This window comes from Arthrobacter sp. 05T420, from assembly GCF_056396305.1.
In genome coordinates, this window is the sequence record NZ_JBFTLG010000008.1 from 113,051 (window position 1) to 169,424 (window position 56,374).

The window sequence follows — 56,374 nt, forward strand, 5'->3', positions numbered from 1 at the left end:
CGGTATCCGTGTGGATGAAGTCGATATGGCCCGGCCTGTCGATGAAGCGCACCTGGACGGCCAGCTTGCCGCCGACACGGAGTTCGTAGCGGTGCAGCTCGTCGTTTCTGACTGTGGAGACGTCCGGGGTGAAGGTGTCTTCCGTAGTTGCCGAGTTCTCCGTCATGGTTCGACATTGGCACTTAATGGCGGGTGTGGCAATGGCGGTTCAGATCCGCCCTGCGGGTCAGGCGGCGTTGTGAGCCGAACGGGAATCCGGCCCAGGAGCACGACGGCGAGCGCGAAGCAGGCGGCACCCCCGCCCAGAAGCCCGAGCGTGAGCCCCTTGAGCGCCGCGTCTGCTGCCGGGACAAAAACGGCGACGGCGGCCAGCAGCACGGCGGCCGCCGGCCGGCTCTGGGACGGGCCGGACGCCGTCGGCCGCTCCTCCAGCCAGCCGAACAGCGCCAGCACCGGCAGCAACAGCGCAACGACGCCCAACAGCACCAGGGGCCGCCCCCACCACCAGGCCGCGCTTCCCCCGGCCGGCTGGGGAAAATTGGTCAGCAGCAGCAGCCCGGACATCGCCGCCAGCAGGGGCAGGTGCCACAGATAGACCGTCATGGACCGCCGGCCGGCCACTGCCATGGTCCGCCGCACCCCGGCCAGGGACGCCATCCGGGACAGCCCGGGCCGGAAGAGCTGGAGGGCGGCGGCCTGCGAGATGCCCAGGAGCAGCAGCGTCACGTTGGGCGGGTTGAGGTTCACCAGCATGTTCCCGGAGTACAGCCCCAGCAGGACTATCAGCCCCAGCAGCATGTTGCTGGCGACCATGATGCCAACGTGCGCCGGCCGGCCCGGCAGCAGCCGCGGGCCGTCCGCCAGGATGAATCCGAGCTGCTGCACGGCGCACCACAGGAACACCATGTTCAGGTAGGCCAGCGGCGGCAGCACTCCCCGCAGGCAATCGACCGTTACCACCAGGGAGGTGAGCCCGGCGAGGGTCAGCCAAGGCGCGCGGGTGTGGAGGGCGGCCAGCCAGGGAAGGTTGAGTTGCGCGGCGAGGTACGCGGCCAGGAACCACAGCGGCATCCCTGCTCCGCTGGTGAGCAGCTCGATGACCTGCGGGTCAACCCCGGCCAGGCGGGCCGCCGACAGGGCGATGAACATGATGGCCAGCAGGACTGCGGCCGGACGGATCAGGCGCAGCAGCCGGCCCTGCATGAAATCGAAGGCGTTGCCGCCCCTGGCGCGGAGCCGCCGCCAGGACTGCAGGCCGGTGATCCCGCCGGCCACGAAGAACAGCGGCATGATCTGGAGGACCCACACCACAGGCTCAAACCAGTGCTGGTTGCCCAGGATGTTCTCGGTGGTCACCGTGCCGTCCGGGTGCAGCACGGGGCTGACCATCATCGTGTGCGAGACCACCACCAACGCCAGGCAGAAGAACCGGACAAGGTCGATGACCGGGTCGCGGTCCGGCATCGGGGCCGGGCCGCCGGCTGACCGCTGCTGTGGAACCATGGCGCCCCCTGGGAAGGCTGGCTGTGTAGCGTCCATTGTCGGCCTTGGGGGCCCTGGCGGCCAGAGCAGTTTGGCCCAGATCCGCGCCGATGGTCAGGAGGGTGAGCAGCCTCCAGCATGCCGGTCACGGCGGCGGGGCAACGGCGTCAAAAGGGCAAAAACGAGGGAGGCCAGGATCATGGTTCGATCCCGGCCTCCTGTTCCGCCTGCTACCTCAGCGGGAGAGCGTGGCCAGTGCGGTAGTGGCGAACGCCTTGGCAGATGCATCCCAGTGGCCCAGCAGTGCCTGGAGGTTCTCGCCGTCGGCCCGGTGGACGGTGGCCTGTTCCTCAAGGACCGCCAGGACGCCGGTGCGCAGCTCGGTGTTGAAGTTGACCTTGCCCACGTTCATGGCCGCGGCCTTGACCAGTTCCTCGGCCGGAAGACCCGAGGCCCCGTGCAGGACCAGCGGAATCCGGGTCCGCACGGCGATGTCCTGCAGCACGTCCCAGCGCAGCCGGGGCTCCCCCTTGTACTTGCCATGGACATTGCCCACGGCCACGGCGAGCAGCTGTGCCCCGGTGCGGGACACGAAGTCCTCCACCTGGGCGGAGTCGGTGAGGCCGGCGGGTTCCTCGGCCACGTCGGTCCCGAAGGCCCGGTCCTCGTCGCCGGCGAGTCCGCCGAGTTCGGCTTCAATCACGACGTCGGCTCGCCCCTGCGCCGCCAAGGCTGCCCGGACGCCCTGGACCAGTGCGATGTTGTCCTCGAAGGGCAGCGAGGACCCGTCGACCAGCACCGAGTCGGCTCCGGCGCTGACGGCGTCGTTGATCACCCGCGGGTCGGCGGCGTGATCGAGCTGCACCGCAATCGGAACGCCGGCTGCGTCGGCGAGTCCGCGGAGGGCGGTAATCAGCCGCAGCCCGTTGGGGGTGGCCGCGGTCTTCGGCGCGACCAGCAGGATGGCGCCCCGGCCGGATTCCTCGGCCGCCGCCACCACGGCGAGCGCGGTGGTGAAGTCGTAGCAGGTGAACGCCGGGACGGCCGAGCCGTGCTGCAGGGCGCCGGTGACCAAGGTGTCGAGTTGGGTACGCATCAGGCGCTCAAGCCTCCTACCAGGATCCAGGCGACGAACGTCAGGGCGAAGCCGGCCAGCCCGAGAATGGTCGTCAGCACCGTCCAGGTCCGGAGGCCGTCGGAGACGGTCAGGCCGTAGTAGCGCACGACGGTCCAGAATCCGGCGTCGGTCACGTGGGACAGGCCGAGGGCACCGAAGCCGATGGCGATCACGATCACGGCGATCTGGGCCGGCGAGTAGCCGCCGCCGGCAACGGCGGAGGTCAGCAGGCCGGTGGTGGTGACGATCGCGACAGTGGCTGAGCCCTGGGCGGCGCGGAGGGCAAGGGAAATGATGAAGCCAAGAACAATGACCGGCAGGCCCAGTTGGTCCAGCGTCTGGGACAGGGCTGCACCGATACCGGAGGTCCGCAGGACCTCGCCGAACACACCGCCGGCCGCGACGACCATGAGGATGGACGCGATGGGAGGCAGCGCACCTTCGAAAATCTCGCCGGTTTCCTTCAGTGACCAGTTGCGGCGCACGGCCAACAGGAAGAAGGACAGTGCCACGGCCACCAGCAGGGCGAAGAACGGGTTGCCGATGAAGGCGGCCAGGCCGTACCAGCCGTTGTCTTTGGGAATGGTGAGGGTGCCCAGCGTGCCGACCAGGATCTGCACGATCGGGGCAGCGATGAGGAAGATGATCAGGGCCGGACGCGGCGGGGCAACGGCGAGGGCACCTGGGCCGTCGTGGCCGACGCGCACCAGGGACCCTGAACCGTACTCGTCCACCTGGGCCTTGACTGCGGGCAGCAGCTCGTAGTCCCTGCTGTTCATGATGCTGGCAACCCAGTAGGACAGGAAGCCGAGCGGGATGCAGATGAGCAGCGAGATGAGGGTGATCAGTCCGATGTCGGCGCCGAACACCCCGGCACCGGCCACGATGCCCGGGTGCGGCGGGACAGCCACGTGAATGGACAGCATGATCCCGGCCATGGGCAGGCCGAACTTAACCGGGTGCACCTTGGCGATCTTCGCGAACGCGTAGACGATCGGCACGAGCACGATGATCCCCACCTCGAAGAACACCGGGATGGCCACGAGGAATCCCACCGCGGTGAGGGCCACGGCCACCCTCCGGGCGCCGAGCTTGGCGGTGAAGTGCGCCGCGAGGGACTGCACACCGCCGGAGACCTCGATCATCCGGCCCAGTATGGCGCCGAGGGCGATCAGGAGTGCCACCTTGCCCATGGTGCCCCCCACCCCGTTGGCCACCACGGTGAAGACGTCCTTGAGCGGGATCTGCGCGGCCACGGCCACCAGGATGCTCACGGTCAGCAGCGCCACGAAGGCCTGGATCTTGAAGCGGATGATCATGAGCAGGAGCAGGGCTACGCCGGCGGCGGCGATGGTCAGCAGCAGCGGAGTTCCCAGCTCCACGGCGGGCTTGATGACAGGCGCGTCGGCCGCGCGCACCATCAGGGAATTGAGCAGGGGGGTCATGAAGGGGGTGTCTCCTTTGACAGGAAAGTCGTCCGACGATTCAACCGCGAGGTGAAAGTGGCGGATCAGGGGCGGGAGGGACCCGGCGACGGCGGAAGGGGGGACCGCCGTCGTTCGGGGGTGTGGTGGATGGTTAGGCGGTGCGCTTGGTGGGCGCGATGACCTTGATGACGGCGGAGTCATCCGCGGCGGCGAGGCCCTGGGCCTGGCCCAGGAGGTAGAGCTGCTCCGCGGCGGCGGCCACCGGGGCGGCGAGGCCGGCGGCGCGGGTGGCCTTGCCGACGATCCCCATGTCCTTGACGAAGATGTCCAGGCGGCTGAGGACCTCGGCGCCGTTTTCCGTGTAGGCCTCCAGGATCCGCGGGCCGCGGTTGGAAAGCATGAAGGAGCCCGCCGCGCCGGCTTCGAGGGCGGCGAGGGTCTTGGTCTGGTCCAGGCCGAGGGCGTCGGCCAGGGCCATTGCCTCGGCGGCGGCGGCGATGTGGATGCCGCAGAGCAGCTGGTTGACGGTCTTGAGGGCCTGGCCGTCGCCGGGCTTGTCGCCGACCACTGTCAGGGTGGAGGCCAGAAGTTCCAGGGCCGGGCGGGCCTTTTCCTGGGCTTCGGGCGATGCGCCCACCACGATCAGCAGGTCGCCTTCGCCGGCACGCTTGGGGCCGCCGGAAAGCGGGGCATCAACCAGCTCGACGCCGTAGGCGGCCAGGCGGTGCACGGTGGCCGGGATCGCCTCGGTGCCCACGGTGCTGCCCAGGATCACGACGGAGCCCGGCCTGAGCACGGAGGCCACGCCGTTCTCGCCGAAGAGGACATCGTTGAGCTGCTCCCCGTTGCGCACCGCCAGCAGCAGCGCGTCGGCGCCCTTCGAGGCTTCCTGGGCGGAGGCGAACGTGCGGATGCCGGCCTCTTCAGCCAGCTTCAGGCGCGGCTCGGCGATGTCGAAGCCGTGGACGGTGAGCTGGCTTGCCAGGCGCGTGGCCATGGGCAAGCCCATGGCGCCGAGGCCCAGGACGGTGATGGTGTAGTTGCTGGTCATGGTGTTCTCCATCGAATGACGTGTTGTGGCGTGCGGTGCTGGTAAGAATGCGGTGCTGGTCAGAAGGTGCTGCTGAGCTTGCGCGTGACATCGGCGAGGGACTGGTCATCTCCCACGTTGCCGGCGAAGACGATGTACGGAATGCCCTTGGCCGGGCCGTCCACCGGCTCCCACAGGCTGACAATGCCCGGCAGCATGGGCCCGCGGACAATCGCGTGCCGGATTTCCAGGCCGTGCGCGGCCACGTCCGAGGACGTAATGCCGCCCTTGGCAATCACAAAGCGGGGAGGGAAAGTCTTGAGCGTGCGGTTCACGACGGCGACGACGGCGGCCGAGACGGTGCGCGCGATCCGCAGGCTTGCGGCGGCGTCGTCGGTCTTGATCAGGAGCCGGCTGGTGTGGACGATCACGTCGCCGCCGTGCAGGGCATCGACCACCTTGTCAACGGTCTGGTCCAGGTGGCTGTCCGCGTTGTCGCCGAGCAGGTTCTCGACGTCGATTTCCACGATGCGGGCGGCGCTGTGCTGCTCGGTGAGGACCTTGAGCTGACGGGTTGTGACGCCCACATGCGAGCCGACCACGATCAGGCCGCCGGCTCCCGAGGGGGTGTTGCCGGCGTAGGCTTCCAGGCCGCTGAGTTCGGACCGGATTTCCTGGCCGATCCGTGCCCGGACGAACGGCGGGCCCACACGGTAGAGGAGCTTCTTGCCGCGGCGTTCCGCTTCTTCCAGGCCCAGGGACAGGGCGCGCAGATCGTTTTCTGTGACGATGTCCGCGACGATCGGGGTGGAGTCCGTGGCGGTGTCGACGGCGTCGGCAATGGCCTTGGCGGAAATGTTCGGATCGGTGGAGGCCCGGATGATGTTCAGGTCCAGCACGATCACCGAGAATGCGGCGAACCGGCCGTTCGATTTCTCCTCGACGTACTTGGCCATCTCGGAGTTGGCGAAGCCGAAGCTGGCGTCCTTGGCGAATTCGGTCTCAGCCACGGGGGTGAGCTTGCCGGCGTCGTCGCCGGTGCCGCGCATGTAGTGCACACCGCCGATCGTTACGCGGCCGGCGTCCGGGAATGCGGGGACGATCACGACGCCGTCGGTCGTCTGACCGTTGACGGCGGTGACGGTGGCGGCGATGACATCCGGTTCAAGCGGGTAGTGGCCGCGGAGGGTGGAATCGCTGCGGCTGACGAAGCTGAGCCGCAGGGCGGGGTCAGCGGATGCTGCGGCAGCGAGGGCGTTCCGGACGACTTCCTCGTTGCGGACAGCCGCCTCGGCAGGGTCAAGGCTGCGGGTGTTGGTCAGGACGTAGACCGCGCGCTGGCGCTGGCCGTTGACTTCGTAGCCGAACGCCCAGGCGAAGTCCGCCACGTCCCAGCGGGTGAGGACCGGCAGGTTCGCCACTGACTGCGTGCCGGTTGGGTCGTCGTCGAGCACTACCAGGACCCGCGGGGACGCCTCGGACGAGGCGGCCACGCTGTCTGCCACTAGCCGGGCGGGGATCTGTACTTCCGCGGGGAAAGCGGCCAGCACGTCTGCTTCGAGGGGCACTATGCACTCCATTGTGTGGGGATCATTCGGTGGAAACCTGAGGCTCCACGGGAGCCACAGAAGGGGGTATATGTAAGATGTCAGACATCTTATATCTGGGTGCTAGTGTGGCATATGGCACAACGGCGCGCAAGTAGACTTGGCCATCAGGAGCACGCCATCAGGCATAGCATGACGCTGGACGGGGAGAATTGGCTAGGAAATCGCTGGTCGGCGTAGTGGCCGACGAACTGCTGGACCGGATCATTGCCGGCGAGTTTCCGCCCGGTGCGAGCGTCCCCGGCGAACTTGAGCTCAGCTCCCGGCACGAAGTCAGCCGAATGACCGTGCGCGAGGCCATGAAAACCCTTGAAGCCCAGCGGATTCTCAGCGTGGAGCGAGGCCGCGGCACGTTCGTGAACCCGCTCAACCGCTGGGGCTCCCTGGATGCCGTGCTGCGGGCAGCCTCGGAGGGCAAAAACGACGCGTCGGCCGCCATCCAGCTCATTGAGCTGCGCCGAATGCTGGAAACGGGCGCCTGCGAACTGGCCGCCGGGCGGATGGCGGATTCCGACATCCTGGCCCTCCGCGCGCAGGTCGATAAGATGCGGCTGGCGCACGAGAACAACGATCTGGCGGCGTTCGTCGAGGCGGACCTCGCCTTTCACGACCTCATCCTGCAGGCGTCGGATAACGTGTTCGTCGCCGTATTGTTCGAGCCCCTGCACCGCGTGCTGGAAAAGCGGCGGACGGAAACGTCCAAGGTCCCGGAGATCCAGGAGCACGCCATCGGGCACCACCAGAGCATCGCGGATGCCCTGGCCTCACGCGACCCGCACCGCGCCCGCGACGCCATGGACGCCCACATGCAGCAGACCCTCGACGACCTGAAGACCTTTGTCCTGGCCGAAGGGCCCGCCTGACGCGAAACCGCAAGGCTTGGTGCGCCCGGGCGCGCGGGCCGTGCCGGGCGTGCTTGGCCGGGCGCGCTTGGCCTGATGCGCGGCTCAGGCGAGCGAGAGGAAGAGCTTCTCGAGTTCGGCCCGGTCCACGCTGGGGTCTTCCTGCTGCATGCAGTGCTGCAGGCCCGTGGCGATGATGGAGAATCCCGCCTTGTCCAGGGCGCTCGAGACGGCCGCCAGCTGGGTCACGACGCTCTTGCAGTCACGGCCCTCCTCGATCATCCTGGTGACTGCCGCGAGCTGCCCCTGGGCGCGGCGAAGCCTATTGACGACAGGCTTCATGTCGGTGGGATCGAGTTCCATTGGTTCCTCCGGTTCGATGCGTCGGGTCATCATTATACCCCCCTGAGTATTTTCGCCCCCTTGTCGCAGACCCCGTGGGGGCGGCGGCGAAAGCGTCCACGGTGCCTCACTAGGGGCATAAGTACCTAGCGCGGCATGGAATATCGGCGTATTGGTGGTGATGTGAACGCCGCCAGGTTCCTCGAGCCGGACGCCGGCCATACCGGCGCCAATATCCCCGCCGCGGGGCCGTGGCATTCAGGGGATCGGGGCTCCGCACGAGGGCATCCCGGCGCCCGGCGTTCCCGGCCCTGGAGCCGGTACGTCGCCTTGGGAGATTCGTTCACGGCAGGCGTCGGCGACCCGGAACCGCTGAGCCCCGGCGGCATGCGGGGGTGGGCGGACCGCATTGCCGAGGAACTCGGTGAGGGCCGCGGCGAGTTCGGGTACGCCAACCTCGCCATCAGCGGCCTGGTTCTGCGCGAAATCCTCGACCAGCAACTCGGACCGGCCCTGAGCCTGAAGCCGGATCTCATCACCCTCTCGGCCGGCGGGAACGATCTCGTGTTCCATCGCGGCGATCCGGACCGGATGGCGGCCGCCCTCGACGAGGCTGTGGCAGTACTCTCGGCCACCGGGGCCACGGTGGTCCTGTTCACCGGGCCGGACTGGGGCGAGACCGCCGTGTTCGGGCACATCCGGGGGAAGGTCGCGGTATTCAACGAGCACCTCCGTGTCATTGCCGCCCGGCACGATGTCCTTATCGCTGACCTGTGGGCACTGCGGCAACTGAGCGATCCGCGGATGTGGGATCCGGACCGCCTGCACTTTTCGCCGCTGGGACACCACACCATTGCAGCCATGGTCCTGGACACGCTCAACGTGCCACACCGCCTGCGGCCGCTGGAGCCCAAGCCCATGCCGCCGGGCAACTGGCGGGAGGCCCGCGCCGGTGACCTGGCCTGGGTGGCGCACTACATGCTGCCCTGGATGGTGAGCCGGATCAGGCCGCGGGCAGACACTCTGCCCCGGCAGGCCAAACGCCCGCTGCCCGGACCCCCTCCCGGGGTCCCCGGCTCCGGTCCCAAACCCCTAGTCCGGCCGGGTTCAGTCGGCTAGTCTGCAGGAACGGCCCGCAGCCGGGCATCGATGGCGATCACGAGGAGCGAAGTTGTCTAATCACACTTACAGCATTTCTGAAATTGTCGGAACCTCGAACGAGGGCGTCGATGCAGCCGTCCGGAACGGCGTCGCCGAGGCCGCCAAGACCCTCCGGAACCTAGATTGGTTCGAAGTCAAGGAGATCCGCGGCCACCTTGAAAACGGGCAGGTAGCCGACTGGCAGGTCACCATCAAGCTCGGGTTCCGCCTGGAGCGCTGACGCCAGCCTCCGGAGCGACGGCGGCACGCAGTTGGAGCAACGGCGCCCGCCTTCGGAGGAAACCCGCAATGCGTCAGGGCGGAGGAGGTCAGGACGGAGAGGAACGCGTTATGCGCTACACGCACCTTGGCCGCTCCGGTCTGACAGTCTCGCGTCTGTGCCTGGGGACCATGAACTTTGGTCCGCAGACCGAGGAGAGGCAGGCCTTCACCATCCTGGACGCGGCGCAGGCCGCCGGCATCAATTTCGTCGATACCGCCAACGTGTACGGCGGCTCGAGCCACCGCGGCTGGACCGAGGAAATACTCGGCCGCTGGTTTGCCCAAGGAGGCGAGCGCCGTGAGCGCACGGTGCTCGCCACCAAACTGTTCGGCACCATGACGGACCGGCCCAACGAGGCCAAGCTCTCGGCCTTGCATATCCGCCGGGCGCTCGATGCCAGCCTGAAGCGGCTGCAGACGGACTACATCGATCTCTACCAGTTCCATCATGTGGACCGGAACACTCCCTGGGAGGAGATCTGGCAGGCCATCGAGGTCGCCGTCAGGCAAGGCAAGATCCTGTACTCCGGCAGCAGTAACTTCGCCGGGTGGCACATCGCCCGGGCCCAGGAAATCGCCGCCCGCCGCAACTACAACGGGCTGGTCAGCGAACAGTCGATCTACAACCTGCTGACCCGGGACGCGGAACGGGAAGTCATCCCTGCCGCCCAGCAGTACGGCCTGGGGATCCTGCCATGGTCGCCGCTGCACGGCGGCCTGCTGGGCGGCGTGTTGAAGAAGGACGGCGACGGCGTCCGGCGCGTCGCCGGTCGCGCCCTCGAGGCGCTCAAATCGCACCAGAAACAGATCAGGCGGTACGAGGACTTCGCCGCCGAGCTGGGTCAGGAACCGGGGGACGTGGCGCTCGCGTGGCTGCTCCACCAGCCGGCAGTCACCGCTCCGATCATCGGCCCGCGGACCCCCGAGCAGCTCGAGGCCGCCATCAGGGCGCACAAGTTGAAGCTCGACGCCGACGCGCTCAAGCGCCTGGACGAGATCTTCCCGGGCCATCGCACGGCACCGGAAGACTACGCGTGGTAGGCCCCGGCCGGCGTCGGGCCTGCCAAACGCACAATGAAAACACGAACATTTGAACCGTGAATATTTGAGCCGTGACCATTCGAACCGGTGAATTTTCGAACGGTGAACAGCTGAACGAATGACAACGAAACAACGCCTGTACGCGGCGTGAACTCCCGTGAATCACCCGGCCACATTGTTGCTGTTTTGGCACCCCGCCTGACAAACCCACAGGTAGCCGGGTGGCTCTTTGATACTAAGCATGATTAGTATTGAGGTAGAAGGATGAAGCGCACCCGGCGATCCGGGTGCCTCCTCAATGAAAGAAGAAGGAACGAAAAAATGGGTTTTCTCGCATTTCTGATTCTGGGCCTCATCGCCGGAGCAATCGCTAAGGCCATCCTCCCGGGACGTCAGGGCGGTGGCATCATCATCACTCTGATCCTCGGCGTCGTCGGCGCCCTCCTCGGTGGATTCATCGGCAGCGCACTGTTCGGCGTGGGAATCAACGAGTTCTTCTCGCTGTCCACTTGGCTGCTGGCCATCGGCGGTGCGATCATCGTCCTGCTCGTTTACGGCATGATCAGCAAGCGCTCAGTTCGCTAACACAGCGACTGGCCGGAAACCGGTCCCGGGATATTCCCGGGGCCGGTTTTTTGCATTACTTTGACAGGCAAGGGTGGCCTGCGGGCCCCAAGAGTCAGCCCCGCCATCCACTGTTTAGGGACTGTTCAGAAACGTCTACTTTTCACCAACGTCAGGGAGCAGGAGCACAGCATGAAAGGCAAACTTCTTTTCGGCATCGGAGTGGCAGCAGGATATGTCCTGGGATCAAGGTCCGGCCGCGCCGCCTATGACAAGCTCAAAGCCTGCAGCGAAGAACTGTGGCGCAGCAAGCCGGTCCAGGACAAGGTGGCCGCGGCAGCCGAAACAATCAAGGACAAGGCCCCTGAGGTCTCCGAGCAGCTCGGCGAGGCCGCCCGCCGCGCGGGTACTGTCATCGGCTCCGCCGTTCACCGCGATGCCGGTCACGGGAGCACCGCCGCCACGCCCGCAACAGCCACACACGGAACAGCCACGCCTGGAACACCCCTGTCCGCGGCCGGCGATGTCGACTCCGACCCTGCCCTCACCGACCAGGACGGCCAGGACTGGTCCGACGAGGGCGGCGCCACCCCGGCCGGTCCCGCTACCAACGTGGACGGGGACAAACTGCCCTAGGCGGTATCCGCAGTGACCGCCGGAGCCGCCCACGGCAGCTACTGTCCGTCGGCAGGCACCAGCGCGCCGGCCACCACCGTAGCCCCCAGCTCCTCCGAGCGCAGCACGCGGGCCGCCAGCCCGTGCCTGCGAAAAATTCCGGCCGTCTGGGCGGCCTGCCGGCGGCTGGTCTCTATCAGCACGTGGCCGCCGGGCATCAGCCACTCCCGAGCGCCGGCGGCGACCCGGCGCTGCACCTCCAGTCCGTCAGCGCCGCCGTCGAGGCAGGCCCGCGGCTCATGCACACGCGCCTCCTGCGGCATGGTTTCAATGTCCGCGGAGGGCACGTAGGGGGCGTTGACGGCCAACAAACGGACGCGGCCCCGGAGCCCCGGCGGTAGCGGAGCATAGAGATCGCCTTCGTGGACCTCCCCGCCCAGTGGCAGGACGTTGGTGCGCGCGCACGCCACGGCCGTGGGATCGATATCCGCGCAGTGCAGTTCGATAGCGCGCTGCAGTTCGACAGCGCAGTGGAGCTCGGCAGCGCAGTGGAGTTGGGCGGGGCCGGCGAGCGCGGCCAGCGCCGCGCCGACAGCCCCGGACCCGCAGCAGAGATCGACGACGACGGGTGCCGGGCGGCCCGCACCCGGCACCATGCGCCACGCGTCCAGCAGCGCGGCGGCCTGCCGGACGAGGAATTCCGTCCGCCGCCGCGGCACAAATACCCCGCTGGCGACGGCGATGCGGAGTCCGCAGAATTCCGCCCAGCCGAGAATGTGTTCAAGGGGAAGGCCGGCAACCCTCCGGGCGGCCATCGCCTCGAGTGCGGCCGGCGTCGGGGCTGCGTCGATCATGAGGCGGGCTTCGTCTTCGGCAAACACGCAGCCGGCGGCACGGAGCCTGGCCGTGAGGGTCTCGTGCGTGGAAAGATGGCGGATTACTGCCATGGGAGCGCCTTTCGGTCTGGTGTCAGACGCCCTCACCGTGAGCTGGCCGCAGCCGGCACTGCTGGGAGGGCACCCCTTCTGGACTTGCGTGAACGGGACCCACCTCCTTTTGCTGCAGCTGCGCGGACTCCCCCATGCTACCGAAGGCGCGGGATCCCCAGGGGATAGGGCCCACGGGCACGTTCCGGGGGGTTCGCGACGGTTGTTGGTTCCGGGGGGTTCGCGACGGTTGTTGGTTCCGGGGGGTTCGCGACGGTTGTTGGTTCCGGGGGGTTCGCGACGGTTGTTCGACGGTTGTTTGCTGAGGTGCCGCGCCGCAGCAGGGCCGGCTGGCAGGATGTCAGCATGGACTCCATCCCTGCAAACGACCTCATCTGGACCGGCTCCTATACGGCAGACTCTGGCGGCAGCGGCGCGGGGATCGGCGCGGTTGCCGCGGCGGCCGACGGCACCCTGCACTGGCTCGGAGTAGCGGCCGCGGCCGACTCACCGTCCTTCCTGGCGGTCCACCCCACACTGCCCGTGGTCTACGCCGTGGCCGAGCACGCCGGGACTGTCCGGGCCTACCGCCGGGCCGGCACGTTTGGCCTGGAGCCCGCGGGCCCCGCATGGCCGGCTGGGGACGCGGCCTGCCATGTCGCCGTCGAGCCTTCCGGCCGCTTCCTCGTGGTCTGCTGCTGGGGCGACGGCCAGGTGCTGTTCTATGAGCTCGACGCCGACGGCGGCATCATGGACCGGACCGCCGCCGCCGAATCGCGCGACCCCTACGGTGACGTTCCCGACGGCGGCGCCGCCGAACGACAAGAGCGGCCCAGCCGCGCGCATGCCGCGCTCATGCTGGCCGACGGCCGGGTGATGACCACCGATCTCGGCCACGATCTCCTGCGGATCTGGAATGTCCGCTCCGGACCGGGGCGGGCTTCGGGGCCGGTTCTGGATCATGAGGTGGTCCTGCCGCGGGGCAGCGGCCCCAGGCACCTGGTCCAGCACCCGGGCGGCAACGTCTTTGTGGTGACCGAGTATTCAATTGAGGTGGCCGTGGCCGTGCTGTCGCCGGGCGCCGGGGACTTCCGGCTCGGTTTCGTCGGGCCGGCCACCGCCGGTGGGGCGCTGGCTGGAGACTCGGCAGCCGAGATCGCGTTGGCAGCCGGCGGCAGGCACGCCTACGTGGGCGTCCGCGGCTCGAACCGGGTCAGCGTGCTGGAGGTCGAGGCCGGAGGCGCGGCGCTGCACCCGGTGGCCGATGTCCCCAGCGGCGGCAACTGGCCCCGGCACCACCTGGTCCGCGACGGGTCGTTGCACGTCGCCCACGAACGCTCCGGCGACGTCGTCACGTTTGTCTTGGACGCCGAATCAGGGCTGCCGGGAGTCCCCGCGGACCGGCTGCACGTGACCTCGCCCACCGCGCTGGTGCCTGCCCGGCCCCGGCTCTCAGCGCGAGACTGAGGGGCTGACGCCCGCGTGGCCCCGTTCAAGACCGTCCCGCTGGAAAGCGCCGTCCAGCTGGAAGCCGCAGTCGCAGCGCCACACGGCTGGCAGGGTCAAGGATGGGTCGGCGGGCCCGAACGAGTACGAGGACATGGCGACCGGCTCCGGCGAGCGCCACTCCATGGGGGCACCGCAGTGCAGCGGGGCCCAAGGAGAGGGAACCGACAGAACCGTCCCCAAGTGCCCGGTCTGGGTTGCGGATTCAGCCACGGCGCCTACTCTCGTTGAGATCAAAAACCAAGTAGTAAGCATACATATAAGTAGTTGAACGAGCTAGTTGCGCTGCTCGTCGCCAAGGGCCGCGCTCATCCGGCGCAGAAACGTGATGACCGCCCGGGCGTCCTCAGTGCTCATGGACTCGGCCACCTCCATCATCCGCTGGTGCATGTGGCCGAGCGTGGCGCGGACCTCGGAATCCGTCGCCACCGTCGGGACGATCACGAGCGAGCGCCGGTCGGTCGGGTGCGGCTCGCGCCGGACGTGCCCGCTGGCCACCAGCCGGTCGATCAGGGACGTGGTGGAGGCAGTGGTGATGCCCAGGACCCTGCTGAGATCCTTCGGCCCCGCCTGCTGGCCGGTCGCAGCGGCCCGCAGCAGGTAGCGCAGGGCCAGCAGGTCCGTCTCACCCATCCCCATCGAATCGCGGGTGGACCGTCTGGTCGCCACCTCCGCGATCCGGTAGTCGCGGAGAGCCTGCAGAAGGGCCGCAGGGGTGTCCAGGCTGCCATCCGGGCCATACCAATATCCGGAGGCGCCGTGGGAGTCCATCCGCCAAGCGTAGCCGAACTGGTAACTAGCCAGCCGTACAATCCGGCCGCCCGCGGCGGGCACAAAAAACCCCGGCCTCCTGTTGCCAGGAAACCGGGGAATTTCCACTCTTCTCTAAAAGAGTGGGCCCTGTGGGGATCGAACCCACGACCCACGGATTAAAAGTCCGATGCTCTACCAACTGAGCTAAAGGCCCCAGCCGAGGCTCCGCACCAGCGGATAAATCCACTGCTGCGGTGCGTTTCAGCCCAGTCCATTTCTGGACGTTAACACTGTACCCCAGACCTGGACCGGCTTTTTCACATTCCCCGGGACCGGCGTCGTCGGTCACCGGCGTCACCGGCAGCAGCCCCGGCCGATCCTCGATTCCCTTGCGGCACTGGAGTAGCGTGGGGGCATGAGCGAGCAAGCAGGATCAAGCGCCACCGGCCCGCGGCACCACAAGCCCAAGCCCTTCGCGCCGATCGACTTTGAGCCCTTCGCCGGCGGGGCCGATCCCGCCCGCGTCTCGGAAGCGGCCCATCTGGCCGCGCAGGCGCTGGTGCGCCGCGGCCGCGACAGCGACGACCCCAAAGTCACCAAACGGCTCGTGAAACTGGCCGATGAGCAGGGACTGGAAGCGATTGCCGAAATGTGGGCCGAAAGCCCCGCCCGGTCCCTCCCCGGCGCCCTGTGGCGCCTGTACGCGCTGCGGGCCGCCACCATTCAGGATCCCGAGCGGATCTCCGTCTACTTCAAGGCGGGCAAGGACACGGCCCAGGTTTCGCATGTGGTGGCCGGCGCCGCCGAACCGCCCGGCGCGGATGAGATGAAGTCCATGGCGGATGCCATTCTCTCCGGGGCGTTCGACGGCGAATTCGACGTCGCACTGGAACGTTCTGCCGCATTCTGCCGCGTGGTGGCCCTCGGCCAGGCGACGCTTGCCGACAATGCCGAGTACAGCAACGAAAACCACGCCAGCAAGCTCACCCGCAACTCGCATCTTCTGGTCAAGACTGCGGAGGACCTCGAGCACGCTGCCAATGCGTGGCGGCTGGGCGAGCTGGACTAAATGGCTGGCCGACCGGGGGCCGGTGACGCCCGAATGAGGGGGAGAAACCACCCCCGACACGCACGGCAGGGGCAGGCTGTCAATGTTGACTTGCAGGAACCTACGTAGAAAACTGAAAGCGGTGCCGAACCGCGAAACCCCCGGGCTTCAACATTTAGCCGCCTAGAGCGGCCTACCGCCGAGAGGCGTATCCGGTTCGGCACCATTTTCATGTCCTTTGTGCCTCCGGCTTTAGCTGCCCTTTTTAGCTGCCTCTGCAGCTTGGCCGCTGACTGCGCCGTCACACGCCGCGTCCGGCCGGTCCGGGCCGGAAGCTGACGGTAAAGTAATGCGCATGCGCAGGTCGTCGTCAAGTCACACGGCCGGCCGACTCCACCCGCGAGCCCCTCTTCGGAAGACCGGTACCACGTGAAGCTGCGCCTGTTCCCTCAGGAGTCCGCCGGACTGAACCTGCTCTCCCAAATGGCGCGCCAGATCGTGCTGGCGACCGGGACCCTCTCGGAGATCCTCGGCGCCCCGGCCAGTGAGCATGCCCGGCTCGTGGAAGACATGCACAACCATGAGGCCAAATCGGCGGAGCTGCACTTTGCCCTCCTGACCCATATGCGGACCAGCTTCGTAAACCCGCTGCCCCGCGAGGACATGTACACGCTGTCCCGTTTCCTCAACGAGGCCATGGAGAAGCTCGACGCCGCCGCCGAGCTCGTGTCCCTCTACAAGCTCGAGCGGCTGTCCAAACGCGCCGCGGACCAGCTGGAAATCATCAGCCGCCAGGCCGAACTCACGGTCGATGCCATGCGGAAGCTGAACAATCTGGACGATCTTGAGGACTACTGGATCGAGATCCTGCGGCTGGCCAAACGTGCCGAACGCACGCACCGGGTCTGGGTGGCGGACATGCTCCACGAGATGAAGGCGATGCAATACGCGCGTAACCGTGACGTCGCGAACCAGCTCGTGGAAGTCACGAAGGACATGCGCCGGATCGCCACGCAGGTGGGCAGCATTATCGTCAAGGAATCCTGACGTGATCATGTTCTTCCTGGCCCTGGTGCTGCTCTGCGCCGGGGCCTACGCCTTTCTCAACGGCTTCAGGGACGCGTCCGCGTCGGTGGCACTGGCCGTGAGGACGCGGGCGTTGACCCCAACGGTGGCGGTGCTGCTGGCAAGCCTTTTCAACTTCATCGGCGCCGGGCTCAGCGCCGCACTGACGCTGGCCGTGAGCCAGGCGTGGCTGTCGCTGCCGCCGGGCACGAACGGCCTGACGATCCTGCTGGCCGGGCTGCTCAGCGCCATCCTCTGGGGCGTGTACATGTGGTGGCGCGGCATCCCGGCCTCCTCCACACATGCCCTGGTCGGTGGGCTCGTCGGGGCGGGGGTCGCGAGCGTCGCCGTCGGCGGTAACCCCGTCACGGGCGTTGACGCCTCGCTCCTGTCCCAGGTGGTGCTACCGCTGTTGGTCTCACCGGTGATCGCCTATGTCGGGTCTTACCTGCTGGTCTGGCCTGCCAGCTGGGCCGCCCGCTATACGCCGCCCAACGTCGTCAACACCCGCTCCCGCAGGGCCCAGGCCATTGCTGCCGGTGCTGTCGCCTTCGGTCACGGGCTACAGGACGGCCAGCGCACCAGCGCGGTGGTGATCCTGGCGCTGCTGGCCGCCGGGCTCTCCGACGGCGGCTCCGTGCCGATGTGGGTGGCCCTGCTGACGGCCCTCTTGTTGTCGGCGGGGACCCTGGCCGGCGGCTGGCGGATTTCCTACACCATCGGCTACCGTCTGACCCGGATCGACCCCCTGCGCGGATTCGTCGCGCAGATGTACACGGCGGTGATGCTGCTCGTGGGCGCGATCGGGCTGCACTGGCCCGTCTCCACCACCCACACGGTGACCGCGGCAACCCTCGGCGCCGGCGCCCACCAGTCTTTCCCGGACACTAATCGCCTGCTGGTGATCCGCATCCTGGCGTTCTGGGTCCTAACCCCAGTTGTCACCGCGGCCGCCGCGTTCGTCCTTCAGTTGGCGCTCTCGCCGGTGGCCGGGCTGTAGGACCGGCTCCTGTAGAGCCGCTCAGCCACCAATCGCGTCGCCTATCCGGGATGTTTCCCTGAATACGACTACATCCCCGTAGTGGTGGGCTATTTCGATTACGGCCGGATTGTCCCTTATCGGGATATCCGGTCGTCCAAGGACTCCAACTACTACTGCGTCCAAGGCTGTGTTTAGGCCTACCGACTGGATGGCCTCCTGGCCCTTCCCCATGTACTTCTTTACGAGGATGTCCTTTACCGAATCGAGTTCGGACCAGGACCACTGGGCCTCCACCAGGACGATCTGCCTGTGGCCCGGATCCAGCTTCTTCGCCAGCTCTTCGAGCTCTTTGGCGGCGGCGTCGGAAGGCCTGGCAACCCCCACGAACAGCTTGGAGGAGTCCACAGAGAAGTAGGCCCCTGAAAAGGTGTCCGGGTGCGCGGTGACGTAAAGGTTGACCTTGTCCGCCATACCGCTCAGCTCGCCACTGGCCGATCCGGTGTAGGCAGGATCGGTGACGATGCGGACCGGCTTCTGCGCCTGGGCCGTTTCGGTCGGAGTTTGCAGTCCCGGTTGGGCGTCGGCTCCTGGAATACCGCACGCAGCCAGACTTAAAGCCACGCCCAGAACAGCCGCCAGCGAGGGCTTGGAGAGATCTTTCACCTGCGCGCCCTTCAACGAATCCCTACGCCGAACTATTCGCCCGCCCGTGGAGTGTGTCAAGGAAATGGGCGGGGTCCGGGTGCTAGGAAGCGTCGCGGGTTATCCGAAGCGGCCGGAAACGTAGTCCTCGGTGGCCTTCTCGGTCGGGTTGCTGAAGATCGTCGGGGTGTCGCCGAACTCGATCAGCTTGCCCGGCTTGCCGGTACCGGCAATGTTGAAGAAGGCCGTTTTGTCCGACACGCGGGCCGCCTGCTGCATATTGTGGGTCACGATCACCACCGTGTACTGGTCCTTGAGCTCGTTGATGAGGTCCTCAATGGCCAGCGTCGAGATCGGGTCCAGGGCGGAGCAGGGCTCGTCCATGAGGATCACCTGGGGCTCAACGGCTATCGCGCGGGCAATGCACAGGCGCTGCTGCTGGCCACCGGAGAGTCCGGAGCCGGGCTTGCCCAGACGGTCCTTGACCTCGTTCCACAGGTTCGCCCCTTGCAGGGAACGCTCCACCAGGACATCGGCCTCGCCCTTGGAGATCTTCGTGTTGTTCAGCTTCACGCCGGCCAGCACGTTGTCCCGGATGGACATGGTGGGGAACGGGTTGGGGCGCTGGAACACCATGCCGATCTGGGAACGGACCGTCACCGGGTCAACGCCGGGGCCGTACAGGTTGTCACCGTCCAGCAGCACCTCGCCTTCAACCCGCGCACCGGGGATGACCTCGTGCATGCGGTTCAGGGTGCGCAGGAAGGTGGACTTGCCGCAGCCTGAGGGGCCGATGAAGGCCGTGACCGACTTGGCCTCGATGTTGATGTTGACGTCTTCGACGGCCAGGAATTTGCTGTAGTAGACGTTCAGGTCCTTGACGTCGATGCGCTTAGACATGGTGTTCCTTCACTTGCTGGAGGTATGGGCGACGGGGCGCGGCGGTGGCCTAGCGGCCTGTCTTGGGGGCGAACATGCGGGCAATCAGGCGGGCGCCAAGATTGAGCAGCATCACCAGGATGATGAGCACCAGGGCCGCGCCCCAGGCCCGCTGGGAGGACGGATCCGGGTTGGACGGTGAGGTCGGGTTCAGGATCTGGGTATAGATGAACGTCGGCAACGAGGCCATCCAGCCGCTGAACACGTTGGTGTTGATGGTGGTCGCGAATCCGGCGGTGACCAGAATCGGCGCGGTTTCGCCGATCACGCGGGCGATCGCCAGGGTGATGCCGGACGCGATGCCGGAGATCGCCGTCGGGAGAACCACTTTGAGGATGGTCCGCCACTTGCGGACGCCGAGGGCGTAGGCGGCCTCGCGGAGTTCGTTGGGCACGATCTTGAGCATTTCCTCGCTGGAGCGGACCACCACCGGGATCATCAGGACCGAGAGTGCGACGGCGGCAACGGCGCCCGTCTTGGTGCCCGGACCGACCAACGCGAAGAAGGCGGCGGCGGCGAAGAGGCCAGCGACAATCGAGGGAATGCCGGTCATGACATCCACGAAGAAGGTGATGGCCCGGGCCAGTGCGCGGTCCTCGCCGTACTCCACGAGGTAAATCGCGGTCAGCAGGCCCACCGGGACCGAGATGATGGTGGCGAGCACCGTGATCAGCAGTGTGCCCATGAGTGCGTGGTAGATGCCGCCCAGCAGGGGGGCGCCTTCCTCGACGGTCTTGTTATCGAAGGCGCCGGTGACGCCGTTCATGGAGGTGGTGAGGAAGCCGGGGTCCAGGAGCCCGGGGAGCCCGTTGACCAGCACGGTCCAGATCACCGAGAACAGGGGCAGCAGGGCAACCAGGAAGGCTCCCACCACCAGGCACGTGGCCAACTTGTCCTTGGCCTTGCGGGCGCCTTCCACAACCAGGCTCCAGCCCACCAGGCCGGCGGCGAAGAGGATGGCGGAGACGATCCCCCAGCCGAAGGCGTTGAAGCCGATCAGGGCCAGGATCGCGGCGCCGAGGACCAAGGCAACGGCCAGGACGATGTACGGCGCGGCCTTGGGCAACTGGCCCTTGGTCAGTGCCGAACGCTTGCGTACCGGGGTCAGGGTGGAGGTCATTTAGTTGGCTCCCGAGAATTCTTTGTGCCGGGTGATGATCCCGCGGGCGATCATGTTCACGCCGAGGGTGATGACGAACAGCACCAGGCCGGCGGCGATCAGCGTGCTGACCTTGAGTCCGCTGGCCTCGGGGAAGTTCAGGGCGATTTCGGCGGCGATGGTCTGGTTGCCGCTCTGGATCAGGCTGGCTGTGAGGGCTCCGGAGGAAAGGACCAGCGCCACTGCCATCGTCTCACCGAGGGCACGGCCGAGTCCCAGCATCACGGCGCTGATGATGCCGGGCCGGCCGAACGGCAGCACGGTCATCCGGATCATTTCCCAGCGGGTGGCGCCGAGCGCCAGCGCGGCCTCTTCGTGCAGCTTGGGGGTCTGCAGGAAGATTTCGCGGCTCAGGGAGGTGATGATCGGCAGGACCATGACGGCCAGCACGATCCCGGCCGTGAGGATGGTCTTGCCGGTGGCGGAGGCGGGACCTTGGAAGATCGGCAGCCAGCCCATGTTGTTGGCCAGCCAGTTATAGGCCGGGGAGATTTCCTTGGCCAGGAACGCAACGCCCCAGGCGCCATAGACCACGGACGGGATGGCGGCGAGCAGGTCAATGACGTAGCCCAGGCCGGAGGCGAGCTTGCGCGGTGCGAAGTGCGAGATGAACAGCGCCACTCCGATGGCGATCGGCGTCGCGATCGCGAGTGCGATCACGGCGGCGATGAGGGTGCCGATAACGAGCGGCCAGATGTAGGTAAGGAATCCTTCGCCGCCCTGGATCTTGTCCGGCGAGGCCACGAGGGCCGGGAAAGCCTGGATGACAAGAAACAGTGCCACGCCGAAGAGCACGACGAGGATCAGACACCCTGCCGCCAGGGCGGCAGCGGAAAAGACTTTGTCACCGGTGTGGCCCGCGCCCCGGGACTTGGTCAGGGAGGTGGTGGTCACTTCACGGTCCTTCGGTTTGGATGGGGATCCGGGTGCCGGTTGCGGAGGCCTCCGCGGCCGGGGTCCGGCAAATCTTGATGGTTGGAACAAAATGCATTGGTTCCCTGCCCCGGTTGGCGATCTGCGATCGCTTTCCCGGGACAGGGAACCTTGGTCAGGCTCGTGTTTCCACTATGCCTCGCGGTGCAGCGTATCCCTAGGCCTTGGCCTTGACGGCCTCGAGGGCTGTCTTTACCTTGTCCTGGAGGGTCTTGGACAGCGGCGCCGACTTGGCGGAGTCGGCCGCGGCCTTCTGCCCGGCGTCGGAAGCTGCGTAGGTGACAAAAGCCTTGACCAGGTCAGCAGTGGCCTTCGTGTCGTAGCTGGTGCAGACGATGTGGTAGGACACCAGGACGATCGGGTAGGCGCCGGCGACCGTGGTCTTGCGGTCCAGCTTGATGGCGAGGTCGTTGGCGTTGCGGCCTTCAACCGGCTTGCCCTGGTCGACTGCCTTGGAAGCAGCCTCGGCGGAGATCTTCGTGAAGGAGTCGCCGACCTTGATCTGAGCGGTGCCGAGCTTACCGCTCACGGCAGAGTCGTCGGCATAGGTCACGGCACCGGAGGTGTCGGTGACGGTCTTGACCACGCCGGAGGTGCCCTTGGCGTTCTCGCCCTTCAGGCTCGCGGGCCAGATTCCGGAAGCCTTGTCGGTCCAAACCTCGGGCGCGACAGCGGACAGGTAGTCCGTGAAGTTGGTGGTGGTGCCGGAGTCATCCGACCGGTTCACCGGGGTGACCTTGAGGTCCGGCAGCTGAACGCCCGGGTTCAGTGCCGCGATGGCGGGGTCGTTCCAGTTGGCGATCTGGCCGCGGAAGATCTTGGCAACGGTGGCAGCGTCGAGCTTCAGGTCCGTGATGCCAGGCAGGTTGAACGCCACGGCGATCGGGGAAATGTAGACCGGGAGGTCGATGGCGCCGTCGGGACCGCACTTGTCCTTGGAGCTGGCGAGCTCCTCGTCCTTGAGGTAGGCATCGGAGCCGGCGAACTGGGCCGAGCCGTCGAGGATCGCCTTGCGTCCGGCGCCGGAACCGTCCGGGGAGTACTGCACGGTTGCACCCGGGTTCGCGGAAGCGAAGTTGGTCTTCCACACATCCATGGCCGCGCCCTGGGCGGTGGAACCGACGCCGGTCAGGGTGCCCGTGACTGCGGGACCAGAGGCGGACGGCGCGGCGGACGAGGGCGTGTTGGTTGCGTTGTCCGAACCGCATGCGGTCAGCGCGAGTGCGCCGACGGCGATAACAGCAATAGCCGCGTTGCGGCCGAAGCGGAGTGCCTTCACTTAGATGTACCCCTTTCAGGGCTTTGCGTGCCGGGCCGGAGATGGCCAGCAGGGATGCGTACGGGTTTGTACCTTTACCGACCGTAGGCGGCCCAGGTGAAGAGAATTGCGGACCAAAGTGAACAGCCGGTTAACGACGCCGGGCTATTGGCTTACATCTGCCGGGCACCCATTGTGTTCTGTGCGTCACAGTCGTATCGCCCCCAGCCGTGAACGCCCGCCCCCGGGCAGCAAATAGACTGGAGCGCATGGCCTCCGCGACTGGACTCTCCGCAAGCGCACGATTCCTGCGCGTCCGGGTCCGCACCGGCTTTGTCCGGAGCCGCAACTCACTGGGCCCGGCCATCCAGATGACCGCCTGCGCGGTCAGCGCCTACGCGTTCGCCGAATACGTCCTGGGCCACTCCGGACCGTTGTTTGCGGCCACGTCATCCCTCATTGCCCTCGGCTTTTCCCGCGACCCCAGGCTGCGCCGCGTCATCGAGGTGGGCCTGGGCTGCACGCTCGGAATCGTGGTCGGGGACCTGCTGCTGCACTGGCTGGGCTCCGGAATCTGGCAGGCCGCCGTCGTCCTGCTGTTCTCCATCCTGCTGGCCAGGTTCCTGGACAGCGGGACCATCTTCACTACCCAGCTGGGCCTGCAGTCAGTGCTCGTGGTGCTCCTGCCCGCGCCGGTGGGCGGTCCCTTCACCCGCAGCATCGACGCCGTGGTGGGCCTGGTGTTCGCCCTCCTGATGACCGTCCTCGTTCCCAAGGACCCCCGGCGTGAACCGCGCAGCGATGTCAAGAAGCTCCTGCATGAGCTCGCCGAAGTGCTGCGGGAATGCGCTTCGGCGCTGACCTACAGCGACTCCACCCAGGCCTGGCATGCCCTGATCCGGGGGCGGAACTGCCAGCCCCTCGTCGACGCCATGCGGCAGTCCCTGCGTGCCTCCGCCGAGGTGGCCACACTGGCCCCCGCCTACCGGCGGCACCGGGAAGAGCTGGACCAGATGGAGCAGTCGCTGGACTACATCGACCTCGCACTGCGCAACAGCCGGGTCTTTGCGCGCCGCCTGACCAGCGCCATCAATCATGCGGCGCTCTCGGACGAGGCCACCCAGAACATCGCCGAGGTCCTCCAGGACACGGCGGCCGCCGTCGACGAGCTCTCGCTGGGCCTGGCGGAAGTCCACGACGGCGCCCGCCGCGCCCACCTGCGGACAGCCCGGACCGAGCTGCGGGAGATCGCCGTCCGCCTGCATCCGCGGATGCTGGACGTCCAGCTGCTCGAGGGCGAAACGGTGGTCATGCTGTTCCGCCCGCTCATGGTGGACCTGCTCGAGGCCGCCGGCGTGGATTCCAAGGAAGCCCGGGACATCCTTCCCCCGCTGTAACTGCCATGGCAGATGCCGTCTGAGCGCCGCTGACCCCGCTGGCGCCCCTGGTTGTCGCTAGCCACCGATAGTGTGGACCAATGGCTACGAAGACTTCCCGGGGGCCGAAGGCACCGGGCTACAAATGCGCCGAATGCGGCTGGACGACTGCCAAGTGGGTGGGCCGCTGCGGCGAGTGCCAGGCGTGGGGCAGCGTGGAGGAGACCGGCAACGCCGTCGCCCGGACGACGGCGGCCACGACGGTTCTGGAACCGGCCCGCCGGATCGCCGACGTCGACGCCACCACTGCCGCGTTCCTGCCCACCGGCGTGGACGAACTCGACCGCGTGCTCGGCGGCGGGCTGGTGCCCGGCGCCGTCATCCTCCTGGCGGGCGAACCCGGGGTGGGCAAGTCCACACTGCTGCTGGATGTCGCGGCCAAGTTCGCCCGCACTGCGCAGGACGTCCTCTACATCACCGGCGAGGAATCCGCGGCCCAGGTCAAGCTCCGCGCGGACCGGATCGACGCCGTCGCCGAATCCTTGTATCTGTCCGCCGAAACGGACCTCGGGCAGGCCCTGGGTCAGGTGGAGAAGCTGGAACCGCGGCTCCTGGTGGTGGACTCCGTGCAGACCCTCAGCAGCGCCGATGTCGAGGGCAGCGCCGGCGGCGTGTCCCAGGTGCGCGAGGTCGCGGCATCCCTGATCGCCGCGGCCAAGCGCCGCAACATGACCACGCTGCTGGTCGGACACGTGACCAAGGACGGCTCCATCGCCGGGCCCCGGCTGCTGGAGCACCTTGTGGACGTCGTTTGCCAGTTCGAGGGCGAACGGCACTCGCGGCTGCGGCTGCTGCGCGCCGTCAAGAACCGCTACGGACCCACCGACGACGTCGGCTGCTTCGATTTGAATGAAGACGGCATCGAGGGCCTCGCCGATCCCAGCGGACTGTTCGTCTCCCGGACCAAGGAGCCCGTTTCGGGAACCTGCATCACGGTCACGCTGGAGGGCCGCCGGCCGTTGCTGGCCGAGGTCCAGGCCCTGCTGGCCGAGAGCGCCAGCTCACAGCCCCGCCGCGCCACCAGCGGACTGGACAGCTCGCGCGTGGCCATGTTGCTGGCCGTCCTGCAGCAGCGCGCCGGCTGCCTGCTCAACAAGGACGACTCCTATGTGGCAACGGTCGGCGGGGTCAAGCTCAGCGAACCCGCCACGGACCTCGCCGTGGCCCTGGCGGTGGCTTCCGCCAAGGCCAAAAAGCCGCTCCCCCAGCGCCTGATCGCCTTCGGCGAGGTGGGCCTGGCAGGCGAAGTCCGTCCCGTGCCCGGCATCAACCAGCGCATCCAGGAGGCACACCGGCTCGGGTTCACCCATGCCGTGGTCCCGGCCAGCCCCAACGGGCACGGACCGGTTCCCGCGGGCTTCTCGGTCCGCGAGGTCGGCCACCTGGCCGAGGCGCTGGGACTGCTGATCAGCTGACGCCCCTGTTTCGCGCAACCCCTTGCGCGCAATACCCCCAGGGGGTATGTTTGTGAGCCTGCAGATGACTGAACATCCTTCAGGAGCACGCACTATGGAACACCGGCACAGCAGCGCAGGCGCGGACCAGGGCATCCGGGCTCAAAGCCCGCACCGGCCGCCTCGCGGAAACCATGCAGCGGGCCCAGCCGTCCCCCCTGCCGCCACCGCAGGCCCCGGCCCTGCCGGGGACGACCACACCGTGCACACCCGCGGCCAGCATGCCGGGCACAGCGTCGCAATGTTCCGGGACAGGTTCTGGCTGACGCTTGCCCTGGCCGTGCCCGTGGTCTTCTTCAGCCCCATGTTCGCGGAGCTCCTGGGCTACGAGCCTCCCGCCTTTCCCGGCTCAGCCTGGATCCCGCCGGTATTCGGCACAGTGATCTTCGTTTACGGCGGCCGACCGTTCCTCACGGGCGGCCTCGCCGAACTGAGGACGCGCAAACCGGGGATGATGCTGCTGATCGCCATGGCCATCAGCGTCGCCTTCATCGCCTCCTGGGTGACCAGCCTCGGCATCGGCGGTTTCGATCTCGACTTCTGGTGGGAGCTGGCGCTGCTGGTCCCCATCATGCTGCTGGGCCACTGGATCGAGATGCGCGCCCTCGGCTCGGCCCAGGGCGCCCTGGACGCGCTGGCGGCGCTGCTGCCCGACGAGGCAGAACGCGTCACAGCCGCCGGCACCGAGACTGTCAGCCTCGCAGAGCTCCGCGCCGGAGACACCATCCTGGTCCGCCCCGGCGGCCGGATGCCGGCCGACGGCACTGTCAGCGGCGGCCAGGCCGACTTCGACGAATCCATGATCACGGGCGAATCGAAAACCGTCCTGCGGGCCCCGGGCGATCCCGTGGTGGCCGGCACCATCGCCACGGACAACTCCGTGCGGGTCAGGGTGTCAGCCATCGGCGAGGACACCGCCCTCGCCGGGATCCGCCGCCTTGTGGCCGAGGCGCAGGCATCCTCCTCCCGCGCCCAGGCCCTGGCAGACCGGGCCGCGGCGTTCCTCTTCTACTTCGCCGCAGGCACCGGCGTCGTGACCTTCATCTTCTGGACCCTGATGGGCAGCGTAGGCGACGCCGTCACCCGCACCGTGACGGTCCTCGTGATCGCCTGCCCCCATGCGCTCGGCCTGGCCATCCCGCTCGTCATCTCTATCTCTACCGAGCGGGCCGCCCGGGCGGGCGTGCTGATCAAGAACCGGATGGCGCTGGAGCGCATGCGGACTGTCGACGTCGTGCTGTTCGACAAGACCGGAACCCTGACCAGGGGCGCGCCGGAGCTCAAGGAGGTCGCCGCCGCAGGCGCGGGAACAGCAACCAGCCAAGACGCCGCCGAGAATACAGTGCTGGGGCTCGCGGCCGGCGTGGAGGCTGACAGCGAACATCCCCTGGCCCGCTCGATCGTTGCCGCCGCCCGGGTACGGGGACTGCCGATACCGGCGGCGGACGGGTTCACCTCGCTGACCGGACGCGGAGTCCGCGCCACGATTGATGGCCGCATGGTCCAGGTGGGCGGCCCAGCCCTGCTCCGCGAGCTCGGATTGCAGGAACCGCCGGCCTTGGCCGCCGCCACCGCCGCCTGGCTGGAGCGTGGGGCCGCGGTGCTCCACGTGGTGGACGGCGGCACGGTCCTGGGCGCTGTCAGCCTCGAGGATGCCGTGCGGCCCGAGTCCTATCAGGCTGTCCGGGCACTCCAGGCACGCGGCATCAAGGTGGCCATGGTCACCGGCGACGCCCGACAAGTGGCGCACGCTGTCGCCGCCGGGCTCGGCATCGATGAAGTGTTCGCCGAGGTCCTCCCCGCCGACAAGGACAAGAAGGTCGCGGAACTGCAGGGCCGCGGACTGAAAGTGGCCATGGTGGGCGACGGCGTCAACGACTCCCCCGCGCTGGCTCGGGCGGAGGTGGGGATCGCGATTGGCGGCGGCACCGACGTGGCAGTGGAATCCGCCGGTGTGGTCCTGGCCGGCAACGATCCGCGCGCAGTGCTGTCGATGCTCAAGCTTTCCAACGCGAGCTACCGGAAGATGTGGCAAAACCTCGTGTGGGCCACCGGATACAACATCATCTCGGTGCCGCTGGCGGCCGGGGTCCTGGCCTTCGCGGGAATCGTCCTCTCCCCCGCCGCGGGCGCCGTGATGATGTCGGCGTCGACCATTGTGGTTGCCCTGAATGCGCAGTTGCTGCGCAGGCTCAAGCTCAACCCGGCCGATCCCGGCTGACCGTAAGGAATTCCCATGCCGGAAACGAACCGCCGCGAATCGTCGTTCGGGGCATCTTATGCCCGCGTGGGTCCGCGGATGGATGCCCGCGGGGCAACGGAGCACCGCCGGCGGCTCGTGGAAGCGGCGCACGGCGCCGTCATCGAAATCGGGGCGGGCTACGGGGCTACGTTCCCGTTCTACCCTTCCGCTGTGTCCCGGGTGCTGGCCCTGGAACCGGACCCCACGCTCCGTGGTCTGGCCCTCGCCGCCGCCAGCACGGCACCGGTGCCTGTCAGCGTGAAAGACGGAGTGGCGGAGGTGGTCCGGGTCCTGCGCCCCGGCGGTTTGCTGCTGTTCTACGAACACGTCCGCTCCGCCCACCGCGTGCTGGCGGCCGCCGAAGACCTGGTCACCCCGCTGTGGAGCCGGGCGGCAGGCGGATGCCACCCGAACCGTGACACCGCCGCCACGATCGCGGCGGCCAACCTCACTGTGCAGCGCCTCGAGCGCTTCGGGTTTTCGGTCCTCCCCGGCAACCCGAGGCTGGCCCACGTCCTTGGCGCGGCGAGCAAGCCCTGAGCCCGCCGCCGGGTGTGACGCTCCTGCCCAGTTACTTCGGCCTGCCGGACCGCTGCGGCGCGGATTTCCGGCGATTCCCGCTGCCGGGGGGACGTCGCGGGCCGGGTAACCGGGCGGGAGCGTCGGACCCGCGGTGGAAGGACACGGCAAAGGGGCGCCTGCCGCGATGGCAGACGCCCCTCCGGTCAATCACTCACGCCAGCCAATCATTCAAGGCCGGTTGGGTCAGTGTGCCTAGGCCTTCTTCGGAGGCAGCGCCAATTTGAAGACCTTGGCCCAGGTGGAGCCGACCTGCTTCAGCAGCGGCCCGGTGGTGTACGGCAGCCCATAGCGCTTGCAGATCTCCTGCACCTTCGGGGCCACTTCGGCGTAGCGGTTCGATGGAAGGTCCGGGAAGAGGTGGTGCTCGATCTGGTGCGAGAGGTTGCCGCTCATCAGGTGCATGAACTTGGACCCGGAGATGTTGGCCGATCCGATCATCTGCCGGACGTACCAGTCGCCGCGGGTTTCGCCTTCGACCATCTCTTCGGTGAAGGTGTCGGTGCCGTCGGGGAAATGCCCGCAGAAAATAATCGCGTGCGCCCAGACGTTCCGGATCGCGTTGGCGGTCAAGGTGCCATACAGGGCCTGCTTGCCCGAGCCGGTCAACATGGCGACGGCCGGTGTGGCGGCATAGTCCTTGGTGAATTGTTTCACGGCCTTGAGCCCCAGCGCCTTGAGGTCCCGGGTCATGGCCTCCTTGCTCTTCTTGCCCTCCTGGTAGTCAGGCAACTCAAGATCGTAGAGGGCGATGCCCCATTCGAAGACTGGCGCCAGGATCGCGTTATACAGCGGATTGCCCAGGTTGAAGGGCTTCCATTCCTGGGACGGGTCCATCCGCAGCAGGTTGTAACCGATGTCATTGTCCTTGCCCACGACGTTCGTCCACCGGTGGTGCAGGTCGTTGTGGGTGTGCTGCCAGGATCGCGTCGGGGTGACGAAGTCCCAGTCCCAGGTGGTGGAGTGGATGTCCGGGTCCCGCATCCAGTCCCACTGGCCGTGCAGGATGTTGTGGCCCAGTTCCATGTTTTCCAGGATCTTGGCGAAGCTGAGCATCGCCGTGCCGGCGACCCAGGCTGCTTTGTGCTTGCTCACCAGAAGGGTGGCGCGGCCGGTGATCTCAAGCCCGCGCTGGACCTTGATCACCCGGCGGATGTACGCCGCGTCGCTGGCGCCGCGCTTGGCGAGGATCTCGTCCTTGATGGCGTCGAGTTCGCGGCCGAGCTCGGCGACCTGCTCGTCAGAGAGGTGCGCCGCCGCGTCCGGACGGACCAGCGGGCTGCCGGACTCCGCTAGGGCACCGGGCCGCGGCTTTACGGCAGCGGACGCTTTGCTTTGCGAAGGGTTGCCCTTGGGAGCTTCCTCGGAAACGTCGGGTTTGTCGGAAACAATCGTCATGCGGTGGTACTCCTTAGAGGTCGAGGTTAACGGGTCCGGCGGCTGCCGAAACACACGTCTGAATTAGTTGGCCGGGCTCGCCATGGACTTCGTCCGTGCGCAGGTCACGAACGTGGCCGGCCCGGAGTGGGATGAGGCAGCTGTGGCAGATGCCCATGCGGCAGCCGCTGGGCATCAGGATGCCGGCGTCCTCGCCGACGTCGAGCAGCGGCGTGTCGCCGTCGGCTTCGATTTCGCGGTCGGAGGCCTCGAACGTGACCAGGCCGCCGTCGTGTCCTTCCCCGCCGGCGAGCTTCGTGCTGAAGCGTTCGATCGTCAGTGAGCCTTCCACGGCCGACGGGGCTTCAGTGGCCTCGGCGGCTTCGGCTTCCCACAGCGTCTCGGCATCGTCGAGGAAGCCTTCCGGGCCGCAAGCGTACGCGGCGCGCTGCCGCCAATCCGGGCACAGCCTGTCCAGGTCGGCGGCGGAGGTGAAGTCCAGCCGGCCTTGCTCGCCGGTAAACCAGTGTGTGACCCGGAAGTTCGGGAACTGGTCGGCGAGCTCCGCGAGCTCTTCATGGAAGATGGTGTCCGCGGCGGTGCGGGCGGTGTGGATCAGGACGACGTCGGAGTCGGGACGGTGCGGGACCAGCGTGCGGATCATCGACATCACGGGTGTGATTCCGCTGCCGGCCGTGAGCATCAGCAGCGGGCGGGGGTGTTCGGGCAGGACGAAGTCGCCTTGCGGAGGCGCCAGGAACAGGACGTCGCCGGGTTTGGTGCCGCGCACGAGGGCGCCGGAGACAGCGCCCATATCGGTAACAGTAATTGCCGGGTCCTGCCCGGCGGGGGCGCTGAGCGAATAGGACCGCCAGTGGCGGACGCCGTCGAGCTCGACGCCAATACGGGCCCATTGGCCAGCAAGGTGCACTTGCCAGCCGCGGCCGGGACGGAAGAAAATAGTGGCGGAATCGGCCGTTTCTGGAACCACCCTCGTGACCACGCCGCGCAGTTGGCGGGCGGAGAAAACAGGATTGAACAGCGACAGAATGTCTTCTGGAGCTAGTGGGGTGGTCAGTAGAGATGCGGCGCGCGCCAGCTTACGGAGCCGGATCATCTATCAAGCTTATGTCAGTTTGCGTAATACATCTTCACCCAAGGCATACGATCGACACAAGAAAACTATCCCGCCGCAACAACTCATCGGATTCACCATGAACGCAGCCCCTGTTCCGGAGCCCTCTGGGCCGGCCCCCGCCCACGAACCTCCGTGGCTGGCACTGCCCCGGGAGGTCAGCGACATGCTGCGTCCCAGGATGCCCGGCATCGTCGAGGCGATCATCGAGGCCGTCCCGCAGCTCGTTCCGGCGTACGCCAGGCCGATTGAGGGGCGTTTCGGCCGGGGCCTGAGGCGGGGCGTTGCCGCTGCGCTGGACCGCTTCCTGCAACTGCCCGGGACCCGATTGCCGGCGTTGTCCGAGGAGAGCCGGGAGCTGGTGGCCGGGCTCGGCAGCGGCGAGTTCCGGCAGGGGCGGAGCATGGACGCGCTCCTGAGCGCCTACCGGATGGGTGCCCGCGTGACCTTCCGTGAGATGTCCAAGGTCTCGGTGGAACACCATCTGGGCCAGGGGGTCGTGGTGGACCTGGGCGAATCGATCCTGGCGTACATCGATGAGCTGTCGGCGGTCAGTGCCGAGGCCTATGCCTTTGAACAATCCGAACGCGCCGGAGCGGTGGACCGGCGCCGCACCGAACTGCTGGACCTGCTCCTGCTCGGCCAGGCCGACGAGGCAGCCCTGCGCCAGACGGCGGCGATGGCGGACTGGTCCCTGCCGCAGCGCATGGCGGTAGTGACACTTCCGCTGGACCGGGCGGCCGGGCTGCGGCTGCGCCTCGGGCCGGGAACTCTTGTGATCGAGCGTGAGACCGACGTCGTGGCGCTGGTGCCGGCGCGGAATTCGCGGTCCGCCCGCGAGGACCTGGATCGTGCCCTGAAGGGGCGTGGCGCTGCCGTGGGGCCGGCTGGCGGCTGGGAGCGGGTTCCGGATTCACTGCGGCTGGCTGTGCTGGCGGCCGCGGCGCTGCCTCCGCGGGAGGGGCCGGACGATCCCCCGATATGGGCGGACGAGCACTTGGCGCAGGTGATTCTTGGTGCGGAACCCTCGGCAATCACCGAGCTGGCCACCCGGCGGCTGGCGCCGCTGGAAGGGCTCCGGCCCGCGCAGCGCGAGCGGCTCGCCGAAACCCTGCTCTCCTGGCTGCGACACTGGGGCCAGCGGGCACCCGTGGCCGCCGAGCTCGGGATCCACCCGCAGACCGTGGGCTACCGGGCGGCGCAGCTGCGCGAGCTGTTTGGCGACGCCCTCGAAGATCCAACGGCGCGCTTCGAACTCGAACTGGCCCTGCACGCCGGGCGGCGGTAGGCGCCCCGCGGGCGGCGGGCGCGGTGCGGCCCGCAGACTACCCGGCGAGCGCCCGCCGGCTGTGGAGCCGCAGCTCCAGGTCGTGCATCACGAGCGCTGCCAGGTCCTCCAGCGCAGCTGTGTCCTCATCGCTGAACTCGCGGGGCTCACGGTCCAGGATGCACAAGGTCCCCAGGTTGTAGCCGTCCGGGGTGCGCAGCGGCACGCCGGCATAGAACTGCAGGCCGAACTCGCCGGCCACGAGAGGGTTGGACAGCGTCCGGGGATCGTTGACGGCGTCCCGGACAATCCAGGCATCGCCCTGCAGGACGGCGGAGGCGCACAGGCCGGGGTCCCGGCCGATCTCCGTGACGTCCGTGCCGTGGTGCGCCTTGAACCAGATGCGGTCATGGTCCACAACGCTGACAATCGCCACGGGCACCGAGAACATGCGTGCGGCCAGCGCCGCGATCCGGTCGAAGGCGCCGTCCGCGGGAGTATCCAGGATCTGGTACCGCTCGACCGCCTGCATGCGCCCGTCTTCGTCGGTCAGCAGCGCGACCGCGTCGCGGCGGTGGCGTCCCGTGCCATAGATGACTTCCTGGCGCAGGGCCAGGGACACTTCCCGGGCCGGCGGGCGGGCCGCCGGATCCCTGTCCAGCATGGAGGTCAGCAGTGCCACCCACAGGGGCGCGAGCTCGTCGGGGATGTGCGGGTCCTGGAGCAGCCGGGCCAGGGCGGACTGGACCGGCGCGCCGGGGTACGCCATCTTCCCGGTCAGGCCTTCCAGGAGGACCAGCCCCAGCGAATAGACGTCGCTGGCGGGGCCGGCCGGTTCGCCGGCGGCCTGTTCGGGGCTGAGGTAGGCCGGGGTGCCGGAACTGTCGCCAGGGTCGCCGCAGTGGCGTTCGCGGATTGTGATGGCCACGCCGAAGTCGCTGAGTTTGGCGCGCGGGCGCCGGTCTTCGACGCTGTAGTCCACAAGCAGGATGTTGGCCGGTTTGACGTCCCGGTGGATGATGCCGTGGTGGTGGATGTGCGCCAGTCCGTCGGCGACATCGTGCCCGATCAGCGCCATGTGGGCTGCCGAGAGCGGGCCCTCGGCCGAGCGGCGGCGGAGGTCGGGGCCGCGGACAAGTTCCATCACCAGGTAGCTGAGCCTGCGGGCCGGGTCGCTCAGGTCTGTCCCGGCGTCGAACAGTGTCACAAGGGCGTGGTGGGCCATCCCTGCCAGGATCCGCACTTCTTCGCTTTGCCTGCGGGTCCGCTCTTCGTCCACAGTCCCGTCGCGGAAAAGTTTGACTGCCACTTCGCGTCCCAGGACCTCGTCTGTGGCACGGTACACACTCGACTGGCTGCCCCTGCCAATGAGTTCTTCGATCCGGTAGCGCCCGCTAAGCAGGAACCCGGGGTTCATGGTTGTCAAAAGGTTTACGTGGTCCCTCTAATGGGGCCGCCGCTGGAATCGGGGCGGATCAGTCCAAAGCCGGAAACTGATCCCGGCGCCCGCATCATAAGCAAGCTTACTTATGATAACGCGGAACCCGGATTTCGGAAGACGTCCCGGGGTTCTTTCCGTCCGGCCCTTGCCGCTATTTTGCGGGGTTGTGGGTCCCGATCGGCACCAGGGTGAGATCAGGGTGGTTCTTTTCGATCCGGCGCAGGGCCCAGACGTCGTTGAACAAGGCCAGATATTCCCCGTCGGAGCGCAACAGGACTTCGGCGCCGGGGACGTTGGCCAGCGCCGGCATGGCGTCGGCGGTCGAGATCCGGGCCATGGAATACGGCAGGCGTTCCAGCCGCATCGGGGCGCTGAAGTCGTGCGCCATGCGGTCTTCGACCACTTCGAACTGCATGGGGCCGACGGCGGCAAGGACGGGCGCCTGGTCACCGCGGATGTCGGAGCGGAGCACCTGGATGACGCCCTCGTGCTCGAGTTGTTCGATGCCGCGGCGGAACTGCTTGAACCGGCTCGGGTCCTTGGAGCGCGCCACCTGGAAGTGTTCCGGGGCGAACAGCGGGATCGCGGGGAACTCCACGGGCTGGTCCAGGAACAGGCTGTCCCCCACGCGAAGGGAGGAGGCGTTTACGAGGCCAACCACGTCGCCCGGGAAGGCCTCGTCGATCACCTCGCGTTCGCGGCCAAAGACCTGCTGGGCGTACTTGGTGGCGAAGGATTTCCCGGTTCGGGTCTGGGTGACCACCATGCCGCGCTCGAACATGCCGGAGCAGACACGGATGAAGGCAACGTGGTCGCGGTGGGCCTTGTTCATGCCGGCCTGGACCTTAAAGACGAAGCCGGCGAAAGGGGCGTCGACAGGGCGGGGCTCACCTTCGACATCGGGCCGCGGGGCAGCGGGCGGGGCAAAGTCGACGAGGGCGTCGAGGATTTCCTTCACACCGAAGTTCAGCGCGGCCGAGCTGAAGAGGATCGGCGTCGCCTTGCCGGCGTGGAAGGCCTCGACGTCGAACGCCAGATTGGATTCAACGACCAGCCCCGCCTCGTCCACGGCATTCGACCAGTCATCTCCCTGGCTGGCCGCGGCCTCGTCCGGGGTGAAGTACTCGGTGAGGGCGATATTGGCCCCGGAGTTGTTGCGCTTGAACTGCGCGAAGCGGTCATTGCGCAGGTCCCAGACGCCGCGGAAGTCGCCGGAGATGCCCACGGCCCAGGTCAGCGGCATGGGCTGCAGGCCGGTGCGCTCGGTGATCTCGTCCATGAGGGCCAAGGCGTCCAGGCCGGGCCGGTCCCACTTGTTGATGACAGTGATGATGGGCAGGTTGCGCTGCTTGCAGACCTCGAAGAGTTTCATGGTCTGGGTTTCCAGGCCCTTCGCGGCATCGACCAGCATGACGGCGCAGTCCACGGCCGCGAGCACGCGGTAGGTGTCCTCGGAGAAGTCCGCGTGGCCGGGGGTGTCCAGGAGGTTGATGACGGTGTCCCGGTAGCCGAACTGCAGCGCGGCGGAGCTGATGGAGATGCCGCGGTCCTTTTCCATCTGCATCCAGTCCGAGACCGTCTCCTTGCGGTTGGCCTTGCCGCTGGAGGCGCCGGCAGTGCCGATCACCTTTGCGTGCAGCGCGAGGGCCTCCGTCAGGGTGGATTTGCCGGCGTCGGGGTGCGAAATGACCGCGAAAGTCCGGCGCCGGGCCGCCTGCTTGTGAATCTCCTGGACTCGGGCGGGGCTGGGGACTTCTTGAGACACGATGCTACTTTCGCTGCGGCTGTGGACGGGTCACGGCGCGGAGAGCCCGCGGTACACCCAAGGATCCAAGTTTATCGCAGGCCGCGCACCGCGCACGAAGCGGGCGGCCATTCAGCACCAAAATGCCGTCGCGGGAAGGACCCGGGACAGCCGTTCCGGAGGCTCCGTGCGGAACGCCGCAATGGACCACTTTAAGGCTTGCCTGTGCGGAAGTGGCTGTGCTTTACCTCTATCATGGGGAGAGCGGGGAACTGAGTACTTTTGATCCTGCCGGGGGACCCTGGAAACCGGCGCACTTGCAGGCTCTCGCCTGCACCTTTGAAGGGAAATCTATGGCTCGGAGCCCTGAAGATGCGCTGAAGGCCACCCTGGCCAGGGTGGCACCGGGCACCGCCCTCCGCGACGGCCTGGAGCGCATCCTCCGCGGACGGACCGGTGCGCTGATCGTGCTGGGCATCGACAGAACAATCGAGTCCATCTGTTCGGGCGGCTTCGAAATTGGCATCGACTTCTCCCCCACCCGGCTGAGGGAACTGGCGAAGATGGACGGTGCCATCGTCTGCGATAAGGATGCCAGTAACATCCTGCGCGCGGCGGTCCAGCTCGTCCCGGACTCGAGCATCGAGACGCAGGAATCGGGAACCCGGCACCGGACCGCGGAACGCGTGGCCATCCAGACGGGTGTCCCGGTCATTTCGGTCAGCCAGTCAATGCAGATCATCGCGCTGTACGTGCACGGGCTGCGCCACGTCCTGGAGGGCTCGGAGAAGGTCCTGGCCCGCGCCAACCAGGCCCTGGCAACCCTGGAACGCTACCGCTCGCGCCTGGACCAGGTGACCAGCTCACTCTCGGCCCTCGAAATCGAGGCCATGGTGACGGTCCGCGACGTCGCGGTCACGCTTCAGCGCCAGGAAATGGTGCGCAGGATCTCCGAGGAAATCTCCCAGTACGTCTTGGAACTGGGCGAGGACGGCCGCCTGCTCTCGCTGCAGCTGGACGAGCTCACCGTGGGCCGCGGCCCGGGCAGCGACGTCATCATCCGCGACTACTCGGGCCCGGCCGCAACCGCGGAGGACATCGACAAAGCGGTCAAGGCCCTCGTCAGCCTGGGCCCAACCGAGCTGATCGACCTGGGCAAGATCGCCGGAATCGTTGGCTTCGCCGGCGGCGAGGCTAACCTCGACGCCGTCGTGCAGCCGCGCGGCTACCGCCTGCTCTCCGGCCTCAAGGCCGTGCCGAAGGCCGTCGCCGACCGGCTCGTTGACCACTTTGGCGGCCTGCAGTTCCTGATGGCGGCAACAATCGATGACCTCATGACCGTGGACGGGATCGGAGACCAGCGCGCCAGGACCGTCAGGGAGGGCCTGAGCCGCATGGCCGAGGCCAGCCTGCTGGACCGGTTCCTCTAGCCCTAGCCCCCTCCAACACCCTTCGATTGCTCCCCACCCGACGGGGGATTAGCGGGGTTAGTTGAGTTGGAACACGGCCTTGGGGCTGGTTTTGTTCGCCAGCCGGGCGGTGAAGACATAGTAGGCGCCACCGGCTCCGGGCTTGGCGTCGACTGGTTCGCAGCCCTGCACTGTGCGGTTGCGCTGCCACGGGAAGTTCGCGGTCTCGCTCTTGCCCGGGGCAATGGTCTTCATCAGGTCCGTGCTCTCCGCCTGACAGTCCTTGGAGGAGAAGATCCGGTCCGAGCCGCTGGTGATCATGTACTCCATCTGCGATGTGCCGATGTTGACCTCGCAGGGCAGCTTGTTGTTGTTGGTCACAGTGAGGCTCAGCAGCGGCTTCTCGCCGGCGGCATAGATCTGTCTGTCGGTGGCAGCCGTGACGACCACCAGATTCTGCTCGCAGCCATCGCCCGAGGTGGCCGTGGATGAGGCCGAAGGATCCCGGGACGCCGTAGGGCTCCCCGACGCGGACGCAGTCGGCTGGCTTTCCTGCGCTGCGGCCCCTGAAGGCTGGTCGCCTGATGAGGGGCCGTCGCCCTGGCCGGCACTCAAGGCGCTCGAGAGTGCGACGAAGCCGCCGAAAGCCACAGCGAGAACGAGCAGCAGGACCACGCCCGCGATCAGCCGGCGACGGCGGTACACCGGGCGGAGCGGGGGTCGTCCGGATTTCCGGCCGGATCGTCCTGGGGGCGAACCTTTCGGCCGCGAACCACCCGTTCCTGAACTGCCTTGCCTAACCATTCTTCTAGCCTAGAGAACCGCGCGGGCTATGGCGCCCGACCACGCCGCGGGACCTGACGCCGTCCCGATCCGTTACCCCGATCTATTACGCTGAATGGATCGAAACTCTAACCCCAACGCCCCCAGTATCCGCCGCGGCGCAGCGGGAGCCCCTGCCCGCCGGGCCGGGCGTCCACGCCCCGGATCTCCCCGCGCTCCATGCCGCCTTGGACGACTGGTTCGCACTTAATGCCAGGGAACTGCCGTGGCGGGCCGCGGAGTGCACACCCTGGGGCGTGCTGGTCAGCGAGGTCATGCTCCAGCAGACGCCGGTGGTCCGGGTCCTGCCGGTCTGGGAGGAGTGGCTGCGCCGCTGGCCGGAACCGTCCGCGCTGGCCAGCGAACCCGCCGGGGAAGCCGTCCGGTCATGGGGCCGGCTGGGGTATCCCCGGCGCGCCCTGCGCCTGCACGCGGCTGCCGTGGCCATCAGGGACAGCCACGGCGGGGCCGTCCCCGGCGCCTACACCGAGCTCCTGGATCTCCCCGGCGTGGGCAGCTACACGGCCGCGGCCGTCGCGGCGTTCGCCTATGGACGCCGGGAAACGGTGGTTGACACCAATATCCGCCGGGTCCATGCGCGGCTGGTCTCCGGTTCTGCCTTGCCGGCGCAGGCCTTGACCGCTGCCGAAATGCGGCTGGCGGCGTCCTTGCTTCCCGACGACACGGCCGCCTCGGTGCGCTGGAACGCCTCCGTCATGGAACTCGGCGCCCTGGTCTGCACGGCGCGGACCCCCAAGTGCGGCCAGTGCCCAGTCCGGGAGTCCTGCGCCTGGCTGGCGGCCGGCGAGCCCGCGCCAACGTACACGCCCAAGGGACAGGCCTGGCACGGCACGGACCGGCAGGTCCGCGGCGCCGTGATGGCCGTCCTGCGGGTAGCGGAGGACCCCGTGGCGCCGGTGCTGTTTCACCAGGCTGCCGCGGACTTGGGCTTCGAACCCCAGGGAATCGGGATCCCGCTCGCGGCCCTGCACCGGCTCAATGCGGCTCCCGAGCAGCTGGAACGGGCGCTGGCCGGCCTGCTGGGCGATGGCCTCGCGGAACTGCACCGGGGCGGCTTCCGGCTCCCGGGCTGAGGATCTAGGCTGGAGCATGCGCAAGCTGGCGGCCGCGGCCGCTCTGGCCCTCACCGCCGTCCTGGTAGCTTCGTGCCGGGCGGAGGCCGCCTGCCCGGCGATCGGCCAGGCGCCCGTCGTGACCGTCACCGTCGCCCGGGAGTATGCCCCGTCAGTGCGCGCCATCCACCTTCGGGCCTGCCAGGACGGGCGCTGCAAGGAAGCGGACCTGGAATTGGTGCCCGGGGGCACGGCCGTGGACCAGGGCTGTGAGCCGGTTCGCTACGGCGGCGACGGCGTCTGCTCGGCCATTTCGTCGCCCAACGGCACCCTGACCGGCATGCTGATGATGGAGACGCTGACGGCCAGCCGCATCGAGGTGACGGCCACGGGCACGGATAGTGCCGGGAACCCGCTGCCGGCACGGACCGCGGCCTTCACACCCCGGGCTGCGCAGCCGTTTGGAGAGCAGTGCGGTACCTTCGTCAGCGCCGGCGTGGTGCTGGACGCGGCCGGCCTCCGGCAGGCACCCTAGCCCCGGCCGCCAGACCCGCCTGGCCTGCCAGACCCGCCCCGAAATTCCAGGCCGCTACGGTTCGCCGAACCCCGAGCCGACCAGGCGTTCCAGGTAGCCGACCGCCTTGGCGGCGTCCGGGCCGCTGGCCTCCACATGCAGGATGGTTCCCTTGCCGGCAGCAAGCATCATGAGCTCCGTCATGGAGGCACCATCGGCGCCGTTGACGGTTACCTCGGCGTCCATGGCGGACAGGCCGCCGGCTATCTTCGCCGCCGGCCGGGCGTGCATGCCGGCCTGGTTGACGAGCTCGAAGTCCCCTGTGGCATCCGGCGGCTGCTGGTGCGTATGCTCGGCCTCCGCGGGGTGGGCCGGGGGCCGGTAGACAGCCTCAGCTGCGTCCTTCACCGCCGCCGCTTCGGCTCCGGCCTGGGCAGCCACCGCGGCCGCCACCAGTCCTTCCACCAGGGGCGCGTCCGCCAGCAGCACGGATCCCGGATCGGCTGCGAACTCCGCTGCGGATTCGGCCGTCATCACCGCGGATCCGAGGTCGGCGAGCACCACCACCCCGTCACCGGCGGCTTGCTCCAGCGCCGCCATGACCTTCTCCAGGCTCGTGCCGATGCGGCCGTCGTCGGTGCCACCTGCGGGGAGGATCAGCACGTCGGGGGCCATCTGCGCGGCGAGCTCGGCGGCGCCGTCCGCGATCTTGGCGCTGTGCGAGACCACCACCAACCGGACTGTCACTCGGTTGCTCCGGCCGCGGCGCGCAGGATCAGTGCACTGGAGACCGCTCCGGGGTCGCGGTGGCCGATGCTGCGCTCCCCCAGATAGCTGGCGCGGCCCTTACGGGCGAGCATCGGATCCGTGGACACGGCGCCGGCTTCGGCGGCCTCCGCCGCGGCGAGCAGCACCTTCCGGACGTCGCCGTCGCCAGCCGCGGCAGCGGCTGCGGCTGCCTCGATCGCGGGCGTCCAGGCGTCCACCATCGTCTTGTCCCCCGGCTCGGCCTTCCCGCGGGCAACGATCCCGTCGCGGGCGGCCTGCAGCGCGGCCGCCAGGGTGGCGGCGTCGACGTCGGACGTGTCACCGAATGCCGTGGCGGCCCGCAGGAACGCGGTGCCGTACAGCGGGCCGGCCGCGCCGCCAACCTTGGACATCAGCGTCATGGCCGTCAGTTTCAGGGCCGCCCCCGGGGTTTCCGGCGGCGCCTCGGCAACCTTGTCCATCACGGCTTTGAAGCCGCGGTCCATGTTCTCGCCGTGGTCCGAGTCCCCGATGGGCCGGTCCAGCTCGATCAACTCCACCCGGTGTTCCGCCATGGCCTGCGCTGAAAGGGTCAGCCAGCGCACGGCCCAGCCGACGTCCAGCCCCATGGTCAGACGCCCCAGCGGAGGGCCGGAGTGTGCACGGGAGCGTCCCAGAGCGTCGCCATTTCATCATCGAGGCGCAGGACAGTGATGGAGCAGCCCTGCATCTCCAGGGCGGTGATGTAGTTGCCCACCAGGGACCGTGCCACCGTGACGCCCTGCTCGGCCAGTCTCTGCGCGGCCCGGCGGTACACGATGTACAGCTCGCTGGCCGGAGTGCCGCCCATGCCGTTCACGAAAAGGAGCACCTGGTCGCCGGAGCTAAGCCCGAGATCGCTGACCACCGGGTCCAGGAGGCGGTCGGTGATGCCGTCGGCGTTTTCCATGGGAATTTTCTGCCGGCCCGGCTCGCCGTGGATGCCGATCCCGATCTCGATCTCGTTTTCCTCGAGATCAAAGCTGGGAACCCCCGCGTGCGGAACGGTGCAGGCGGACAACGCCACGCCCATGCTGCGCACGTTCTGGTTGACCCGGTCACCGATCGCGGCGACCGCGTCCAGGTTGTCGCCGCGTTCGGCGGCCGCACCGGCGATCTTCTCGACCAGGACCGTTCCGCCGACGCCCCGGCGGCCGGCCGTGTACAGCGAATCCTGCACGGCGACGTCGTCGTTGACCAGGACCGTGCGGACCTCTACGCCTTCGGCCTGAGCGAGTTCGGCGGCGGTCTCGAAGTTCAGGACGTCGCCGGTGTAGTTCTTCACGATGTGCACGACGCCGGCGCCGGAGTTCACGGCCAGCGTTGCCGGCAGTATCTGGTCGGGGGTGGGCGAGGTGAACACGGCGCCCGGAACGGCGGCGTCGAGCATGCCCAAGCCCACGTACCCGCCGTGCAGCGGCTCATGTCCGCTGCCGCCGCCAGAGACGAGCCCGACTTTCCCCGCCACTGGGGCGTCCTTGCGAACTATGTATTTCGGGTCGGGAAAAACGGTCACGAGGTCGGCGTGTGCAAGCCCGAACCCTTCCACTGACTCGTCGACCACGGCTTTGGGATCATTGATGAGTTTCTTCATGGCGGTGCTCCCTGGATGGTGTCCTGGCTGCTTGCTTAGACCCTACTACCGGGGCACGGCCGGCGGTAGGCTCCTGATTCCCACTGCCCGGGGCCCCCTGGCGGGGCTGCGAATCCAGGCCGGAGGGTGTTGCGTTGCGTTCCCTGGTCCTGCGGATGCTTCAGGCTTGTTTGTCGGCCCACGCCGGGAAGTGCGGCCACGCGTCGACGCCCAGCCAGGAGAACGGCGGAGCGGCGTGCCGGCCGATACGGGTGCGGGACGTGGCCGGCGGGCCGGCCGCGGCAGGCGCAGGGCCAGCGGTTTGTCCCGCCACCGGACCACCCGTGCCTGGCGACGAGCGGTTGGTGGATTCTGCCGGTGGCGCTTCCAGCGGCTGGACCGGCGGCTGGATCGGCGGCACTGCCGGAGCGCCGGCGATTGTCATTTGGAAAGCTGAAAAATCGGGAAAAATCACGGCTTTGTGCAATTTTCTGCCTCCGAAAGTATGCGGCCCACCCCCTGGACCGGGATCAGTTTATCCACCAAATTTATTGAAGGGAAGCCCCGGGCAGGCGTCGAGCTCCTCGCGGCCGCCAGTGCGGGCCGCGGAACCCGCCGCACGCTCCCCGGGCGGGCACAGCCGCGGGCGCTACAGCTCCTTGATCATCCTGGTGTTGCCCAGCGTGTTCGGCTTCACCCGCGCCAGGTCCAGGAACTCGGCCACGCCCTCGTCATGCGAGCGCAGGAGCTCGGAATACACCACGGGGTCGACGGCGGTCTGGTCAGCCATGACTTCAAAGCCGTGCTTCCTGAAAAAATCCACTTCGAACGTCAGGCAGAAGACGCGCGAGACGCCCAGCGCGCGGGCATCCTCCAGCAGACGCTCCACCAGCGCGTGGCCCACGCCCCTGCCGCGCCAGGCATCCGAAGCCGCGAGGGTGCGCACCTCGGCCAGGTCCTCCCACATGACGTGCAGTGCTCCGCAGCCGATCACCTCGCCGTTCTCCGATTCGGCGATCCGGAATTCCTGCAGGCTCTCGTAGTAGGCCACGGTTTCTTTGGCCATGAGGATCCGCTGGTCGGCCAGCGGGGCCACGAGCGTCTTGATGGCGCCAACGTCGCTGGTACGGGCAAGGCGGATGCGGATCGAGTCAGTCACAGCCCAATCCTACGGGCGCCCAGGCCTGGCCGGCCCGCGGCCGGGCCCGTGGCCGCCCTGTCAGAGACCCAGTTCGTCCGGGACGGGAATGTCCTTGTCCAGCAGGTTCCGGGCTAGGAAATGCTCCACCACGCCGTACCAGACCTTGGCGTGCTGCGGTTGCAGGATCCAGTGGTTCTCGTCCGGGAAGTACAGGAAACGGTGGTCCGTTTCGCCGTTTGCGTCGGCCGCCAGCTGCGACTTGGCGAGCAGTTCGTACCAGAGCCGCAGCCCCTCCCCGATCGGCACGCGGTAGTCCTTGTCGCCGTGGATGACCAGCATGGGAGTCCGGATCTTTTCCACGTGCAGATGCGGGGAGTTATCCAGCGCCATCTCGGCCGTCATCTCCTTGAGCCAGTACTGCGCGGCGTCCGTGGTGGGACCGAACTGGTCAAGGGCCCAGAGGCTGGCGTGAGTGACGATTGCCTTGAAGCGGTCCGTGTGCCCGGCCACCCAGTTGGCCATGTAGCCGCCGAAGGAGCCGCCCATGGCGGCGGTGCGCGTCTCGTCGATGTCTGGGCGCTGCACGACGGCGTCGGTGATGGCCATCAGGTCCGTGAACGGAGCCTTGCCCCATTCCCCCCAGCCGCGCTGGATGTGCTCCTGGCCGTAGCCGGTGGAGAGGGCAGGGTCCGGGAGCAGCACCGCGTAACCGCGCGCCACCAGCAGCCACGGGTTCCAGCGCCAGGTCCAGGCGTTCCAGGATCCCAGCGGGCCGCCGTGGATCCAGAGCAGCAGCGGGGCCGGGTTCGCGGCGGACGCGCCCTCGGGAAGGGCCAGGTACGCGGGCACACGGGCGCCGTCGGCCGCCGTCGTCTCCACGCGCTCCAGCGTCCCCTTGAAGTGCGGGCGCTCCGCGGGCGAGGGCAGGCGGACCACGCCGCCGCCGGCGAGGTCGATCCGCACAGGTTCGGCGGGGAATTCGTAGGAGCTGCGCAGGGCGTAGGCGCTGCGTCCGTCCGGTGCGACGACGACGTCGGTGTACGTGGCGGCGTCGTCCGTCAGGCGGAGCACCTGGCCAGCCTGGCTCCCGGCGGCACCGATCCGGAACACCGGCGAGGCGCCGTCCTCGTCGGCGGTGACCAGCAGCGCCGATCCGTCCGGCAGCCATGCGGCGGGGCGGGCCCAGCGGTCCCAGTCGTGGGCGAGCGGCGTCAGGGCGCCCCCGCCTTCCGCCGGGCCGGTGACGTCGAGCAGGTGCAACTTGACCTGCGGAGCCTCCAGGGGCGTGGTGTCGCTTTCACTGAGCACCACCAGGCTCCGGCCGTCAGGACTGACCGGGCCCGGGAAGTAGCTCAGGCCTTCCGTGTCCAGCAGAACCGTCCGGGTGCCTGTGGCGACGTCGATGGCGACCAGCACGGACCGCGAATCGGCGTTGGCGAGCGGCTTGACGAAGCTGCTGTAGATCATCGTGCCGTCCGGGCTGACCACCGATTCGGCGTCCCTGAGCCGGGTGCCGGCGTCGGGCGTGAGGTTGCGGAGCTTCAGCGGCGGCGCGGCGTCGACGGTGGTCGGTTTGCCGGCCTCCAGCTGCCCTCCGGTTTCGACGGCGAACAGCCGCGGCTGCCCGGGGCCCAGGTCCGCGTCCCAGTAGCGGACGGGGTAGCCGCTGTGCAGGATGGCCGCGACCTTGTTGTCCTTGCGCGCCTTGCGGCGTTCTTCGTCATTGTCCTCGTCCGTGGAGCCAGCCAGCACCGAGGCCGCGACCACCACGGTGTCGGCGTCCTTGGCGGCGTGGACCCCGCCGATTCCGCCGGCGCGGGACAGCGCCACCCGGGCTTCGCCGCCGTCGGACGGGAGGATCCAGAGGGCGCTCACCGGGTCAGCCTCGGGGCTCTCTGGATCGGGGCGGGCAGAGGTGAAGTAGAGGTCGCCGTTGGCGGCAAACACCGCACCGGCCTCCCCCTTGGCGCTGCGCGTGATCCGGCGGGCGTGCTTGACCCCGCCCGGATCTACTTCCCACAGCGCGGTGCAGTATTCGGTGCCCTTCGCGCCGAGGGTCGCCACGGTGGTGACCAGTCGGCTCCCGTCCGGGCTCAGCGTCAAACCGCTGACTTTGGGGATGGCGAGGTAGTGGTCCAGATCGTGGAAGGGGGTCTCGGGTTGTTCGCTCAGGGTCTCTGAGTCCTTGGCAGCCATGCACCGATTCAACACCTTATGTGGCATCGATCACAGAAAGTTCACTGAGAGTGAAACACTGCTTTCAGATACTGAGTGTCGTCGAGCTGGACGCCGGGGGCAACGCAAAGGCCCCGCCGTCCCTTTCGGGACAGCGGGGCCTTTGGTCTTGGTGCTTAGACGCTCGGAGCGATCTCCGGGATGCGCGGCTTGGCGTTGCCGGCGAAAGTGAACTTCGCGTCGTCGCCTTCGCCTTCCACATCCACCACCACGATGTCGCCGGAGTGCAGTTCGCCGAACAGGATCTTCTCGGAGAGCTGGTCCTCGATCTCGCGCTGGATGGTGCGGCGCAGCGGCCGGGCACCCATGGCGGGGTCGTAGCCGCGGGTCGCCAGGAGCACCTTGGCCGCGGACGTGAGCTCGATGCCCATGTCCTTGTCCTTGAGACGCTTCTCGAGGCGGCCGACGAACATGTCCACGATCTCGATGATCTCGTCCTGGGTCAGCTGCGGGAAGACCACAACATCGTCGACACGGTTCAGGAACTCGGGGCGGAAGTGCTGCTTGAGCTCCTCCGTGACCCGGGCGCGCATCCGGTTGTAGCCGGTCTGCGTGTCGGTGCCGGACTGGAAGCCGGTGGCGACACTCTTGGAGATGTCCCTGGTGCCGAGGTTCGTGGTCATGATGATCACGGTGTTCTTGAAGTCCACCACGCGGCCCTGGGAGTCGGTCAGGCGGCCGTCTTCCAGGATCTGCAGCAGCGAGTTGAAGAGATCGGCGTGCGCCTTCTCCACTTCATCGAACAGGACCACGGAGAACGGACGACGGCGGACCTTCTCCGTCAGCTGGCCGCCTTCCTCGTAGCCCACGTAGCCCGGAGGGGCACCGAAGAGCCGCGAGACCGTGTGCTTCTCCGAGTACTCGGACATGTCCAGGGTGATCAGCGCGTCCTCTTCGCCGAACAGGAACTCGGCGAGGGCCTTGGCCAGTTCGGTCTTTCCGACGCCGGTGGGGCCGGCGAAGATGAACGAGCCGCCCGGACGCTTGGGGTCCTTGAGGCCCGCACGGGTGCGCCGGATTGCCTGGGACAGTGCCCTGATGGCCTCGTCCTGGCCGACAACGCGCTTGTGGAGTTCGTCTTCCATCTTCAGCAGGCGCGAGGACTCTTCCTCGGTCAGCTTGAAGACCGGGATGCCGGTGGAGTTCGCCAGCACTTCAGCGATGAGGTCCTCATCAACTTCGGAGATGTCGTCCATGCCGCCGGTCTTCCACTGGCGTTCCTTCTCGGCGCGCTCGGCAATGAGCTTCTGCTCCTTGTCGCGCAGCGACGCGGCGCCTTCGAAGTCCTGCGCGTCGATCGCGGATTCCTTCTCCAGCTTCATGGCGGCGATCTTCTCGTCCATGACCTTGAGCTCGGGCGGGGCGGTCATGCGGCGGATGCGCAGCCGCGCGCCGGCCTCATCGATCAGGTCGATCGCCTTGTCCGGCAGGAACCGGTCCGAGATGTACCGCTCGGAAAGGCTCGCGGCCGACGCGAGGGCGCCGTCGGTGATGGTGACGCGGTGGTGTGCCTCATACCGGTCGCGAAGGCCCTTAAGGATCTCGATCGCGTGCGCAACGGAGGGTTCCTTGACCTGGATCGGCTGGAAACGGCGCTCCAGCGCGGCGTCCTTCTCGATGTGCTTGCGGTATTCGTCCAGCGTGGTGGCACCGATGGTCTGGAGTTCGCCGCGGGCCAGCATGGGCTTCAGGATCGAGGCCGCATCGATGGCGCCTTCAGCGGCTCCGGCACCCACCAGGGTGTGGATCTCATCGATGAACAAGATGATGTCGCCGCGGGTGCGGATCTCCTTGAGGACCTTCTTCAGGCGCTCTTCGAAGTCACCGCGGTAGCGGGAGCCGGCCACGAGGGACCCGAGGTCCAGGGTGTACAGCTGCTTGTCCTTGATGGTTTCCGGGACATCGCCACGCACGATCGCCTGGGCGAGGCCCTCGACGACGGCGGTCTTGCCGACGCCCGGTTCGCCGATCAGCACGGGGTTGTTCTTGGTGCGCCGGGAAAGGACTTGCATGACGCGTTCCATTTCCTGCTCGCGGCCTATCACGGGGTCCAGTTTGTTCTCGCGCGCCGCCTGGGTGAGGTTGCGGCCGAACTGGTCCAGGACGACGGAACCCGCGGGGGTGCCCTCGGCCTGCCCGGGACCGACGCCGGCGCCCGTGGTTTCCTTGCCCTGGTAGCCCGAGAGCAGCTGGATGACCTGCTGGCGGACCCGGTTCAGGTCGGCGCCGAGCTTGACGAGCACCTGGGCGGCAACGCCCTCGCCCTCCCGGATGAGGCCGAGGAGGATGTGCTCGGTACCGATGTAGTTGTGGCCCAACTGCAGGGCCTCGCGGAGCGAGAGCTCCAGGACCTTCTTGGCACGAGGGGTAAAGGGGATGTGGCCGGAAGGTGCCTGCTGGCCCTGGCCGATGATCTCCTGGACCTGCTCGCGGACACCGTCGAGCGAAATGCTCAAGGATTCAAGGGCTTTGGCGGCAACACCTTCACCCTCATGGATCAGACCCAAGAGGATGTGTTCGGTACCAATGTAATTGTGGTTCAGCATGCGTGCCTCTTCTTGGGCAAGCACAACTACGCGACGGGCACGGTCCGTAAATCGCTCAAACATTTCGCCACACTCCTAGCTACGACGTACTTTGATGCTACGTGGCCGGGTTCCAGAATTGGGGCTTGTTCGCCACAGGGGAAACCGGAGGGTTGCGCATCGCTGCCCGGACGCCCCTCCCGGCAGGGGCGGGATGGGCCAGAACCCGCCCCGGGCGGGCGCAACCGGCCGGGCCGGGCGGTTCCTTCCGGCACCTACCGGTAGGGCAGGCGGCAGCGCCAGGTGTGTTCTTCGGCGCTTACTCGGGGGCGGGCGCGGTCCGGCCCGAAAGGCGTGCCGCCGTCGGCATGGCAATGCCCCCGCTAGATAACGGGGGCATTGACATTTGACCGTGACGTCATTGGGACCTCATTGCGACTTCACCGCGAATCCACTGCAACTTTTTTGCGACTTGATTGCGCCTGTGGACTTGTTGAGACGTGATTGTCTCTTGATACCAGGCCGTGATACTGCGCCACCCTGCGAGTCCTGGCTAGGAATTAGCCTTTTGGTAGGCTTCCTGAATTTCGGCCTGGATACGACCGCGGCTGTTTACCGCATAGCCGTTGTCCCGTGCCCACTGTCGGATCTGGGCAGAGTCCTGATTCCGTCCGCTGGAAACTTTCGAGCGCGTGGCGCGTCCGCTGGACGTCTTGCGTGCGTGCGATACAAATCGCTCTACCGCGGAGCGCAGCTCTGAAGCATTGCTTGACGACAGGTCAATTTCGTAGCTGACGCCGTCAAGGCCAAACCGGACAGTTTCGTCCGCGGATCCCCCATCCAGATCATCAACGAGGATGATTTTTACTTTCTGTGCCATAAAGGACTCTCTTTCCAAAGATCGAGCGTTAAGAAAAGCAGGATGTATCTGGAATAAGTATCCTCCGCGTTACAGCAGGGAGTCAAAGCGCAAAACTTCTGTTCAAAGGAAAACCACAGGCGGCAATAGGGAACTATTACTTCGTTCCGGGTAATTAGCCCCCGAGGGCGCCGGAATCCTGCTCCCGGTTTTGAGTTTCCGCTCGCGCTTCCGCTTCGGCATGGGCGCGGGCTTCTGCCTGCCGCTCCGATTTGTCGGCATTGAATATGGATTTCATGGCAAACCAGAAAAGCAGGCCCACCACGATGGGGGGCAGCAATACGGCGATATAGTCCATGCTCAGTGTCCTTCGGGCTTCAAAAGGGGGAAGAGGATCGTTTCGCGGATACCGGCGCCGGTGAAGAGCATCACGAGGCGGTCGATGCCCAGGCCGATTCCACCCATGGGCGGCGCGCCGTACTCGAGGGCACGGAGGAAGTCTTCGTCCAGCTGCATAGCCTCCACGTCGCCCGCGGCGGACCGGCGGGACTGTTCGGTGAGGCGTTCGCGCTGGATCACCGGGTCAATCAGTTCGGAGAACGCCGTGCCCCGCTCCATGCCGCCGATGATGAGGTCCCAGGCCTCGATCAGGCGGCCGTCTTCGCGGTGCTGGCGGGCCAGCGGCTGGGCGGACGGCGGATAGTTGTAGACGAACGTGGGGTTCATCAATGTGGGTTCCACCAGTTCGCCGAAGAGTTCGACTACGAGCTTCTCGGCGTCCCAGCCGGCGTCGACCTTGACCTCGTGCTTGGCGGCCAGTTCCAGCAGTTCCGCAACCGGGGTGTCCGGGGTCACTTCCTGACCCACGAATTCGGACAACCCCGGGTAGACCGCCAGCCAGGTCCAGTCGCCGTCGAGGTTGATCTCCCCGGCTTCGGTCTGCAGCACGCGGCCCACACCGGCCGCGTCGGCGGCGTCCAGGATGATCTCCTTGATCCGGTCCGCCATGACGAACTGGTCCGCCCACGCCTCGTAGGACTCCAAGGTGGTGAACTCGGGGCTGTGCGTGGAGTCCACCCCTTCGTTGCGGAAGACCCGGCCCATGTCGTAGACGCGGTCGATCCCGCCGACCACCGTGCGCTTGAGGTAGAGCTCGGTGGCGATGCGCAGCGTCATTTTCTGGTCGAAGGCGTTCATGTGCGTCTCGAAGGGACGGGCCGTGGCGCCGCCGTGAACCAGCTGCAGCATGGGGGTTTCCACCTCAACGTAGCCCTGGCGGTGCAGGGTTTCGCGGATGGAGCGGGTGATCGCGGCGCGGGTGTAAACCATCTCCCGGGCTTCGTCGCGGACAATGAGGTCCACGTAGCGCTGGCGGACGCGCGTTTCTTCATTCAGCTCGGCGTGCAGCACCGGCAGCGGGCGCAGCGCCTTCGAGGCCATGGTCCAGGAATCCGCCATGACGGACAGCTCGCCGCGGCGCGATGAGATGACCTCGCCCTTGACGAAGACGTGGTCGCCGAGGTCCACGAGGGACTTCCACTCAGCGAGCGCCTCCTCACCGATGTTGGCCAGGCTCAGCATGACCTGCAGCCGGACGGCCTTGCCGTCCACGCCGCCCTCCTGGAGGGTGGCGAAGCAGAGCTTGCCCGTATTGCGGATGAAGACAATGCGGCCGGTCACGCCGACGGTGTCGCCGGTGGTTTCATCGGCCTGCAGGTAGGCGTATTTCTCACGGATTTCCGTGAGCGAGTGTGTGCGTTCGACACCCACCGGATATGCCTCGACGCCGCTTTCAATCAGCTTGGCGCGCTTCTCCATGCGGATGCGGGTCTGCTCGCTGGCATCGTGCGGCTCGGCGGCGGTGTTCGGGGCGGGGGTGTTTTGGGAAGTCACAATCCCCAAGTTTACCGTCGATTTGCGCCCGGGCAGGTCCCGGTCCGGTTCTGGCGGGCGTAGCCGGGCAGACAGGGTGCGGGAATAGACTCAGGGCTGTGGAGACATGGACTGTGAGGACCGACGACGGCGAGGGGCACCTCGAGCTGCACACCATCCGTCCGGTGGTGCGGGCGCCGGGCGGCCCGGGCGCATCCGCCGCCATTGCGGCGCAATCTCAAAAACCCCGCGGTGAAGGGTCCGGCGTCGTCATCGTGCACGGGACGCTGATCACCGACAAGCTCTACCTGCCGTTTGCAAGGAAACTCGTCCGGCTGCTGGGCACCCCTGTGCACTGCTACAACCGGCGCGGGCGCGCCGGTTCCTCGCCCCAGCCCGCCGACTATTCTGCCGCCACGGAGGTGGCCGACCTGGCCACCGTGCTCCGTGAGACCGGGGCCAGCGACATCGTGGCCCACAGTTACGGCGGGTTTGTGGCCCTGCAGGGCGCCCGCAGCCTGCCGATCCGCCGCATGGTGACCTACGACGCGGCCGTCAGCGTCTCCGGGAACCTCAGCCAGCGCTGGCGGCCGGAGCTTGAACGTTCCGTGGCCTCCGGCCAGCTTGACGACGCCTGGGCGCATTTGGTGCAGGGCCTGGAGACGGCGGGGCCGGTGTCCCGGCTGCCGCTGGGCGCGCTGCGCATGCTGAGCATCCTCTCGGCCCGGACCAACCTGGGGGCGGAAATGCGGGAACTGCTTCCCACGGCTGTTGCGGAGATGCGCGCCGTGCTGGCCGCCGACGCCGAACTCGGTGAGTTTGCCGCCATCACCACGCCCACGCTCATGCTCAGCGGCGGCTGGAGCCCTCCCTACTTCGCCGAGACGGGCCGCCAGCTCGCCGACGCCGTCCCGGCGCTCAGCTTCGCCGTGGTTCCCGGGCAACTCCACGAAGGCCCCATCCGGCCGGGGAACCGGCTGGCCCTCCGCGCGGCACGGTTCCTGCTCGGCGGGACCGGCGCTGTGACCCGGCCCTCCGGCAGCCTGACGGCCGGGGGCATGGCAGGCATTGCCGGACGCGTGCCGGCCCGGTGGCGGCGGATTGGGTCCGGCGGCTGACGGCAGCGCGGCGGCCGACCGCTAGAATCGGGGGCGACCCTTTCGAAAGGACCCCCTTGGCCAAGCTCTACTTCCGCTTCGGCGCCATGAACTCCGGCAAATCTACGGGGCTGCTGCAGGCGGCGTTCAACTATGAGGAACGCGGGCAGCGGGTTCTGCTGGCGAAGCCGGACGTGGACACCAAAGGCGACTCCGACGTCGTGTCCCGCCTGGGCATGACCCGTTCGGTGGACTTCCTGATCCCCGCCGGCGCATCGGCCCGCGGGCTTTTCACCGCCCAGGCCCACGGTGACGATCCCGACGCCCTTCTGCAGCACGTGGACACCGCACCGGTGGCCTGCTTGCTGGTTGACGAGGCCCAGTTCCTGGAACCGGAGCAGGTGGACGATCTCTTCCGCATCGCGGTCCTGGACAACGTCCCCGTGCTCGCCTACGGCATCCGCACCGATTTCCGGACCCGCGCCTTCCCCGGGTCCCTTCGGCTCCTGGAGATTGCGCACACCGTCGAAGAACTCAAGACCATCTGCCGCTGCGGACGGAAGGCTATCTTCAACACCCGGCGGATCGGGGACCAGGTGGTCTTTGACGGGAACCAGGTTGCGATCGACGGCCAGGACGTCTGGTACGAGTCGCTCTGCGGCGCCTGCTACCTCGAGGCTTCCGGCGGCCGGCTGGGCAACTAGCTGCACTGTGCCCGGGCAGTGCCGTGCCCGATTGACCTGCCCTCTACTGAGTTGTGGCTTACTGCAGTGGGGCGCGGCCTCGGCTAGGCTCGGAGCATGACCCGCGAGAACATCAGAACCCCCGACGGCGGAACGATCGAGCTTTTCAGCACGGGCGCCGAGCTCGCCTCGGCGGGCTCGGGAATCGTCGTCGTGCCGGCCTCGATGGTGACGGCCGCCGATTACACGCGTTTCGCGCAGAAACTCAGCGCGTCACTTGGCCGGCCGGTGCACACCTTCAACCGTCGCGGCCGCGGCACGTCCTCCCCGCAGCCGGAGGACTACACCCTGGACGTGGACATCCACGATCTCGACGCCGTCATGAAGCAAACGTCCAGTACGGACGTCTTCGGCCACAGCTTCGGCGGGGCGGTGGCCCTGCACGCGGCCCGCACCCTGCCGGTGGAGCGGCTGGCTGTCTACGACCCCGCCGTGTCCGTCAACCACAGCGTGACGGCGGACTGGACGCCCGAATACGAGCGGGCGACCGCGGCCGGCGACGACGACCGCGCCCTCGCCGTCCTGCTCAGAGGACTCGAGACCGGCAGCGCCCTGTCCCGGATGCCGCTGTCAATGTTGACGCTGGCGAACAAGCTTTCGGCGGGCACGCCGATGGGCAAGCAGCTGCGCGACCTCATGCAGACCGGTGTCCGCGAGATTAAGGCGATCATCGCCGCAGATATGCCGGCAGAGCCGTTCCTGGAACTTCCGCTGGAGACGCTGATCATTGTGGGCGAGAAGAGCCCGGCATACTTCGGCGTGGCCTGTGCCCAGATCCACGATGTCCTCTCCGGTTCCAGCTACACGATCCTGCCCGGCATGGGCCACGACGGTGTCAACAAGGCGCCGGACAAGCTGATCGCCGAACTCAGCGCGTTTTACGCGGGCTGACCCGCGTAAGTCCAACGCAAAACCAACCAACGCAAACCAACGCGGGGTCATTTCGCGCCCATCCGCCCCTAGGACATGGGCGCGAAGTGACCCCGCGTTGCTCTTAGTGGCGTCGCTGTTAGTGTGCGGGCTGTGCCGCGCCGGCGGTCTTGCGCATCATGGTAGACAGCACGACGGCGGCGAGTGCTATGACAGCCGCCGTCAGGAATGCGGCGTGCATGCCGGCAACCATTCCCGAGGACTCCGCCACCACCGCGTAGATCGAGACCAGGAGCGCCGTGCCAGCGGCGCCGGCTACCTGCTGCAGGGTGCTCATGATGGCCGAGCCGTGGGAGTAAAGGTGCGGTGGCAGCGGGTTCAGGCCCGTCGTGAAAGCAGGCGTGAACAGCAGTGCCAGGCCCAGGCTCAGCGCCACGTGCAGGGCAATGATCCACCCCAACGGTGAGCCGGCGTCCAGCATTGAGAACTGCCAGAGGGACAGCACCATCATCACCGAGCCCGTCACTGTCAGCGGCAGCGGCCCGACCCTGTCGAACACGCGGCCGATGAACGGCCCCAGCAGGCCCATGGCCAGGCCACCCGGAAGCAGCACCAGGCCGGTCTCGAGTGACTTCAGGCCGCGGATCTCCTGCAGGTACAACGGCAGCAGGATCACCGCGCCGAACAAGGCGATCATGGCCACGACCAGCAGCAGCACGGACACGGTGAACATCCGGAAAGTGAAGGCGCGCAGGTCCAGCAGGGGGCCGTCGCTCTTCTGCAGCTTCAGCTGGCGCAGGACGAACGCGGTCAGGGAAACCACGCCGACGGCCAGGGCCACCACGGCCGGGGTGCGGGCGCCGGCCTGGCCGCCGCCGATCTGGCTCAGGCCGTACACCAGGCCGCCGAATGCGGGGACCGTGAGCACCACCGAGAGTGCATCAAGCCGGGTCTTTTCGGAGGTGCCGATGTTGGTCAGGTATTTGGCCCCGATGGCCAGCGCGGCCAGGGCGATCGGCAGCACGAAGACGAACATGAACCGCCAGGAAAAGTGCTCGAGGATCAGGCCGGAAACCGTGGGGCCCATGGCCGGCGCAACCGAAATGGCGATGCTGACATTGCCCATGACGGCGCCGCGGCGTTCCAGCGGCACGAGCGTGAGGATGGTGGTCATCAGGAGCGGCAGCATGATGGCTGTGCCGCCGGCCTGGACGATGCGGGCCAGCAGCAGGACTTCGAAGCCCGGCGCGAGGGCGGCCAGCAGCGTGCCGCCGGAGAACAGCCCCATGGCCAGCATGAACACGGCACGGGTGGACAGCCGCTGCAGGATGAACCCGGTGGTGGGGATCACCACAGCCATGGTGAGCATGAAGCCGGTGGAGAGCCACTGCACGGTGGGCGCATCGATGTTCAGGTCCACCATCAGCCGCTGCAGGGCCACGTTCATGATGGTCTCGTTGAGGATCACCACGAACGTGGCCACGAGCAGCGTGACGATGATGGTTACGGACTCCCGGGACATCTTCGCCGGCGTTGTCGGCGCGGCGGGCACGTTCCGCGCGGGGATGGTGGGGGCAGCGCCCGGTGCGGGATCGCCAGAGGCGTTGGACGAGACGTCTGTTGACATGGGAATTCCCTCAGGGAGTTTGGTGTGGGTCCGGCGAGCGTCGGCGCTGCTGCAGATTCCAACAGTCTAAGGCCCGGGGGCATTCCCGTCGCCACAAAAGCAACGCGGGGTCAGATACGGCCTATGAAGTGCCTCGGGATGGGCCGTATCTGACCCCGCGTTGCTTTTTGGTGGCGGGGTTGTGTTAGGAGTTCAGGGGCGCGTTGTCGATGAGGCGGACGGGGCCCACCTTGGCGGCGATGATCGCCAGGCCCTCGCCGCGGAACGGGGTGTCCTGGCAGTTCTCCGCGAGGGGCTCGAGGGTGCGCGGATCCACCACGTCGAAATAGTCCAGTTCCACGAGCGGCTCGGACCGGACCAGGGCCTGAGCGGATTCGACGTCCAGTGGCTCATGCGCGTTGGCACGCGCCTCGATGAGCCGCAGCGCCCGGGAAAGGACCAGGGCGGCCTCGCGCTGGTCCTCGGAGAGGAAGCGGTTGCGGCTGGACAGTGCCAGGCCGTCGGCCGATCGGACAATGGGCACGGGCACGATCTCCACGGGGAAATTCAGGTCCGCCACCATGCGCTGGACCAGCGCCAGTTGCTGCGCGTCCTTCTGGCCAAAGTAGGCGCGGTAGGCCGGCTGGCCTCCGCCCGGCAGCCCGGTGCCAGGGATGCCGTAGTGCAGCAGTTTCGCGACGACGGTCAGGGCCCCGTCGAAGTGTCCGGGCCGGGACGCGCCCTCCCACTTTTCACCAAGGGGTCCCGCCGTGATCCGCACCAGGGGTGCCCCGCCGGGGTAGACCTCCTCAACGCTCGGCGCAAACGCCAGGTCCACGCCCTCGGCGTCGAGCAGCGCGAGGTCCGCATCCAGCGTCCGGGGGTAGCGGTCCAGATCCGCGGCCTCGCCAAACTGCAGCGGGTTAACGAAGATGCTGGCCACCACGACGTCGTTCTGGGCAACGGCTGTCCGGGCCAGCTGGGCATGCCCCTCATGCAGGGCGCCCATGGTGGGCACGAGCCCCTGGGACACGCCGCCCTTCTGCGCCAGCAGCCGGGCGCTGGCGGCGCGGAGCTGGTCAGCCGTGGTGACGAGTTGGATTGTCATGTCAGGGTCCTTCCGGGGCGGGCGTCCCGTTCTGGCCGGGGCCGCCGAGCGCCTGTTCGATGCCGTCGAGTTGTTCCGGCTTCAGGAGCCCGCGGCTTCCTGCCCGGCGGGCTGTCGCCCGGGCCATGGCCAGGTACGCCTCAAGAATATCGCCGGCGGCGCCGTCGTCGTACTCGCGGAGGGCGCCCGCGTGGGCGGCAACGGTGCCCGTGTCACCCCGGGCAACAGGTCCGGTCAGGGCCGATTCGCCGGAGGCGAGGGCGTTCTCGAGGGTGGCGCGGAGCAGCGGGCCCAGCATCCGGTCCGGTGCGTCGACGCCGACGTCGCGGAGCAGCTGCGAGGCCTGCGCCACGAGCGTGACCAGGTGGTTGGAGCCGTGCGCGAGGGCTGCGTGGTAGAGGACGCGGTCCGCCTCGGCGATCGCGACGGGCTCGGCGCCCATTTCGACGACGAGTGCCTGGGCGATCGGCAGCATCGCGGCGTCGGCCGTGACGCCAAAAGTGCAATCCAGGAGCCTCGTGAGGTCAAGGCTCATGCCCGTGAATGTCATGGCCGGGTGCAGTGCGAGCGGCACGGCGCCGGCGGCACGGACCGGGTGCAGGATCCCGACGCCGAAGCGCCCGGAGGTGTGCGCCACGAGCTGGCCGGGCTGCCAGGCGCCGAGCTTGGCCAGGCCGTTCACGAGCGGGCCCAGGGCATCGTCCGGGACGGCCAGCAGGACCAGCTCGGCGCGCTCCACGATGTCCTGCACGTCCAGGATCGGGAC

At 67.6% G+C, this 56,374-nt stretch carries 53 protein-coding genes and 1 tRNA gene (2 of these 54 cut by a window edge); 21 read left to right on the forward strand and 33 right to left on the reverse strand.

The genetic code is table 11. The features are described 5' to 3' along the window. The 6 genes from AC1DEM_RS09845 to AC1DEM_RS09870 all read right to left on the reverse strand — a co-directional run. Positions 1–166, reverse strand: the 5' end (the start) of a protein-coding gene (locus AC1DEM_RS09845; RefSeq protein WP_377984537.1) for a GNAT family N-acetyltransferase. The gene continues 179 nt to the left of window position 1, outside the view; the window shows 166 of its 345 coding nt (coding positions 1–166); the start codon lies at positions 164–166; its stop codon lies off the left edge, out of view. Further along, positions 163–1,503 (reverse strand): acyltransferase family protein, encoded by a 1,341-nt coding sequence (locus tag AC1DEM_RS09850; protein WP_476884185.1) that lies wholly within the window; start codon positions 1,501–1,503, stop codon positions 163–165. The genes AC1DEM_RS09845 and AC1DEM_RS09850 overlap by 4 nt, the downstream gene beginning before the upstream one ends. A 214-nt stretch (positions 1,504–1,717) precedes the next feature. Continuing rightward, a complete protein-coding gene (locus tag AC1DEM_RS09855; protein ID WP_476884186.1) occupies positions 1,718–2,578 on the reverse strand; it encodes a class II fructose-bisphosphate aldolase in 861 nt (286 codons plus the stop codon). Next, positions 2,578–4,044 (reverse strand): GntP family transporter, encoded by a 1,467-nt coding sequence (locus AC1DEM_RS09860; protein ID WP_476884187.1) that lies wholly within the window; start codon positions 4,042–4,044, stop codon positions 2,578–2,580. Before AC1DEM_RS09860 ends, AC1DEM_RS09855 begins: the two co-directional genes overlap by 1 nt. A gap of 133 nt (positions 4,045–4,177) precedes the next feature. Further along, positions 4,178–5,077, reverse strand: coding sequence for an NAD(P)-dependent oxidoreductase (locus tag AC1DEM_RS09865; protein ID WP_476884188.1), 900 nt, complete (start codon positions 5,075–5,077; stop codon positions 4,178–4,180). Between the two features lie 59 nt (positions 5,078–5,136). Next, a complete protein-coding gene (locus AC1DEM_RS09870; RefSeq protein WP_476884189.1) occupies positions 5,137–6,624 on the reverse strand; it encodes a four-carbon acid sugar kinase family protein in 1,488 nt (495 codons plus the stop codon). Positions 6,625–6,815: 191 nt separating this feature from the next. On the opposite strand from AC1DEM_RS09870, the gene AC1DEM_RS09875 reads away from it, so the two are divergent. Further along, entirely contained in the window at positions 6,816–7,526 is a 711-nt protein-coding gene (locus AC1DEM_RS09875; RefSeq protein WP_476884190.1) for a FadR/GntR family transcriptional regulator, read from the forward strand. Between the two features lie 84 nt (positions 7,527–7,610). Here AC1DEM_RS09875 and AC1DEM_RS09880 read toward each other — a convergent pair whose 3' ends face one another. Then, positions 7,611–7,868 (reverse strand): metal-sensitive transcriptional regulator, encoded by a 258-nt coding sequence (locus tag AC1DEM_RS09880; protein ID WP_476884247.1) that lies wholly within the window; start codon positions 7,866–7,868, stop codon positions 7,611–7,613. A gap of 162 nt (positions 7,869–8,030) precedes the next feature. Between AC1DEM_RS09880 and AC1DEM_RS09885 the strand changes: the two genes are divergently transcribed. From AC1DEM_RS09885 to AC1DEM_RS09905, 5 genes are all read left to right on the forward strand, one after another. Further along, positions 8,031–8,966 (forward strand): SGNH/GDSL hydrolase family protein, encoded by a 936-nt coding sequence (locus tag AC1DEM_RS09885; protein ID WP_476884191.1) that lies wholly within the window; start codon positions 8,031–8,033, stop codon positions 8,964–8,966. Between the two features lie 52 nt (positions 8,967–9,018). After that, the gene (locus tag AC1DEM_RS09890) at positions 9,019–9,228 is read left to right on the forward strand and encodes a dodecin (RefSeq protein ID WP_090954457.1); all 210 of its coding nucleotides are present in this window, start codon (positions 9,019–9,021) and stop codon (positions 9,226–9,228) included. Between the two features lie 110 nt (positions 9,229–9,338). Then, complete coding sequence (locus tag AC1DEM_RS09895; protein WP_476884192.1) at positions 9,339–10,310, forward strand: aldo/keto reductase; 972 nt, start codon at positions 9,339–9,341, stop codon at positions 10,308–10,310. A gap of 321 nt (positions 10,311–10,631) precedes the next feature. Further along, positions 10,632–10,895 carry a GlsB/YeaQ/YmgE family stress response membrane protein gene (locus tag AC1DEM_RS09900; RefSeq protein ID WP_476884193.1) on the forward strand — a complete coding sequence of 88 codons (264 nt, stop codon included), beginning with the start codon at positions 10,632–10,634 and terminating at the stop codon, positions 10,893–10,895. A 171-nt stretch (positions 10,896–11,066) separates the two neighbouring features. Then, the gene (locus tag AC1DEM_RS09905; RefSeq protein ID WP_476884194.1) at positions 11,067–11,510 is read left to right on the forward strand and encodes a YtxH domain-containing protein; all 444 of its coding nucleotides are present in this window, start codon (positions 11,067–11,069) and stop codon (positions 11,508–11,510) included. Between the two features lie 38 nt (positions 11,511–11,548). Here AC1DEM_RS09905 and AC1DEM_RS09910 read toward each other — a convergent pair whose 3' ends face one another. Beyond that, positions 11,549–12,436, reverse strand: coding sequence for a putative protein N(5)-glutamine methyltransferase (locus tag AC1DEM_RS09910; protein ID WP_476884195.1), 888 nt, complete (start codon positions 12,434–12,436; stop codon positions 11,549–11,551). Between the two features lie 345 nt (positions 12,437–12,781). Between AC1DEM_RS09910 and AC1DEM_RS09915 the strand changes: the two genes are divergently transcribed. Then, positions 12,782–13,882, forward strand: a complete 1,101-nt coding sequence (locus AC1DEM_RS09915) for a lactonase family protein (protein ID WP_476884196.1) — start codon at positions 12,782–12,784, stop codon at positions 13,880–13,882. Between the two features lie 315 nt (positions 13,883–14,197). Here the strand turns inward: AC1DEM_RS09915 and AC1DEM_RS09920 are convergent, their stop codons facing one another. Further along, positions 14,198–14,692, reverse strand: coding sequence for a MarR family winged helix-turn-helix transcriptional regulator (locus tag AC1DEM_RS09920; RefSeq protein WP_476884197.1), 495 nt, complete (start codon positions 14,690–14,692; stop codon positions 14,198–14,200). Between the two features lie 123 nt (positions 14,693–14,815). Then, positions 14,816–14,888, reverse strand: a tRNA-Lys gene (locus AC1DEM_RS09925). Between the two features lie 201 nt (positions 14,889–15,089). Between AC1DEM_RS09925 and AC1DEM_RS09930 the strand changes: the two genes are divergently transcribed. The 3 genes from AC1DEM_RS09930 to AC1DEM_RS09940 all read left to right on the forward strand — a co-directional run bounded on the left by AC1DEM_RS09930 (position 15,090) and on the right by AC1DEM_RS09940 (position 17,787). Further along, positions 15,090–15,743, forward strand: coding sequence for a hypothetical protein (locus AC1DEM_RS09930; protein ID WP_476884198.1), 654 nt, complete (start codon positions 15,090–15,092; stop codon positions 15,741–15,743). A gap of 408 nt (positions 15,744–16,151) precedes the next feature. Next, positions 16,152–16,769 carry a DUF47 domain-containing protein gene (locus AC1DEM_RS09935; RefSeq protein ID WP_476884199.1) on the forward strand — a complete coding sequence of 206 codons (618 nt, stop codon included), beginning with the start codon at positions 16,152–16,154 and terminating at the stop codon, positions 16,767–16,769. 7 nt (positions 16,770–16,776) lie between these two features. Continuing rightward, positions 16,777–17,787: an inorganic phosphate transporter gene (locus AC1DEM_RS09940; protein WP_476884248.1), complete on the forward strand. Its 1,011-nt coding sequence runs from the start codon at positions 16,777–16,779 to the stop codon at positions 17,785–17,787. A gap of 21 nt (positions 17,788–17,808) precedes the next feature. On the opposite strand, the gene AC1DEM_RS09945 is transcribed toward AC1DEM_RS09940, so the two are convergent. The 5 genes from AC1DEM_RS09945 to pstS all read right to left on the reverse strand — a co-directional run bounded on the left by AC1DEM_RS09945 (position 17,809) and on the right by pstS (position 22,721). Beyond that, positions 17,809–18,432, reverse strand: coding sequence for a hypothetical protein (locus AC1DEM_RS09945; RefSeq protein ID WP_476884200.1), 624 nt, complete (start codon positions 18,430–18,432; stop codon positions 17,809–17,811). Positions 18,433–18,531: 99 nt separating this feature from the next. Beyond that, positions 18,532–19,311, reverse strand: coding sequence for a phosphate ABC transporter ATP-binding protein PstB (pstB, locus tag AC1DEM_RS09950; protein WP_229995114.1), 780 nt, complete (start codon positions 19,309–19,311; stop codon positions 18,532–18,534). 49 nt (positions 19,312–19,360) lie between these two features. Next, positions 19,361–20,470 carry a phosphate ABC transporter permease PstA gene (gene pstA / locus AC1DEM_RS09955; protein ID WP_476884201.1) on the reverse strand — a complete coding sequence of 370 codons (1,110 nt, stop codon included), beginning with the start codon at positions 20,468–20,470 and terminating at the stop codon, positions 19,361–19,363. Further along, positions 20,471–21,403 carry a phosphate ABC transporter permease subunit PstC gene (pstC, locus tag AC1DEM_RS09960; RefSeq protein WP_476884202.1) on the reverse strand — a complete coding sequence of 311 codons (933 nt, stop codon included), beginning with the start codon at positions 21,401–21,403 and terminating at the stop codon, positions 20,471–20,473. A gap of 196 nt (positions 21,404–21,599) precedes the next feature. Next, positions 21,600–22,721 carry a phosphate ABC transporter substrate-binding protein PstS gene (gene pstS, locus AC1DEM_RS09965; protein ID WP_476884203.1) on the reverse strand — a complete coding sequence of 374 codons (1,122 nt, stop codon included), beginning with the start codon at positions 22,719–22,721 and terminating at the stop codon, positions 21,600–21,602. Positions 22,722–22,969: 248 nt separating this feature from the next. Here pstS and AC1DEM_RS09970 point away from each other — a divergent pair, with 248 nt between their 5' ends. From AC1DEM_RS09970 to AC1DEM_RS09985, 4 genes are all read left to right on the forward strand, one after another. After that, the gene (locus AC1DEM_RS09970) at positions 22,970–24,097 is read left to right on the forward strand and encodes an FUSC family protein (protein ID WP_476884204.1); all 1,128 of its coding nucleotides are present in this window, start codon (positions 22,970–22,972) and stop codon (positions 24,095–24,097) included. Between the two features lie 80 nt (positions 24,098–24,177). After that, the gene (gene radA, locus AC1DEM_RS09975; protein WP_277525347.1) at positions 24,178–25,551 is read left to right on the forward strand and encodes a DNA repair protein RadA; all 1,374 of its coding nucleotides are present in this window, start codon (positions 24,178–24,180) and stop codon (positions 25,549–25,551) included. A 94-nt stretch (positions 25,552–25,645) separates the two neighbouring features. After that, positions 25,646–27,811 carry a copper-translocating P-type ATPase gene (locus tag AC1DEM_RS09980; RefSeq protein ID WP_476884205.1) on the forward strand — a complete coding sequence of 722 codons (2,166 nt, stop codon included), beginning with the start codon at positions 25,646–25,648 and terminating at the stop codon, positions 27,809–27,811. 15 nt (positions 27,812–27,826) lie between these two features. Continuing rightward, positions 27,827–28,372, forward strand: coding sequence for a class I SAM-dependent methyltransferase (locus tag AC1DEM_RS09985; protein ID WP_476884206.1), 546 nt, complete (start codon positions 27,827–27,829; stop codon positions 28,370–28,372). Positions 28,373–28,606: 234 nt separating this feature from the next. Here AC1DEM_RS09985 and AC1DEM_RS09990 read toward each other — a convergent pair whose 3' ends face one another. Then, a complete protein-coding gene (locus AC1DEM_RS09990) occupies positions 28,607–29,809 on the reverse strand; it encodes a fatty acid desaturase family protein (protein ID WP_476884207.1) in 1,203 nt (400 codons plus the stop codon). 13 nt (positions 29,810–29,822) lie between these two features. After that, complete coding sequence (locus tag AC1DEM_RS09995; protein ID WP_476884208.1) at positions 29,823–30,905, reverse strand: ferredoxin reductase; 1,083 nt, start codon at positions 30,903–30,905, stop codon at positions 29,823–29,825. A 97-nt stretch (positions 30,906–31,002) separates the two neighbouring features. Between AC1DEM_RS09995 and AC1DEM_RS10000 the strand changes: the two genes are divergently transcribed. Continuing rightward, a complete protein-coding gene (locus tag AC1DEM_RS10000; protein WP_476884209.1) occupies positions 31,003–32,211 on the forward strand; it encodes a PucR family transcriptional regulator in 1,209 nt (402 codons plus the stop codon). Positions 32,212–32,248: 37 nt separating this feature from the next. On the opposite strand, the gene AC1DEM_RS10005 is transcribed toward AC1DEM_RS10000, so the two are convergent. Both AC1DEM_RS10005 and AC1DEM_RS10010 read right to left on the reverse strand, forming a co-directional pair. Beyond that, positions 32,249–33,607 carry a protein kinase domain-containing protein gene (locus AC1DEM_RS10005; RefSeq protein WP_476884210.1) on the reverse strand — a complete coding sequence of 453 codons (1,359 nt, stop codon included), beginning with the start codon at positions 33,605–33,607 and terminating at the stop codon, positions 32,249–32,251. Between the two features lie 175 nt (positions 33,608–33,782). Continuing rightward, positions 33,783–35,396: a peptide chain release factor 3 gene (locus AC1DEM_RS10010; RefSeq protein ID WP_476884211.1), complete on the reverse strand. Its 1,614-nt coding sequence runs from the start codon at positions 35,394–35,396 to the stop codon at positions 33,783–33,785. 332 nt (positions 35,397–35,728) lie between these two features. Here AC1DEM_RS10010 and disA point away from each other — a divergent pair, with 332 nt between their 5' ends. Next, entirely contained in the window at positions 35,729–36,805 is a 1,077-nt protein-coding gene (gene disA / locus AC1DEM_RS10015; protein WP_018774911.1) for a DNA integrity scanning diadenylate cyclase DisA, read from the forward strand. A gap of 57 nt (positions 36,806–36,862) precedes the next feature. Here disA and AC1DEM_RS10020 read toward each other — a convergent pair whose 3' ends face one another. Continuing rightward, positions 36,863–37,489: a hypothetical protein gene (locus AC1DEM_RS10020; protein ID WP_476884212.1), complete on the reverse strand. Its 627-nt coding sequence runs from the start codon at positions 37,487–37,489 to the stop codon at positions 36,863–36,865. Positions 37,490–37,863: 374 nt separating this feature from the next. Between AC1DEM_RS10020 and AC1DEM_RS10025 the strand changes: the two genes are divergently transcribed. After that, on the forward strand, positions 37,864–38,700 hold the full coding sequence (locus AC1DEM_RS10025) for an HhH-GPD family protein (protein WP_476884249.1): 837 nt from the start codon (positions 37,864–37,866) through the stop codon (positions 38,698–38,700). 16 nt (positions 38,701–38,716) lie between these two features. Then, positions 38,717–39,214: a hypothetical protein gene (locus tag AC1DEM_RS10030; protein ID WP_476884213.1), complete on the forward strand. Its 498-nt coding sequence runs from the start codon at positions 38,717–38,719 to the stop codon at positions 39,212–39,214. A 54-nt stretch (positions 39,215–39,268) separates the two neighbouring features. Here AC1DEM_RS10030 and dhaM read toward each other — a convergent pair whose 3' ends face one another. From dhaM to lysS, 10 genes are all read right to left on the reverse strand, one after another. Further along, positions 39,269–39,940 (reverse strand): dihydroxyacetone kinase phosphoryl donor subunit DhaM, encoded by a 672-nt coding sequence (gene dhaM, locus AC1DEM_RS10035; protein WP_476884214.1) that lies wholly within the window; start codon positions 39,938–39,940, stop codon positions 39,269–39,271. Then, positions 39,937–40,569: a dihydroxyacetone kinase subunit DhaL gene (gene dhaL, locus AC1DEM_RS10040; protein ID WP_476884215.1), complete on the reverse strand. Its 633-nt coding sequence runs from the start codon at positions 40,567–40,569 to the stop codon at positions 39,937–39,939. The genes dhaM and dhaL overlap by 4 nt, the downstream gene beginning before the upstream one ends. 2 nt (positions 40,570–40,571) lie before the next feature. Next, on the reverse strand, positions 40,572–41,573 hold the full coding sequence (gene dhaK, locus AC1DEM_RS10045; RefSeq protein ID WP_476884216.1) for a dihydroxyacetone kinase subunit DhaK: 1,002 nt from the start codon (positions 41,571–41,573) through the stop codon (positions 40,572–40,574). A 160-nt stretch (positions 41,574–41,733) separates the two neighbouring features. Next, a complete protein-coding gene (locus AC1DEM_RS10050) occupies positions 41,734–41,997 on the reverse strand; it encodes a hypothetical protein (RefSeq protein WP_476884217.1) in 264 nt (87 codons plus the stop codon). A 204-nt stretch (positions 41,998–42,201) separates the two neighbouring features. After that, positions 42,202–42,711 carry an amino-acid N-acetyltransferase gene (locus AC1DEM_RS10055; protein WP_476884218.1) on the reverse strand — a complete coding sequence of 170 codons (510 nt, stop codon included), beginning with the start codon at positions 42,709–42,711 and terminating at the stop codon, positions 42,202–42,204. A gap of 60 nt (positions 42,712–42,771) precedes the next feature. Continuing rightward, complete coding sequence (locus tag AC1DEM_RS10060) at positions 42,772–44,889, reverse strand: S9 family peptidase (protein ID WP_476884219.1); 2,118 nt, start codon at positions 44,887–44,889, stop codon at positions 42,772–42,774. A 155-nt stretch (positions 44,890–45,044) separates the two neighbouring features. Beyond that, positions 45,045–47,537, reverse strand: coding sequence for an ATP-dependent Clp protease ATP-binding subunit (locus AC1DEM_RS10065; protein WP_476884220.1), 2,493 nt, complete (start codon positions 47,535–47,537; stop codon positions 45,045–45,047). A gap of 469 nt (positions 47,538–48,006) precedes the next feature. Further along, positions 48,007–48,333, reverse strand: coding sequence for a histone-like nucleoid-structuring protein Lsr2 (locus AC1DEM_RS10070; protein ID WP_476884221.1), 327 nt, complete (start codon positions 48,331–48,333; stop codon positions 48,007–48,009). A 154-nt stretch (positions 48,334–48,487) separates the two neighbouring features. Beyond that, positions 48,488–48,670, reverse strand: a complete 183-nt coding sequence (locus AC1DEM_RS10075) for a hypothetical protein (protein WP_476884222.1) — start codon at positions 48,668–48,670, stop codon at positions 48,488–48,490. 2 nt (positions 48,671–48,672) lie between these two features. Then, the gene (gene lysS, locus AC1DEM_RS10080) at positions 48,673–50,205 is read right to left on the reverse strand and encodes a lysine--tRNA ligase (protein WP_476884223.1); all 1,533 of its coding nucleotides are present in this window, start codon (positions 50,203–50,205) and stop codon (positions 48,673–48,675) included. A 98-nt stretch (positions 50,206–50,303) separates the two neighbouring features. Between lysS and AC1DEM_RS10085 the strand changes: the two genes are divergently transcribed. From AC1DEM_RS10085 to AC1DEM_RS10095, 3 genes are all read left to right on the forward strand, one after another. Beyond that, positions 50,304–51,302, forward strand: a complete 999-nt coding sequence (locus AC1DEM_RS10085) for an alpha/beta fold hydrolase (RefSeq protein WP_476884224.1) — start codon at positions 50,304–50,306, stop codon at positions 51,300–51,302. A gap of 56 nt (positions 51,303–51,358) precedes the next feature. Continuing rightward, positions 51,359–51,985 carry a thymidine kinase gene (locus tag AC1DEM_RS10090; RefSeq protein WP_476884225.1) on the forward strand — a complete coding sequence of 209 codons (627 nt, stop codon included), beginning with the start codon at positions 51,359–51,361 and terminating at the stop codon, positions 51,983–51,985. Positions 51,986–52,081: 96 nt separating this feature from the next. After that, the gene (locus AC1DEM_RS10095; RefSeq protein ID WP_476884226.1) at positions 52,082–52,915 is read left to right on the forward strand and encodes an alpha/beta fold hydrolase; all 834 of its coding nucleotides are present in this window, start codon (positions 52,082–52,084) and stop codon (positions 52,913–52,915) included. A 118-nt stretch (positions 52,916–53,033) separates the two neighbouring features. Here AC1DEM_RS10095 and AC1DEM_RS10100 read toward each other — a convergent pair whose 3' ends face one another. The 3 genes from AC1DEM_RS10100 to AC1DEM_RS10110 form a co-directional block, all read right to left on the reverse strand. Next, the gene (locus AC1DEM_RS10100; RefSeq protein ID WP_476884227.1) at positions 53,034–54,521 is read right to left on the reverse strand and encodes an MDR family MFS transporter; all 1,488 of its coding nucleotides are present in this window, start codon (positions 54,519–54,521) and stop codon (positions 53,034–53,036) included. Positions 54,522–54,705: 184 nt separating this feature from the next. Beyond that, entirely contained in the window at positions 54,706–55,608 is a 903-nt protein-coding gene (gene panC / locus AC1DEM_RS10105; protein ID WP_476884228.1) for a pantoate--beta-alanine ligase, read from the reverse strand. A gap of 1 nt (position 55,609) precedes the next feature. Continuing rightward, positions 55,610–56,374, reverse strand: partial view of a Rossmann-like and DUF2520 domain-containing protein gene (locus AC1DEM_RS10110; RefSeq protein WP_377984496.1) — the 3' portion only. Its footprint extends 156 nt past the window's final position; the window shows 765 of its 921 coding nt (coding positions 157–921); its start codon lies beyond the right edge, outside the window; the stop codon is at positions 55,610–55,612.

What these genes read in the sequence shown, in the direction of transcription:
- AC1DEM_RS10005 (WP_476884210.1), bottom strand. Translation starts at nt 33,607, where the DNA reads ATGAACCCCGGGTTCCTGCTTAGCGGGCGCTACCGGATCGAAGAACTC.
- AC1DEM_RS09905 (WP_476884194.1), top strand. Translation starts at nt 11,067, where the DNA reads ATGAAAGGCAAACTTCTTTTCGGCATCGGAGTGGCAGCAGGATATGTC.
- radA (WP_277525347.1), top strand. Translation starts at nt 24,178, where the DNA reads ATGGCTACGAAGACTTCCCGGGGGCCGAAGGCACCGGGCTACAAATGC.
- AC1DEM_RS10000 (WP_476884209.1), top strand. Translation starts at nt 31,003, where the DNA reads ATGAACGCAGCCCCTGTTCCGGAGCCCTCTGGGCCGGCCCCCGCCCAC.
- AC1DEM_RS09855 (WP_476884186.1), bottom strand. Translation starts at nt 2,578, where the DNA reads ATGCGTACCCAACTCGACACCTTGGTCACCGGCGCCCTGCAGCACGGC.
- panC (WP_476884228.1), bottom strand. Translation starts at nt 55,608, where the DNA reads ATGACAATCCAACTCGTCACCACGGCTGACCAGCTCCGCGCCGCCAGC.
- disA (WP_018774911.1), top strand. Translation starts at nt 35,729, where the DNA reads ATGGCTCGGAGCCCTGAAGATGCGCTGAAGGCCACCCTGGCCAGGGTG.
- AC1DEM_RS09980 (WP_476884205.1), top strand. Translation starts at nt 25,646, where the DNA reads ATGGAACACCGGCACAGCAGCGCAGGCGCGGACCAGGGCATCCGGGCT.
- AC1DEM_RS09985 (WP_476884206.1), top strand. Translation starts at nt 27,827, where the DNA reads ATGCCGGAAACGAACCGCCGCGAATCGTCGTTCGGGGCATCTTATGCC.
- AC1DEM_RS09910 (WP_476884195.1), bottom strand. Translation starts at nt 12,436, where the DNA reads ATGGCAGTAATCCGCCATCTTTCCACGCACGAGACCCTCACGGCCAGG.
- AC1DEM_RS10100 (WP_476884227.1), bottom strand. Translation starts at nt 54,521, where the DNA reads ATGTCAACAGACGTCTCGTCCAACGCCTCTGGCGATCCCGCACCGGGC.
- AC1DEM_RS09850 (WP_476884185.1), bottom strand. Translation starts at nt 1,503, where the DNA reads ATGGTTCCACAGCAGCGGTCAGCCGGCGGCCCGGCCCCGATGCCGGAC.
- AC1DEM_RS10060 (WP_476884219.1), bottom strand. Translation starts at nt 44,889, where the DNA reads ATGGCTGCCAAGGACTCAGAGACCCTGAGCGAACAACCCGAGACCCCC.
- AC1DEM_RS09915 (WP_476884196.1), top strand. Translation starts at nt 12,782, where the DNA reads ATGGACTCCATCCCTGCAAACGACCTCATCTGGACCGGCTCCTATACG.
- AC1DEM_RS10065 (WP_476884220.1), bottom strand. Translation starts at nt 47,537, where the DNA reads ATGTTTGAGCGATTTACGGACCGTGCCCGTCGCGTAGTTGTGCTTGCC.
- AC1DEM_RS09895 (WP_476884192.1), top strand. Translation starts at nt 9,339, where the DNA reads ATGCGCTACACGCACCTTGGCCGCTCCGGTCTGACAGTCTCGCGTCTG.
- AC1DEM_RS10070 (WP_476884221.1), bottom strand. Translation starts at nt 48,333, where the DNA reads ATGGCACAGAAAGTAAAAATCATCCTCGTTGATGATCTGGATGGGGGA.
- dhaL (WP_476884215.1), bottom strand. Translation starts at nt 40,569, where the DNA reads ATGGGGCTGGACGTCGGCTGGGCCGTGCGCTGGCTGACCCTTTCAGCG.
- AC1DEM_RS09930 (WP_476884198.1), top strand. Translation starts at nt 15,090, where the DNA reads ATGAGCGAGCAAGCAGGATCAAGCGCCACCGGCCCGCGGCACCACAAG.
- AC1DEM_RS09940 (WP_476884248.1), top strand. Translation starts at nt 16,777, where the DNA reads ATGTTCTTCCTGGCCCTGGTGCTGCTCTGCGCCGGGGCCTACGCCTTT.
- AC1DEM_RS09865 (WP_476884188.1), bottom strand. Translation starts at nt 5,077, where the DNA reads ATGACCAGCAACTACACCATCACCGTCCTGGGCCTCGGCGCCATGGGC.
- AC1DEM_RS10030 (WP_476884213.1), top strand. Translation starts at nt 38,717, where the DNA reads ATGCGCAAGCTGGCGGCCGCGGCCGCTCTGGCCCTCACCGCCGTCCTG.
- pstB (WP_229995114.1), bottom strand. Translation starts at nt 19,311, where the DNA reads ATGTCTAAGCGCATCGACGTCAAGGACCTGAACGTCTACTACAGCAAA.
- AC1DEM_RS09995 (WP_476884208.1), bottom strand. Translation starts at nt 30,905, where the DNA reads ATGATCCGGCTCCGTAAGCTGGCGCGCGCCGCATCTCTACTGACCACC.
- AC1DEM_RS09920 (WP_476884197.1), bottom strand. Translation starts at nt 14,692, where the DNA reads ATGGACTCCCACGGCGCCTCCGGATATTGGTATGGCCCGGATGGCAGC.
- AC1DEM_RS09970 (WP_476884204.1), top strand. Translation starts at nt 22,970, where the DNA reads ATGGCCTCCGCGACTGGACTCTCCGCAAGCGCACGATTCCTGCGCGTC.
- AC1DEM_RS10075 (WP_476884222.1), bottom strand. Translation starts at nt 48,670, where the DNA reads ATGGACTATATCGCCGTATTGCTGCCCCCCATCGTGGTGGGCCTGCTT.
- AC1DEM_RS09860 (WP_476884187.1), bottom strand. Translation starts at nt 4,044, where the DNA reads ATGACCCCCCTGCTCAATTCCCTGATGGTGCGCGCGGCCGACGCGCCT.
- AC1DEM_RS10095 (WP_476884226.1), top strand. Translation starts at nt 52,082, where the DNA reads ATGACCCGCGAGAACATCAGAACCCCCGACGGCGGAACGATCGAGCTT.
- AC1DEM_RS09990 (WP_476884207.1), bottom strand. Translation starts at nt 29,809, where the DNA reads ATGACGATTGTTTCCGACAAACCCGACGTTTCCGAGGAAGCTCCCAAG.
- dhaK (WP_476884216.1), bottom strand. Translation starts at nt 41,573, where the DNA reads ATGAAGAAACTCATCAATGATCCCAAAGCCGTGGTCGACGAGTCAGTG.
- AC1DEM_RS10050 (WP_476884217.1), bottom strand. Translation starts at nt 41,997, where the DNA reads ATGACAATCGCCGGCGCTCCGGCAGTGCCGCCGATCCAGCCGCCGGTC.
- AC1DEM_RS09880 (WP_476884247.1), bottom strand. Translation starts at nt 7,868, where the DNA reads ATGGAACTCGATCCCACCGACATGAAGCCTGTCGTCAATAGGCTTCGC.
- AC1DEM_RS09900 (WP_476884193.1), top strand. Translation starts at nt 10,632, where the DNA reads ATGGGTTTTCTCGCATTTCTGATTCTGGGCCTCATCGCCGGAGCAATC.
- pstA (WP_476884201.1), bottom strand. Translation starts at nt 20,470, where the DNA reads ATGACCTCCACCCTGACCCCGGTACGCAAGCGTTCGGCACTGACCAAG.